Annotated in this window: 49 protein-coding genes (2 of these 49 cut by a window edge); 32 read left to right on the top strand and 17 right to left on the bottom strand. The window is 51.7% G+C overall.

Going from position 1 to position 57,671, the window contains the following annotated elements; all coding sequences use genetic code 11:
• Positions 1-966, bottom strand: the beginning of a protein-coding gene (locus JTN23_RS20955; protein WP_247237022.1) for a serine hydrolase domain-containing protein. The gene continues 2,097 nt to the left of window position 1, outside the view; only the first 966 of its 3,063 coding nucleotides appear in the window; it begins with the start codon at positions 964-966; its stop codon lies off the left edge, out of view.
• Positions 967-1,097: 131 nt separating this feature from the next.
• On the opposite strand from JTN23_RS20955, the gene JTN23_RS20960 reads away from it, so the two are divergent.
• Entirely contained in the window at positions 1,098-1,568 is a 471-nt protein-coding gene (locus JTN23_RS20960; protein WP_247237023.1) for a rhodanese-like domain-containing protein, read from the top strand.
• Between the two features lie 81 nt (positions 1,569-1,649).
• On the opposite strand, the gene tpiA is transcribed toward JTN23_RS20960, so the two are convergent.
• A complete protein-coding gene (tpiA, locus tag JTN23_RS20965; protein WP_247237024.1) occupies positions 1,650-2,414 on the bottom strand; it encodes a triose-phosphate isomerase in 765 nt (254 codons plus the stop codon).
• 188 nt (positions 2,415-2,602) lie between these two features.
• Here tpiA and JTN23_RS20970 point away from each other — a divergent pair, with 188 nt between their 5' ends.
• Both JTN23_RS20970 and mnmC2 read left to right on the top strand, forming a co-directional pair.
• Positions 2,603-3,871 carry an aspartyl protease family protein gene (locus tag JTN23_RS20970; RefSeq protein WP_247237025.1) on the top strand — a complete coding sequence of 423 codons (1,269 nt, stop codon included), beginning with the start codon at positions 2,603-2,605 and terminating at the stop codon, positions 3,869-3,871.
• A gap of 21 nt (positions 3,872-3,892) precedes the next feature.
• Positions 3,893-4,576 carry a tRNA (5-methylaminomethyl-2-thiouridine)(34)-methyltransferase MnmC2 gene (gene mnmC2, locus JTN23_RS20975; protein ID WP_247237026.1) on the top strand — a complete coding sequence of 228 codons (684 nt, stop codon included), beginning with the start codon at positions 3,893-3,895 and terminating at the stop codon, positions 4,574-4,576.
• A 14-nt stretch (positions 4,577-4,590) separates the two neighbouring features.
• On the opposite strand, the gene JTN23_RS20980 is transcribed toward mnmC2, so the two are convergent.
• Positions 4,591-5,694, bottom strand: a complete 1,104-nt coding sequence (locus JTN23_RS20980) for an FG-GAP repeat domain-containing protein (protein WP_247237027.1) — start codon at positions 5,692-5,694, stop codon at positions 4,591-4,593.
• A gap of 315 nt (positions 5,695-6,009) precedes the next feature.
• Positions 6,010-6,393: a TraR/DksA family transcriptional regulator gene (locus JTN23_RS20985; protein WP_247237028.1), complete on the bottom strand. Its 384-nt coding sequence runs from the start codon at positions 6,391-6,393 to the stop codon at positions 6,010-6,012.
• Positions 6,394-6,753: 360 nt separating this feature from the next.
• On the opposite strand from JTN23_RS20985, the gene JTN23_RS20990 reads away from it, so the two are divergent.
• Entirely contained in the window at positions 6,754-8,028 is a 1,275-nt protein-coding gene (locus JTN23_RS20990; protein ID WP_247237102.1) for a Glu/Leu/Phe/Val family dehydrogenase, read from the top strand.
• 105 nt (positions 8,029-8,133) lie between these two features.
• Here the strand turns inward: JTN23_RS20990 and JTN23_RS20995 are convergent, their stop codons facing one another.
• Positions 8,134-9,510 carry an SGNH/GDSL hydrolase family protein gene (locus JTN23_RS20995; protein WP_247237029.1) on the bottom strand — a complete coding sequence of 459 codons (1,377 nt, stop codon included), beginning with the start codon at positions 9,508-9,510 and terminating at the stop codon, positions 8,134-8,136.
• Between the two features lie 236 nt (positions 9,511-9,746).
• Here JTN23_RS20995 and JTN23_RS21000 point away from each other — a divergent pair, with 236 nt between their 5' ends.
• From JTN23_RS21000 to JTN23_RS21010, 3 genes are read left to right on the top strand one after another with little or no spacing between them, the layout of a single operon-like run.
• Positions 9,747-10,799 carry a sensor histidine kinase gene (locus tag JTN23_RS21000; RefSeq protein WP_247237030.1) on the top strand — a complete coding sequence of 351 codons (1,053 nt, stop codon included), beginning with the start codon at positions 9,747-9,749 and terminating at the stop codon, positions 10,797-10,799.
• Positions 10,796-11,497 (top strand): SGNH/GDSL hydrolase family protein, encoded by a 702-nt coding sequence (locus tag JTN23_RS21005; RefSeq protein WP_247237031.1) that lies wholly within the window; start codon positions 10,796-10,798, stop codon positions 11,495-11,497. Before JTN23_RS21000 ends, JTN23_RS21005 begins: the two co-directional genes overlap by 4 nt.
• A 51-nt stretch (positions 11,498-11,548) precedes the next feature.
• Positions 11,549-11,851 (top strand): Dabb family protein, encoded by a 303-nt coding sequence (locus tag JTN23_RS21010; protein WP_247237032.1) that lies wholly within the window; start codon positions 11,549-11,551, stop codon positions 11,849-11,851.
• Between the two features lie 113 nt (positions 11,852-11,964).
• Here JTN23_RS21010 and JTN23_RS21015 read toward each other — a convergent pair whose 3' ends face one another.
• Together JTN23_RS21015 and murQ are read right to left on the bottom strand one after the other, a co-directional pair.
• Entirely contained in the window at positions 11,965-12,981 is a 1,017-nt protein-coding gene (locus JTN23_RS21015) for a zinc-binding dehydrogenase (protein WP_247237033.1), read from the bottom strand.
• A gap of 113 nt (positions 12,982-13,094) precedes the next feature.
• Positions 13,095-13,901, bottom strand: a complete 807-nt coding sequence (murQ, locus tag JTN23_RS21020) for an N-acetylmuramic acid 6-phosphate etherase (RefSeq protein WP_247237034.1) — start codon at positions 13,899-13,901, stop codon at positions 13,095-13,097.
• Between the two features lie 344 nt (positions 13,902-14,245).
• Between murQ and ilvD the strand changes: the two genes are divergently transcribed.
• From ilvD to JTN23_RS21100, 16 genes are all read left to right on the top strand, one after another.
• Positions 14,246-15,931 carry a dihydroxy-acid dehydratase gene (gene ilvD / locus JTN23_RS21025; RefSeq protein WP_247237035.1) on the top strand — a complete coding sequence of 562 codons (1,686 nt, stop codon included), beginning with the start codon at positions 14,246-14,248 and terminating at the stop codon, positions 15,929-15,931.
• Between the two features lie 39 nt (positions 15,932-15,970).
• Entirely contained in the window at positions 15,971-17,731 is a 1,761-nt protein-coding gene (gene ilvB / locus JTN23_RS21030) for a biosynthetic-type acetolactate synthase large subunit (protein ID WP_409049465.1), read from the top strand.
• 112 nt (positions 17,732-17,843) lie between these two features.
• Positions 17,844-18,377, top strand: a complete 534-nt coding sequence (gene ilvN / locus JTN23_RS21035) for an acetolactate synthase small subunit (protein WP_247237036.1) — start codon at positions 17,844-17,846, stop codon at positions 18,375-18,377.
• A gap of 51 nt (positions 18,378-18,428) precedes the next feature.
• Positions 18,429-20,192 carry a hypothetical protein gene (locus JTN23_RS21040; RefSeq protein ID WP_247237037.1) on the top strand — a complete coding sequence of 588 codons (1,764 nt, stop codon included), beginning with the start codon at positions 18,429-18,431 and terminating at the stop codon, positions 20,190-20,192.
• A 57-nt stretch (positions 20,193-20,249) separates the two neighbouring features.
• Positions 20,250-20,978: a class I SAM-dependent methyltransferase gene (locus JTN23_RS21045; protein ID WP_247237038.1), complete on the top strand. Its 729-nt coding sequence runs from the start codon at positions 20,250-20,252 to the stop codon at positions 20,976-20,978.
• A 4-nt stretch (positions 20,979-20,982) separates the two neighbouring features.
• Entirely contained in the window at positions 20,983-22,608 is a 1,626-nt protein-coding gene (locus JTN23_RS21050; RefSeq protein ID WP_247237039.1) for a hypothetical protein, read from the top strand.
• A 61-nt stretch (positions 22,609-22,669) separates the two neighbouring features.
• Positions 22,670-23,716: a ketol-acid reductoisomerase gene (ilvC, locus tag JTN23_RS21055; protein ID WP_207507634.1), complete on the top strand. Its 1,047-nt coding sequence runs from the start codon at positions 22,670-22,672 to the stop codon at positions 23,714-23,716.
• 99 nt (positions 23,717-23,815) lie between these two features.
• Positions 23,816-25,084 (top strand): threonine ammonia-lyase IlvA, encoded by a 1,269-nt coding sequence (gene ilvA, locus JTN23_RS21060; RefSeq protein ID WP_247237040.1) that lies wholly within the window; start codon positions 23,816-23,818, stop codon positions 25,082-25,084.
• 13 nt (positions 25,085-25,097) lie between these two features.
• The gene (locus JTN23_RS21065) at positions 25,098-25,946 is read left to right on the top strand and encodes an AraC family transcriptional regulator (RefSeq protein WP_247237041.1); all 849 of its coding nucleotides are present in this window, start codon (positions 25,098-25,100) and stop codon (positions 25,944-25,946) included.
• Positions 25,947-26,101: 155 nt separating this feature from the next.
• A complete protein-coding gene (gene leuC / locus JTN23_RS21070) occupies positions 26,102-27,505 on the top strand; it encodes a 3-isopropylmalate dehydratase large subunit (protein WP_247237042.1) in 1,404 nt (467 codons plus the stop codon).
• An 86-nt stretch (positions 27,506-27,591) separates the two neighbouring features.
• Complete coding sequence (locus tag JTN23_RS21075; protein ID WP_247237043.1) at positions 27,592-27,951, top strand: four helix bundle protein; 360 nt, start codon at positions 27,592-27,594, stop codon at positions 27,949-27,951.
• 40 nt (positions 27,952-27,991) lie between these two features.
• Positions 27,992-28,588, top strand: coding sequence for a 3-isopropylmalate dehydratase small subunit (gene leuD / locus JTN23_RS21080; protein WP_247237044.1), 597 nt, complete (start codon positions 27,992-27,994; stop codon positions 28,586-28,588).
• A gap of 80 nt (positions 28,589-28,668) precedes the next feature.
• The gene (locus JTN23_RS21085; protein ID WP_247237045.1) at positions 28,669-30,252 is read left to right on the top strand and encodes a hydroxymethylglutaryl-CoA lyase-like TIM-barrel protein; all 1,584 of its coding nucleotides are present in this window, start codon (positions 28,669-28,671) and stop codon (positions 30,250-30,252) included.
• 41 nt (positions 30,253-30,293) lie between these two features.
• Positions 30,294-31,364, top strand: coding sequence for a 3-isopropylmalate dehydrogenase (gene leuB, locus JTN23_RS21090; protein WP_247237046.1), 1,071 nt, complete (start codon positions 30,294-30,296; stop codon positions 31,362-31,364).
• Between the two features lie 274 nt (positions 31,365-31,638).
• The gene (locus tag JTN23_RS21095) at positions 31,639-32,793 is read left to right on the top strand and encodes a 2-isopropylmalate synthase (protein ID WP_247237047.1); all 1,155 of its coding nucleotides are present in this window, start codon (positions 31,639-31,641) and stop codon (positions 32,791-32,793) included.
• A gap of 130 nt (positions 32,794-32,923) precedes the next feature.
• On the top strand, positions 32,924-33,406 hold the full coding sequence (locus tag JTN23_RS21100; RefSeq protein WP_247237048.1) for a hypothetical protein: 483 nt from the start codon (positions 32,924-32,926) through the stop codon (positions 33,404-33,406).
• 148 nt (positions 33,407-33,554) lie between these two features.
• Here JTN23_RS21100 and JTN23_RS21105 read toward each other — a convergent pair whose 3' ends face one another.
• The 4 genes from JTN23_RS21105 to JTN23_RS21120 form a co-directional block, all read right to left on the bottom strand.
• Entirely contained in the window at positions 33,555-34,931 is a 1,377-nt protein-coding gene (locus JTN23_RS21105; protein WP_247237049.1) for a M16 family metallopeptidase, read from the bottom strand.
• A gap of 147 nt (positions 34,932-35,078) precedes the next feature.
• Positions 35,079-36,398, bottom strand: coding sequence for a M16 family metallopeptidase (locus tag JTN23_RS21110; RefSeq protein WP_247237104.1), 1,320 nt, complete (start codon positions 36,396-36,398; stop codon positions 35,079-35,081).
• A gap of 146 nt (positions 36,399-36,544) precedes the next feature.
• Positions 36,545-37,318, bottom strand: a complete 774-nt coding sequence (locus JTN23_RS21115) for an HpcH/HpaI aldolase family protein (RefSeq protein WP_247237050.1) — start codon at positions 37,316-37,318, stop codon at positions 36,545-36,547.
• 120 nt (positions 37,319-37,438) lie between these two features.
• Positions 37,439-39,877 (bottom strand): glycoside hydrolase family 95 protein, encoded by a 2,439-nt coding sequence (locus JTN23_RS21120; protein WP_247237051.1) that lies wholly within the window; start codon positions 39,875-39,877, stop codon positions 37,439-37,441.
• A gap of 137 nt (positions 39,878-40,014) precedes the next feature.
• Here JTN23_RS21120 and JTN23_RS21125 point away from each other — a divergent pair, with 137 nt between their 5' ends.
• Positions 40,015-40,782, top strand: a complete 768-nt coding sequence (locus JTN23_RS21125; protein ID WP_247237052.1) for a DUF6503 family protein — start codon at positions 40,015-40,017, stop codon at positions 40,780-40,782.
• A gap of 119 nt (positions 40,783-40,901) precedes the next feature.
• On the opposite strand, the gene JTN23_RS21130 is transcribed toward JTN23_RS21125, so the two are convergent.
• Complete coding sequence (locus JTN23_RS21130; protein WP_247237053.1) at positions 40,902-41,258, bottom strand: VOC family protein; 357 nt, start codon at positions 41,256-41,258, stop codon at positions 40,902-40,904.
• 78 nt (positions 41,259-41,336) lie between these two features.
• Here JTN23_RS21130 and JTN23_RS21135 point away from each other — a divergent pair, with 78 nt between their 5' ends.
• Both JTN23_RS21135 and JTN23_RS21140 read left to right on the top strand, forming a co-directional pair.
• A complete protein-coding gene (locus JTN23_RS21135) occupies positions 41,337-41,816 on the top strand; it encodes a hypothetical protein (protein ID WP_247237054.1) in 480 nt (159 codons plus the stop codon).
• 122 nt (positions 41,817-41,938) lie between these two features.
• The gene (locus JTN23_RS21140) at positions 41,939-43,165 is read left to right on the top strand and encodes an NADP-dependent isocitrate dehydrogenase (RefSeq protein WP_247237055.1); all 1,227 of its coding nucleotides are present in this window, start codon (positions 41,939-41,941) and stop codon (positions 43,163-43,165) included.
• A 62-nt stretch (positions 43,166-43,227) separates the two neighbouring features.
• Here JTN23_RS21140 and JTN23_RS21145 read toward each other — a convergent pair whose 3' ends face one another.
• Complete coding sequence (locus JTN23_RS21145) at positions 43,228-43,992, bottom strand: SDR family NAD(P)-dependent oxidoreductase (RefSeq protein ID WP_409049466.1); 765 nt, start codon at positions 43,990-43,992, stop codon at positions 43,228-43,230.
• Between the two features lie 19 nt (positions 43,993-44,011).
• Positions 44,012-47,284, bottom strand: coding sequence for a mannonate dehydratase (gene uxuA / locus JTN23_RS25865; protein WP_262918602.1), 3,273 nt, complete (start codon positions 47,282-47,284; stop codon positions 44,012-44,014).
• Between the two features lie 320 nt (positions 47,285-47,604).
• Here uxuA and JTN23_RS21160 point away from each other — a divergent pair, with 320 nt between their 5' ends.
• The 3 genes from JTN23_RS21160 (at position 47,605) to JTN23_RS21170 (ending at position 51,452) form a co-directional block, all read left to right on the top strand.
• The gene (locus JTN23_RS21160) at positions 47,605-48,756 is read left to right on the top strand and encodes a LacI family DNA-binding transcriptional regulator (protein WP_247237056.1); all 1,152 of its coding nucleotides are present in this window, start codon (positions 47,605-47,607) and stop codon (positions 48,754-48,756) included.
• A 123-nt stretch (positions 48,757-48,879) separates the two neighbouring features.
• The gene (locus JTN23_RS21165) at positions 48,880-50,097 is read left to right on the top strand and encodes a pyridoxal phosphate-dependent aminotransferase (RefSeq protein WP_247237057.1); all 1,218 of its coding nucleotides are present in this window, start codon (positions 48,880-48,882) and stop codon (positions 50,095-50,097) included.
• 284 nt (positions 50,098-50,381) lie between these two features.
• Positions 50,382-51,452, top strand: coding sequence for a ferredoxin--NADP reductase (locus tag JTN23_RS21170; RefSeq protein ID WP_247237058.1), 1,071 nt, complete (start codon positions 50,382-50,384; stop codon positions 51,450-51,452).
• A gap of 63 nt (positions 51,453-51,515) precedes the next feature.
• Here JTN23_RS21170 and JTN23_RS21175 read toward each other — a convergent pair whose 3' ends face one another.
• The 3 genes from JTN23_RS21175 to recF form a co-directional block, all read right to left on the bottom strand.
• Positions 51,516-53,435 carry a M56 family metallopeptidase gene (locus JTN23_RS21175; RefSeq protein ID WP_247237059.1) on the bottom strand — a complete coding sequence of 640 codons (1,920 nt, stop codon included), beginning with the start codon at positions 53,433-53,435 and terminating at the stop codon, positions 51,516-51,518.
• A 2-nt stretch (positions 53,436-53,437) separates the two neighbouring features.
• Positions 53,438-53,812 (bottom strand): BlaI/MecI/CopY family transcriptional regulator, encoded by a 375-nt coding sequence (locus tag JTN23_RS21180; protein ID WP_247237060.1) that lies wholly within the window; start codon positions 53,810-53,812, stop codon positions 53,438-53,440.
• Between the two features lie 387 nt (positions 53,813-54,199).
• The gene (gene recF / locus JTN23_RS21185) at positions 54,200-55,285 is read right to left on the bottom strand and encodes a DNA replication/repair protein RecF (protein ID WP_247237061.1); all 1,086 of its coding nucleotides are present in this window, start codon (positions 55,283-55,285) and stop codon (positions 54,200-54,202) included.
• Between the two features lie 140 nt (positions 55,286-55,425).
• On the opposite strand from recF, the gene pdhA reads away from it, so the two are divergent.
• The 3 genes from pdhA to ribH form a co-directional block, all read left to right on the top strand.
• A complete protein-coding gene (gene pdhA, locus JTN23_RS21190; protein WP_247237062.1) occupies positions 55,426-56,454 on the top strand; it encodes a pyruvate dehydrogenase (acetyl-transferring) E1 component subunit alpha in 1,029 nt (342 codons plus the stop codon).
• A gap of 204 nt (positions 56,455-56,658) precedes the next feature.
• Positions 56,659-57,360: a tetratricopeptide repeat protein gene (locus JTN23_RS21195; RefSeq protein ID WP_247237063.1), complete on the top strand. Its 702-nt coding sequence runs from the start codon at positions 56,659-56,661 to the stop codon at positions 57,358-57,360.
• Positions 57,361-57,474: 114 nt separating this feature from the next.
• Positions 57,475-57,671, top strand: the beginning of a protein-coding gene (gene ribH, locus JTN23_RS21200) for a 6,7-dimethyl-8-ribityllumazine synthase (RefSeq protein WP_247237064.1). 298 nt of this gene lie beyond the right edge of the window; the window shows 197 of its 495 coding nt (coding positions 1-197); its start codon is at positions 57,475-57,477; its stop codon lies beyond the right edge, outside the window.

A 57,671-nucleotide genomic window follows, 5' to 3' on the forward strand; every position in this document is an offset into this window, starting at 1 on the left:
CAGGTCAGTTACTACTTTTTGAGATAGTGAGGAAGCCAGTTGAGGGGTGTTGTCCAGAACAGGCACGTACAGGTGTCCGCTCAGGACGCCCATCAGACTATCGGCAATCAGTTTCTTATAGGGATACAGATCAATCTCCTGGAGTCGCTCGGCAGAATGATTCAGTACAGGCAGAGTCAGGTGAGAGTCAGCATCGGTATCACCGTGGCCGGGAAAATGCTTGGCCGTAGCGATCACGCGGTTGTGCTGAAGACCCTTCATATACGCCGTGGCTTTACGGGTTACATTTTCACGATCTTCACCGAACGAACGAATGCCAATAATAGGGTTTTTGGGATTGCTATTAATATCCGATACCGGAGCAAAGTTGATATGGATGCCCAGTCGGCGACAGTGCCTGGCGATCTCCTCTCCCATACGGTAGACGAGCTCATCATCCTTAATTGCACCCAGTACCATCTGACGGGGAAACTCTATAGTACTGTCCAGACGCATACCCAGCCCCCACTCTCCATCTATACCAATAAATAAGGGTACTTTAGACTGGGCCTGGAAACGGTTGGTCAGGACCGCCTGCCGATGAGGACCTCCCTGAAAGAAGATAAGGCCTCCGAGGTGGTAGTCCCGAAGTAGTTTCTCGACATAGCGGTTTTCGTACTCATTTCTGTTGGAGAAAGCGGCCACCATAAAGAACTGGCCGATCTTCTGATCCAGTGTTAGCGTTGCCAGTGTACTGTCAACCCATTTGGCCTCGGGCAGTACGTGTACAGGTCCTGCCTTTCTCCGGGCTTTTTTAGCGGGTTTAACAGCCTCTGGTTCTTTGATAGACAAAGCCTCCAGCACAGTAGCTGATTTGTGCAATTTCCAGGCTGTTGCTACCACTGAACTTACAATCAATGAGACACACATTCCTATTACCACCCGCAGTATTCCTGGACGGGTAATACGACCAAACCAATTTCTCATGCTTGCTGTTAAAGTGTATTAGGTGTAATGATGATAATAATCGAACGCTACTATCAAAAAGTTCTATCTTCTCCAATATAACAAGAATCGTGCAAAAAAGATCAAAAATTCTTCTTTTTGTTATAATTTCTATGCTTTTTGGATGTAACTCTTCTGATGGCCAAATAACTAGTAAGCCTTACAAGGCGCTGCTACATACGCTGTATAAGAAGGACGTTCCGCTAATTAGCTGTGACAAAGCGCAAAAGCTTCCGGAGGCGGTGTTCCTGGATACGCGCTCACCGGCTGAGTACAAAGTGAGTCATATACAGAAGGCCCGCTGGGTAGGCTACGAAGAATTTTCGCTGGACCGCGTCAGGGACATTCCCAAAGACACTCCTCTGGTAGTGTATTGCTCGGTAGGGGTACGAAGCGAGCAGGTAGGTAAGAAGATGATAGACGCTGGCTATACGCGGGTGTACAACCTGTACGGAAGTATATTTGAGTGGGTCAATCAGGATAAGCCCATAGTAGACAGTAAAGACCAGCCTACCCGGAAGGTACACGCCTATTCGCCCGCGTGGGGGATATGGCTGCGCAAGGGAGAAAAGGTATACGAATAAGAGCCGGTACTCTGCTGTATCTATCGGATACACTATACGCAGACTACCGGCTTTTTTTTATTACTAACTGATCAGCTACAATTACTGACGGGCTTTGATGATATTGGTGAAATCACGCGATTTCAAAGAAGCTCCACCTACCAGGCCTCCGTCTACATCGGGGCTGGCAAATAGCTCCTCGGCATTGGCAGCACCCACACTACCTCCGTACAGAATAGATGTATTGTCCGCTACTTCGTTACCGTACTTCCCGGCAATGTGTCCACGCAGTGCAGCGTGCATTTCCTGTGCCTGCTCTGAGCTGGCGGTAAGACCGGTACCAATGGCCCAGATGGGCTCATACGCGATCACTACTTTTCCGAACTGCTCTTCCGACAGGTGGAACAGGCTCTCGGTGATCTGGTTCTTCACAAATCCGATGAAGTCCTCATTCTGGCGCTGATTCAGAGATTCACCGCAGCAGAAGATAGGTGTCAGACCGTTCTCAAGTGCGATATTTACCTTATCAGCCAGCTGAGCGTTGGTTTCGCCGAAGTACTCACGACGCTCGCTGTGACCCAGTACTACATACTCAATACCGATAGACTTTAGCATGGAAGCTGAGATCTCTCCGGTATACGCACCCGATGCTTTATCGGAGCAGTTCTGAGCGGCCAGAGCTATTTTGGGTGAGTTTTCGATGTACTTCTTAAGAGTGGTCAGGTATATGGCAGGGGGGCAAAGGATTACCTGCACATCGCCGGTTACTTCGTCATTGACCATATTAACTACCTCGGAGGTAAGCGCCAGGGCTTCGTCGAGGGTCTTGTTCATTTTCCAGTTTCCGGCTACTATTTTCTTGCGCATAGGTAGGTAAGCTGTATAAGGTAACACCATCTGATTTACGCTACGAAATTACCACTTTTTCCCTATGTAGACCATTTTCAAACTCTTTTACACAATTTTGCTAACAATTTGACCCCATTGAAGTTTTTTTTGTGTTTAAACAAGACTAATCAGTAACTTTACAGTATGTAGAAAAAGTATACAAAGCCATGAAGCGAGCGACCGAGCTGACAGCTATTTTACTCCTGATCTGGATGGGGGCTTTGACCTGCGCTACGGCACAGAAGCTCACGGTATCCAAGGAGAAGTATGGCTTTTTTCTGGAAGGTAACCGTCGGTTTATACGGATTCCTTTTGAGCTTCACTCCAATCTTATTCTTGTCCCCGTACAGATCAACGGCTCCGATACACTTCGTTTTATACTGGATACGGGCGTAAGTACTACCATAGTTACAGATCCCAAGGCACTGGATAGCAGCAAACTGCGACTTACTCGCAAGGTAAGCCTGGCCGGAGCGGGTGAAGGCATTGACTTGTCGGCGCATGTGGCCATAGACAATGCCCTGTCTATGCACCAGATGAAGGCCAACCACCACAACATGATCGTGCTGGACAAGGATGTACTACACCTGGCCGAATACGTAGGGGTACCGGTCCATGGCATATTCGGACACGAGATATTTAATAATTTCATAGTTACGATTGATTTCACGGCCAAAGAGCTCATACTGATGAAGCCCGGCACCTACCGGTACCGCACCAGCAAAGGTGATCGCTACCCCATTACCATCGAAGATACCAAGCCCTTTACGAGTGCGGTAGCTCTTCTGGCCGATGGGCGCGAGCATCCCATCCGGGTAGTTATAGATACGGGCGCCGGCCATGCCCTGCTCCTGGACAGATCGTCGGATGAACGTATACAACTTCCCGAAAAGCTGGTACGCACCCAGGTAGGCCGCGGCCTCAACGGAGTCATCAACGGTAGCCTGGGCCGTATAGATCGAGTTAGGTTCGGAAGGTTTGAGCTGGATAATGTACTGGCTTCCTTTCCGGATAGCAGTGCCTTTGGGGCCAAGTTACCTGACCGGGGCAGCCGGCATGGCAATATTGGGTGCGAACTGCTTCGTCGCTTCAAGGTAACCATGAACTATCAGGAGGGCTATATGGTACTTAAGCCCATTAAGAAACGCTTTAAGGAAAGCTTTGAACATGATATGAGCGGCCTGGAACTGCGTGCCCAGGGAACTGATCTCCGCTCCTACATGGTTCAGCACATAGCTGAGGGGTCTCCGGCAGCCTATGCAGGACTGCAGCAGGGAGACCAGCTACTATTTGTGAATGATCGTCCGGTACAGGATATGAATATCAGTGAAATCTACAAGCTTATGCAGAAGGGCGATGGAGAGGAGATAGAGCTGCTTGTTAAACGGGATGGGAAGATGTTCTTTACGAAACTTGTACTCCGGCGACTGATTTGACCTAAACAGATTTACGTTTTTATGCCTCATTCTGCAGCTGCACGCTCTGGCCGTCTGGTTTTTACCGCCGACGGCTCCAATTCCCTTTATAATATAGAATTAGACCAGCACTACCACTCCATGCAGGGCGCCCTGCAGGAGTCCCGGCATGTGTTTATTAATCTGGGCCTCAAGCCCGCGCTGGAGCAGGCTGACACACTAGTCCGTATTTTTGAGATGGGCTTCGGTACGGGGCTAAATGCCCTGCTGGCCTGGCAACAGGCCGATATATTTCAGAAGCCTGTCCAGTACGTGGGGGTGGAAGCCTACCCCATAGCCGACGAAGAAGTAGCCGGCCTGAACTTCGATGAGATTACGGGGAAGGCGGGGCTGGCCCAACTCCATAAGGCTCCCTGGTCAGAAGACATCAAAGTTTCGGACTATTTCTCCTTCCGTAAGGAGCATACGACTCTGGAGGGATTTACTCCTGCGGATGCTCTTTTTGATGTTATATTTTACGATGCGTTTTCTCCCAGTGCCCAGCCCGAGTTGTGGACAGAGGAGGTATTCACCAAGATAGCCGCCATGACCCGTACCGGTGGTGTACTTGTGACCTACTCAGCCAAAGGGAGCGTGCGCCGGGCGCTGGACGCCGTCGGCTTTCAAGTCGAAAAGCACCCGGGGCCGGGACGAAAGCGGGAAGTAGTGAGGGCCATTCGTAGGTAGGCTCCCCCTGTCACTTATTTAGCTCCCTCGTTGAAGAAGACAGCCAGTCCGTCTTTTCCGGCTACTACTATATCGTTGCGGCCGGTCTTTCGGAGATCGGCCACGGCGAAGTAAATACCCGTGCCTTTGCCCTCACCTGCCGGTCCGTGGGAAATAATGTGCTTGGTAAACTTTCCTTTATCAAGTGTAAAGTAGTACAGCCCTACGGGGTCTTCGGCACCGGGGTCTTTCCCATTGTGGGCGCGGTAGCGCTTGCCGGTCACCAGCTCAGGCTTGCCATCGCCGGTCACATCTACCCACTCCATAGCATGGTACTGCGAGTTTTTGTCGTCGATGATGTGCTTGGTCCAGGCGCGTTGCCCATTGGCGCCGGGCTTCTGTTCGTACCAGTTCAGGCCATACCCGTGCCCCTGTCCCACGATGAGGTCGTTCCGGCCGTCGCCATTGACATCCACTACCAAGATGGGGACACTGGTAGTACCCAGCGAAAACTCCTTGTGCAGGGTCCAGTTCGGCGCCTGCAGCCAGCCATCACTTACTATAAAGTCCCCCTTGCCGTCCCCGTTGATATCTCCGAATCCCAGCCCATGTCCCTGGGTAGGTGCTACATCTATCTGCTTAAACATTCCCCCCGGCTGGTGCTTGAAGTATTTGAGCGGATGTCCGGGAGTGTTAGGACATATCTCAAGGGTACCGTCGCCATCTACATCCCACGCACGGCTACATTCCACATTGCCTACCTTTGCCAGCTCATGCCGGACCCAGGGCTTGTCGCCCTTATTTTCCATCCAGCGCAGGGTACCATCAAACCAGCCACCGGTGATGAAGTCGGTGCGGCCATCGCCATTCACATCGAAGGGAATGGTCGAGAAATCATCATAGTACTGGTTTTTACGGGGCTGGTTGTCGATCAGATAGCGATTACGGAACCGCGGGCCCTTGTACCAGAAATCACCCGATACAATATCCAGCGTATCGTCATTGTCGACATCGAACACTCCCACCGACTCATAGCTTTCGGCAGCTACAAAATAACGGGAGAAAGAAACAGGAGCTTTTTGGGGCTCCGTTGAGGCGGTAGCAGCCAGCAGAATAGCCAGAAGTGTAACGTAGCGCATAAACAGATGGTAGATATAGTAGTAGTTACGCCTAATAAAGTCGCGCGCCTTCCCGAAAATACTGCCCTGCTACCAATTGTTATTGCGCCCTTCTTAAAGATAACTACATCAGTTGGCATAGTTCTTTGGCCCTTTAGAGAAGAGCAATACAGGCCCCGGCTACGTGCTAACAGGCACTACCGGCGTCTTAATCTTATGAGAACTTACAGGTACGTAGATGCTATATATCCCACCCTGAAAAAGACAAGGACGCCTTGCGGGCGTCCTTCCAGAGATTATACCTATGTAATTCGGAATACTGATTGCAACCGCTTATTAGCTTACGCGCTTAAGCTTTGCTTCGATAGTCTGCTGCGTATGAGGCACTACCCGCAACCGTTCTTTAGGAATAAGCTTTCCGGTATCAATACAGACACCGTACGTACCATTCTTAATACGAATCAGAGCGTTTTCCAGCTGTGTTGCATACTTCTGCAGGCGAGCCGCCAGCTGGCTCAGGTTTTCACGTTCGCTGGCATCAGCGCCGTCTTCCAGAAGTTTAGCCGTACCTGCTGTATTGTCCGTACCGCTATCGTTCTTTTTGCTAAGGGTCTCCTTAATGTAATTAAGTTCGCTTCTTGCTTCATCAAGCTTCCCTCGGATCAGTTCTTCAAATTCCTTCAGTTCTTCGTCCGAGTACCGGGTCCTTTCTTCTTGCATAGCGGTAGGGTTTTGAGAGTTCTCTACTTCGATTATTTAATGCTGTGGCCTTCTGGACACAAAATTAACATGAATTATTCAGACTTCATTCATTATACGTTGCCAAACCTAAAAAATAAAAAATCTACTATTTTACAATATGGTAATATAACAAACAAATATTTGGGCTTTAAAGCCATTATAATGGCTTTATTCGCATGTACAGCCAATTTATAAAAGAATATACTAATGTAAATAAATTATAAAATTTCAAGAAAAAATATCCCTTTGCTTTTATTATTACAAAACACGTATGTTTGTGTTAGGTAATTTCAGCACTTCATACAACATACTAGTAACCAACCGCTTATTAAAGAAATGATGACCTATATAGAACCAGCGCCTATCACTGATAAGGAGAATCCTCTGGCATCGATGATGCAGCGTTTCGATAAGGCCGTACAGCTTCTGGGTATCTCCGAAGAGATGTATCACATCCTGAAAGTTCCTCGTAAACAAGTCATTGTTGGTCTGCCGGTCACGATGGACAACGGCGAGATCCGTACCTTCGAAGGCTACCGCGTTATCCATTCGACCATCCTGGGCCCCAGTAAGGGGGGCATCCGGTTTGATCCGGCGGTCAATCTGGACGAAGTACGGGCCCTGGCCGCCTGGATGACCTGGAAATGCGCCGTGGTGGATATCCCCTACGGAGGAGCCAAGGGTGGTATTGCCTGTAACCCACGTCAGATGTCGGCGGGTGAGATAGAGCGCCTCATGCGCGCTTATACCACGGCTATGCTGGATGTATTCGGCCCCGATCAGGACATACCGGCTCCGGATATGGGTACCGGTCCGCGTGAGATGGCCTGGCTCATGGACGAGTACTCCAAGGCGAAAGGTATGACGGTGCAAGCTGTCGTAACGGGTAAGCCGCTGGTGCTGGGTGGCTCACTGGGCCGTACCGAGGCTACCGGACGCGGCGTGATGGTGACGGCGCTGGCCGGAATGGAAAAACTGCGCCTGAATCCTTACAAAGCTACCGCCGCCGTACAGGGCTTTGGTAATGTAGGATCGCACGCGGCCTCCCTGCTTCGGGAGCGGGGCGTATGTATACAGGCTATCAGTGATATTTCGGGAGCCTACTACAACCAGGGAGGTATTGATATTGAGGCCGCCATTGCCTACCGTGACCGTAACAACGGGATGCTGGAAGGCTTCCAGGGGGCTGAGATGATTGCTCCCGAGGAACTGTTTAGCTTACCGGTGGATGTACTGGTACCCGCCGCCAAGGAAGATGTTATTACTCACCACAATGTAGCCAACATTCAGGCCAAGATGATTGTGGAGGGCGCCAACGGACCTACTTCCTTCAGAGCGGATGATATTATTAATGAAAAGGGCATCATGGTAGTACCTGATATCCTGGCCAACGCCGGAGGGGTAACAGTATCGTACTTTGAGTGGGTACAAAACCGCATCGGCTACAAATGGACCCTCGAGCGGATCAACCGCCGTACCGATCGTATCATGAAAGATTCGTTTAACAAGGTATACCAGACGGCCCAGCAGTATCAGGTACCGCTCCGTATAGCCGCTTACATTGTAGCGATCGACAAAGTTGCCAGTACGTATAAGTACCGCGGCGGATACTGATACAGTACAACAGGTACTTTACCAATAGCATATAATACACAAGCCCGGTCTGGAGAAGTGATTCCTGACCGGGCTTATTCATTATAAAGTCCAGGTATGTATCAGCTATTTTAGCAGGCTTTGGTACAGCGGATGGTTGTACAGGATCTGGCTTACAAATTCCTCCCCCCGCTCCGACCAGTGTCCATCGCACGGGACGTACAGGTCCTGCCAGTCGCCTTCATACTCATAAAAGTACGGTAGCATATCAATGAAGCCTACCTGGTACTTGTTACACAAGGCTTCGATTTTGCTTCGTATTCGGTTTTCTTTGGTTTCGGCGTAGGCCTCTACTTCGCTCAGGATTGGGTACATCATCACCAGGATCTGCTTATCGGCGGCTTCTTCAAACAGCCGCTCCAGCGAATGGGCAAATATGTCCCATTCCTCATCCGTGTAGGTATTATAGCGCGAATAATTCTTGTTGACCGTTACGACACGCTGCTTCCGTAGCCCCTTAATGAGCTGATAGGTGTACGAATTATCCATGAATATTGCGTGGATCTTTTTGCTGGCGGGCAGGGAGCGGTAAACCTCATCGATGGTGCGATGAATCCGGGCAGGCTCCTCATAGTGATTAAGGGAGAAGGCGGAGGCCCCCAAGGAGTCCAGTGAGTACTTCAGCTGGTAAGGCTTTGCCTGCTGGTCCCAGTAAGGACGGTAGATGGGAGTCCGTATTAGGCCTACTCTGCTTTTATGGGTATAGTCTTCAAAGTCATTGGCGGGTAGTATGCCTACTACTACCGCATCGTGTTCAAACTGCTTCCCCACGTGCTTGTAGGTCAGGTAGTAGTTGATAGGGCTGGTACCTACTATACCCAGGTTCAGGTGTTCGACGTTGGTTTTATCTTCCAGCCGGTCAGATACCCGCTGCTGCGTATTAACCATGTAGCCTTCCATGAAGGAGTCACCCAGAAGTACCACCCGCTTACCGGTAGTACTATGGGGCGTTCGCTCCTTGTCACGGGCGCCGTACGAGTTGGTCTTGTAATAGATTGTTTCACCGTTACAGGCCTCGACGGTGAGGGTATCCTGCGGCAGTCGCCAGAATGCCAGGTGGGGATCAAAGTACCCCCAGAACGGGCGCCTCGATACACTTAGGCCACGGGCATCGTTGAGGAGGTGATGCTTGGGCCGTTCGGCGGGTAGCCATCCCTTTTTCAGGACTACCCAGCTTGTGGCTTCCAGCATGAGTAGAAGAAACAGCAGTGTAGCGGCAGAGAGCGCGATGTTTTGCCGGAAGGTACTCTTCGAGGTAAAACCCCTCAGGAGCAGCAACACTACCAATCCGGAAAGTGCAGTCATACCCATGAGGCGGTGGTAGCGCCAGCCCGCGACAAGGCCGTCAAAAGGAACTCTCAGGTAATCATAAATAAGAAACACACCATAGATAGCCAGATATATGGTGATAAATAAAAGCACGCGTTTTTTCGTTGGTCTCATAGCTAATATTGGTTAGGGTTGAGACATACTACCAAATTCAGCAGTATAGCGGGGCAGATAGCACCTGTCGCCCCGGCTGCAATACATTTTTACTGACAGGCGCTAAGCCAGCTTCTGTCAGTCCTGTGTTAACATTTGCTTACTTCTCCCAAAAAACTGTATGCCTTCGGCATTTCTTCCTACCTTTGTCTTACTGGATATTTTCAAGTAACCAGTAGCATAACCTCTTCCTGATCATGTCGTTAAGTCCTCGCTTCATAGCGTTTTTATTAGCTTTCCTAATCTCCGCCTTCACAACTTCTTTTCTTGCCTTTGTTGAAGGTGTAACGCCCAGTATGCTGTTTGTCGTATGCGTGTCCAGCTTTATGACCTCTTTCTTCCTGGTGTTGTACACGATCGAGATCATCGTATACCGCGAGGTAAACAAGATGTATCGCACCATTCACAAGCTCAAACTGAAAGACTTTAATATCTCACGAAAATCCCTGATCCGGGAGAACAACCCCCTCAAGCGACTCAACGATGAGATATTTGTGTACGTAGCCAAAAAACAGAAGGAAATCGAGGAACTACGCAAGCTGGAGCTATTTCGGCGGGAGTTTCTGGCGGATGTATCCCATGAGCTCAAGACGCCCATCTTCGCCGCGCAGGGCTTTATTCATACTCTGCTGGACGGTGCCATCGACGATGTAAATGTACGTGACCGGTTTCTGAAAAAAGCCGCCAAGAGCCTGGACGGACTGGATGCACTCGTCAAAGACCTGGTCACGCTTTCGCAGATGGAAACGGGGGCTATCAAGATGAACATCGAACTGGTAGATATGCGGCACCTGACAGAGGACATCTTTGACCGGCTGGAGAAGATCGCCCACGACCGCCGGGTAGTGCTGAAAGTGAAGCCGGACAGTCTGCCCGAAGTGCGCGTGAGAGCCGATCCGCAGCGTATAGAGCAGGTCATGATCAACCTCATCGAGAACGCCATCAAGTACAACAACGAGGGAGGGAAAGTAATTGTACACTTTGAAGAAGAGAAGAAACACTTTGGGATATCAGTACGTGACAACGGCCCTGGTATTCCGCCGGAGCACCTGACCCGCATTTTTGAGCGCTTCTACCGGGTAGACAAGAGCCGCTCCAAAGAGCGCGGCGGTACGGGTCTGGGACTGGCTATTGTCAAACATATCCTCAACGGGCATGGTTCTAAGATTGCCGTAATGAGTAAAATAGACAAGGGTACTACGTTTTCCTTTAAGCTTGAAAAAGCTGATAAACCCGAACTGACAGAATGAAACTACTCCATATAGTGCTGGCCGGGCTGCTGCTGAGCTGCCAGGCCTGCGCTGCCGACTCTGATCCCATGACTACTCCCGACACCAACCAGGGCCTGCGCTTTCTGTCACTGGGTGACTCCTATACCATTGGAGAGAGTGTACCCGCCAGCGACCGCTGGTCGGTCATACTGGCCGATCTGCTACGGGCGGAAGGAGTTGTGATCCAGTCGCCGGATATCATAGCCCGCACCGGCTGGACCACCGCCGAGCTTTCGGAGGCCATACGGCAGGCCAACAACCGCAACACCTACGATCTGGTGTCGCTGCTGATTGGGGTCAATAACCAGTACCGTGGCCAGAGCCAGGAGCGCTACCGCACCGAATTTCGTGAACTTCTGCAGACCAGTATTAACTTTGCCGGCGGCCGAGCCGACCGCGTAGTTGTGCTGTCGATACCCGACTGGGGCGTCACGCCCTTTGCCGCCACCCGTAACCGCGAGCAGATAGCCCGCAAAATAGATGCCTTCAACGCCGTAGCCAAAGAGGAAGCCGGTAAGGCCGGAGTACGCTATGTGGACATCACACCTATATCCCGTACGGCCCTGGATGATCCAACTATGGTAGCCTCCGACGGGCTGCACTACTCGGGAAAGATGCACCGGCTGTGGGCCCAAGAAACACTACCCGTAGTAAAGAGTCTTATAAGTAAAAAATAGCCCCGATCCGCTCTTTCATTTTTCATTACTCATACACTTACCCATCTACCTATGTTTGTACATACCGTATACTTCTGGTTAAAAGAAAAAGGCAACGAACAGGCACACCAGGACCTGCTGGCGGGCATCCAGACCCTCGAAAGCATTGACGCTATCCACGCCTCCTACATCGGGGTACCCGCCGAGACGCGTCGCCCCGTTATTGACCATACCTACGACTTCTCCATCACCTTTGTCTTCACGGATAAGGCTGCTCATGACATCTACCAGGAGCATCCAACCCACCTGAAGTTTGTGGACAACTGCAAGCACCTGTGGGAGCGGGTTCAGGTATATGATGCCGTAAATCCCTGACCTACCTGCTACTAGCTAGTAGTTAACAACAAAAAAAAGAGTTATCCACACAGTAGGTGTGGATAACTCCCCCAATCAGTGAATAAGTCTTCAGCCAGCTTACCCGATTAGGCTTATTCTTCTACCGATAGCACGATTTTGCCGAACTGCTGACCAGCATCCATGTAGCGCAGAGCCTCTTCGGCCTGACTCAGCGGAAACACTACATCTACCACCGGTACTACTTCTTTCTCTTCCACGAACAGCGTCATGTCTGCAAACTCCTGCTCGGTACCCATGGTACTGCCGTAGATGTTGAGCTGCTTAAAGAACACCTTGGCCGGTACCACATCCATAATATTACCGGTAGTACCTCCGTAGAAACAGATACGTCCACCAGGAGCCGCTACATCAATCAGACGGGCAAAGCCCGGTCCACCCGCACTATCTATGATCACATCGAAGTAGCCCGTCTTGGGCGCCTGTGCCTTTACCAGCAGGTCGCGGTACCAGGTGGGCGTCCGGTAGTTGACACCTCCCCTGGCTCCCATCGCTACTGATTTCTGTATCTTCTCATCCGAACCCGACGTCACCCACACCTCTGCTCCCATAGCCACCGCCAGTTGGGCTGCAATCAGGGCCACTCCACCGCCCGCTCCGGTTATAAGTACCCGCTCTCCTTCTTTCAGCCCCACGCGCGACATCAGCGCCCGCCAGGCCGTCAGTCCGGCCAGGGGTAGTGCTGCGGCCTGCTCAAACGTCAGGTGACTGGGCTTTATGGCAAGGTACCTGGCTTCTACTTTTACATACTCCGCAAAAGTACCATCATCCGGTAAGCCCAGCATTTTGTAGTCTTTGCCGTAGTAGGCCGGGTTGTCGCCCCAGTTCTGCGAGGGATTGATGATTACTTCCTTTTCCAGCCAATAGTCGCTTACTCCCTCTCCTACTTCCTCTACAACCCCCGCTCCGTCAGAGCCCAGGATCTGCGGTACTTTGATACCCGGGTACAGCCCCTTCTGAATCCATACGTCGCGGTGATTCAGGGCGGCGGCTTTGAGCTTCACAAGGACTTCCCCCTTGCCGGCTGTCGGCTTGGGAACATCTTTATAGACAAGAGGCTGATGCAGTGTTTCGAGTACGGCTGCTTTCATTAGGTAGGTTGTTAGGTGATAAGCTGTTAGTTCTATTACATACGTCTCAATGACAGGTACCATATCTATTGTATCGGGTACTTATAATGGCCTGATACAGACAGACGCTATTGCTACGATTTACGGCCTGCCTCAATAGCGGCCCGTACACTTCCGTGCGCATCCAGCAGCGCCTTCGCTTCTTCATCCGACACCCCCAGCTCCTCGGTCACCATTCGTATAGCCCGCTGCACCAGTTTGTAGTTGGTCATCTGCATATCCACCATCTTATTGCCTTTTACGCGGCCGAGCTGGATCATTACCGAGGTAGAGAGCATGTTCAGCACCAGCTTCTGAGCCGTACCTGCCTTCATACGTGTACTACCCGTTACGAACTCCGGCCCTACTACTACCTCCACCGGGTACTCAGCCGCAGCGGCTACGGGCGATCCGGCATTGCAGACAATACATCCGGTAAGTATTCCGGCCTTACGGGCTTCGTTCAGGCCACCTATTACATAAGGGGTACGTCCCGACGCGGCTATCCCGATCAGTGAGTCCAGCTCATTGATATGGTATTCCTGCAGATCCTTCCACGCCTGCTCCGGATCGTCCTCGGCGTTTTCGACCGCACGTCGGATGGCACGATCCCCACCGGCCATGATTCCTATCACCAGATCAAAAGGTACTCCGTAGGTAGGTGGGCACTCCGAAGCATCCACCACACCCAGTCGTCCGCTGGTGCCCGCTCCTATATAGAAGAGTCGCCCTCCCTGCTTCATCCGCTCCACGACCTGCTCTACCAGAGCTTCCAGTTGGGGTATGGCTTTCTCGACGGCCAGTGGTACCGTCTTGTCTTCGTTATTAATATTTATTAGTAGCTCCCGCACATTCATTTTCTCCAAACTTTCGTAGCGTGAGGCGGATTCGGTGGTTAACATGGGAATCAAGAATAAAGGTTAGACATATTCAAAAATAGTACTTTTCATCTTACAGCACTGTCTTCAACTAAGACGTGATGATTTTTGACTATAAAAGTGAGAAATACTGACTTTAAAATTTGGAAAAAAGAAAGATAGCCTTCTTATTTGTGATGTAATTACGCATTTAGCGAAATTTCACTGCTAGAAAAAAATATTCAAAAGCTTATGCAATTGGCTGTACTCATTGTGGTCCTACTCGTCAGCACCTGTTAAGGTGTGAGTGGAACGCAATGGTTAGCCAAAGCGCCTCACTCACACCTCGCTGAGTGAGGCGCTTTTATTTATACTATCATAAACGTACTATGGCCCAGGAACTAAACAGATTCTCCCGCACGCTTACTCAGGAAGTAACCAATCCGGCCGCACAGGCTATGCTTTATGGAATTGGTCTGAAAGAAGAAGACATGTCCAAACCTCAGATCGGTATAGCGAGTACCGGCTACGAGGGTAACCCCTGTAACATGCACCTGAACGGACTGTCGGTGTACGTGAAGCAGGGTGTACAGGCCAATGACATGGTAGGACTGGTATTTAATACTATAGGAGTATCTGACGGTATGACCAACGGAAACGATGGGATGCGTTATTCACTGCCCAGCCGTGATATCATTGCTGACTCCATCGAGACCGTAGTAGCCGCTCAGTGGTATGATGGCGTGATCGCCGTAGTAGGATGTGACAAGAACATGCCCGGTGCCATCATGGCCATGGCTCGCCTGGATCGTCCGGCCATTATGGTGTACGGAGGTACGATCCGTTCGGGGCATTACAAGGGCCAGAAGCTGGATATCGTTTCGGCTTTTGAGGCACTGGGTAAGAAGTTTGCCGGTAATATTTCAGATGAAGATTATAAAGGAGTAATCCAGAACTCCATCCCGGGACAGGGAGCCTGCGGGGGTATGTATACTGCCAATACCATGGCTTCGTCCATCGAGGCGATGGGGCTAAGCCTTCCGTTCAGCAGCAGCTACCCGGCTACGCACGAAGGAAAGCAGGAGGAGTGTAAGAAGATCGGAGCGGCTATGAAGAAGCTCCTCGAGATGAACCTGACACCTGCCGAAATCATTACCCGTAAATCGCTGGAAAATGCACTCACTGTAGTAATGGCGCTGGGTGGATCTACCAACGCGGCACTGCACTACCTGGCCATTGCTCATTCAGCAGGCATACCTCTTACTCTGGACGACATACAGGCCATCAGCGACCGCACGCCATTTATAGCCGACCTGAAGCCCAGTGGTAAGTACTACATGGAGGATATTCTTGAAATCGGTGGGGTACCTGCCGTGATGAAGTACCTGCATGGCGAAGGACTGATCCACGGTGACTGTATGACCGTAACCGGTAAGACGGTAGCCGAAAACCTGGCCGAGGCTCCGGATCTGGACTTCGAAGCTCAAAAGATCATCTTCCCGCTCTCTCAGCCAATCAAAGCGTCGGGCCACATACAGGTACTGTACGGCAACCTGGCTCCCAAGGGTGCGGTAGCCAAGATCACAGGTAAAGAAGGTCTTCGCTTTGAAGGTGAGGCTAAGGTATGCGAGCACGAATCCGAAATCATAGATGCACTGGCTAAGGGCGAGATCAAAGCGGGCCATATAGTCGTAATCCGTAACGCTGGCCCTAAAGGTGGACCGGGTATGTCGGAGATGCTGAAACCTACCTCGGCCGTTATGGGTGCCGGACTGGGTGACAAGATTGCACTTATTACCGACGGACGTTTTTCGGGAGGTACCCACGGATTTGTGGTAGGACATATAACTCCCGAGGCATTTGAGGGTGGCCCAATAGCTCTGGTAAAAGATGGCGATCGTATTACTATCGATGCCAATACCCGCGAGCTCACTCTACATATATCAGACGAAGAAATGGCAGCCCGTAAAGCGGCCTGGGTACAACCCGCCCCCAAGTTTACGAAGGGAATGCTAGGCAAATATATCCGCAACGTGAAGTCGGCCAGCGAAGGCTGCGTAACCGACGAAGCGTAATTAATCAAAACAAAAAGCAAACTAAAACCAGCAAAGGTCATGGAATACAAGGAGAATCAAGCCGTAACCGCTGAGGTGGAGGAGCAACAGCCCAAAGTAGAAGCAGCAGAGCTAATGAACGGCTCGCATGCGCTCATCAGATCACTGATCGCAGAAGGAGTGGATACCATATTTGGTTATCCGGGAGGAGCTATTATGCCCGTGTATGATGCTATTTATGACTACCAGGACCAGGTCAACCATATTCTGGTACGCCACGAACAGGGGGCTGGTCATGCTGCCGAAGGGTATGCCCGCGTATCAGGCCGGGTAGGCGTATGTCTGGTTACTTCCGGTCCGGGCGCTACCAACTTGGTTACGGCCATAGCCGATGCTATCATTGATTCTACCCCCATGGTTTGTGTAATTGGACAGGTAGCCATGCACCTGCTGGGTACCGATGCCTTCCAGGAAACCGACGTGATCGGGGTGACCATGCCTATTACCAAGTGGAACTATCAGATTACCTCGGCCGATGAAATACCCGAAGTAATGGCTAAGGCCTTCTATATAGCCAAGTCGGGACGTCCGGGGCCGGTACTGATTGATATTACCAAGAATGCTCAGCAGGAAATGATGACGAAGGCATTCAACTATTCCTGTTGCCAAAAACTGATCAGCTACCACCCCCGCCTGACCCCTAAGCGGGAGCAGGTTGAAAAGGCGGCTAAGCTGATCAACGAGGCCAAGCGTCCGCTCCTGCTATTCGGTCATGGTGTCAAAATATCCGGCGCCGAGAAAGAGCTACTGGAACTGGTAGAAAAAGCGGGTATTCCCTGCGCCTCTACCCTGCTGGGGCTATCGTCCGTACCCGTAGACCACCCGCTGTACGCCGGCTGGCTGGGTATGCACGGCAACTACGGTACTAACGTACTGACCAACCAGTGTGATGTCATGATAGGTGTTGGTCTGCGCTTTGACGACCGCGTAACGGGCGATGTGAGCCGCTACGCCAAGCAGGCCAAGATTATACATATCGAAATAGATCCGGCCGAGATTGATAAGGTCGTAAAAGCCGAGGCTCCTGTGGTAGGCGATGCTAAGCAGGCGCTTCAGATGCTGTTGCCGATGATCAATCCGAATGACCACAGCATGTGGCGAAATGAGTTCCGGAAGTACGAGGCACTGGAAGACGAGAAGATCACCCAGCGCGAGTTGGCTCCTACTACCGAAAAGATCAAGATGGCCGAGGTAATCCGGATGCTGTCTGACAAGACCAAAGGGGAAGCCGTAGTAGTAGCGGATGTAGGACAGCACCAGATGATGACTGCCCGCTACTACCAGTTCAAAAAGAATAATTCATTCATTACCTCGGGTGGCCTGGGTACCATGGGGTATGCCCTTCCGGCTGCCTTTGGCGCCAAGGTAGGAGCTCCCGAGCGTGAAGTAGTAGCCATTATCGGCGACGGCTGCTTCCAGATGACCATTCAGGAGCTGGGGACCATTGCGCAGAGCGGTCTGCCTGTCAAGGCGATCATCCTTAACAACAACTACCTGGGCATGGTACGTCAGTGGCAGCAGTTGTTCTTCCAGAAGCGCTACTCTTTCGTAGAGCTACAGAACCCTGATTTTATCACCATTGCGAAGGGCTTCGGCGTAGATGGCCACACCTGTGAGCAGCGTGCCGACCTGAACGACTCCCTCGACAGGCTTCTGCAGTCGGACAAGCCCTACCTGCTGGAAGTAATTGTAGAAAAAGAAGAGAACGTATTCCCGATGGTACCTACCGGCGCCTGCGTAGCCGATATCCGGCTGGAGTAACATGTACCTGCCCCATTGTGAAAACCGGTGGGGCAGGTGACCAATCTTTTTCAGAAAAATTCAGCATTGATTTAGTTATCACCAAATAAATTTCCCACCGGGATTAAGGGCCATGACTACTTACACCATTTGTGTCTTTACCGAGAATACAATCGGAATACTCAATAAAATCACTATTCTTTTTACCCGTCGGCGCATCAACATCGAGAGCCTTACTGTCTCTGAGACAGAGCGTAAGGGGGTATCCCGCTTTACTATCGTGATTCGTCACGAGTCGCGTGAAGCCGTTGAAAAGCTGGTACGCCAGATCCGCAAAGTAGTAGAAGTACTGGCGGTTTTCGGGTATCTTAATGATGATATCGCCTACAACGAAATTGCACTTTTTAAGGTAGCCACTCCGTCAGGTGCCAAACCTTTAGACATCGAAACAGTTAATAAGGTGTATAAAGCCTGGGTTGTATACTGGCACCTTGACTACGTAGTAATTGAAAAGACCGGAACTGAAGAAGAGATCTTTGATTTCTTCAACTACATCAAGCCCCATGGCATTCTGGAATTTGTGCGGTCAGGTCGGGTTGCGGTCAGTAAGTCTCCTCAAAGTCTGGTGGAGTATCTCCCTGAGGCTGAATGGGAGTATTATTTGTAAAGCCCAATAAATGACTCTAATTTTAGCCGGTCAATCAACCCTTATGCCTGAATGATGCTAGTGCAAGCTATCATTGATATGGATAGTTCATGGGCCACGCAGACAGCTGATTGGTTATATCAGATAGGTTATATGCGTGGTGGAAAAAAGTGGATAGCTTTAGCGATTTTGTTCAATGCGCTATGGCTGGCTTTATTTTATTTCCGTCAACGTACCTCTACGACTTCCTGGCTCCGCAAGGATGCTCTTTTTATAGGCCTCATTCTGGTGGGAGTCTGGGTACTTCGTATACCAACGCTGGTTTATTCGCACCTGGATGTGGATGAATCCGACTGGATTGCCGGTGCCGCCACCTTCTACACCGACCCTTACTTCTGGCTATCAGTAGATGGTACCACCAGTGGTCCGCTCAGTATTATTCCGCTCAGCCTGATTCCGCTGTTCGGCGGTTCGCTCAGTTACGCGGCCGTGCGGCTGTTTGCTCTGACGCTGTACGTGTTGCCTTCCCTCTTATGCCTGTACCTGGGCTTACGTAACCTATATAATGTACGTATAGCGGATGTAGTAATCATACCGCTGGCTACGATCGTGGCTATGGCTCATAGCCTCAGTGCCTACAACGGTGAGTTTGCCATTATGTTCCTGACGTCACTGAGCCTGTACTTTTATAGTAAGTCCATCAGCGGCCGCTATTCCACCCTATACTACTGGGGTGCCGGGTTTGTGATAGGCATGCTGGCCTATTCCAAACCGCAGGCTATACCGCTGGGGATGATCATCGCTCTGGGGTACCTGTGGAAGATCAACGCTGATAAGCGTCAGATCAAGACTACGGGTGCTTTTGTGCTGGGAGGCCTGTCTCCTACGCTGCTGGTGGCCCTTTACCTGACGCTGACCAACCTGTGGGAAGACTTTATCAACTCCTATATCCTTAATAACCTATTCTACGGAGGTGTCGAAGGAGCCTTTGGTAATACGTATTCTACCTGGAAGATCATCAGCAAGACGCTGGATTACGTAACAGCCCTACCCGAGTACTCCTTCTGGATGCTCAGTGGCCTGTTCAGCTTTCTGCTGGGTATTACCATGCTCTATTCGCAGAGACGTATGCTGGGCCGTGAGCTCACGCGCGAGCTCGCCTTTGCCGTAGTCATGCTGGTTGTTGCCTTTTTCTGCGCTGTAAAGCCCCTGACGTTCTTCTACCACTACCAGAACATGCTCATTATACCCGTAGCCTGGATGTGCGGAACGGCAGGAGCCTGCCTGTATCATCTGATTCAGCTCCCCTCAGTAGCTGCCACACCGGTTCGTCCTTTTATGGTGCGGGTAGGTGTACCTATATTTTTTATCGTAACCATGGGCTTTTCGGTCATACAGACGATCCACCACTGGGAGGCCCCTTCCCTGCTGATCGGGACTGAGCACTATGCCCCTACCAAAGAGTCCGAGATTATTTCACGGTTTGCCCAACCCAACGAACGGATGGCGACCTGGGGATGGAACACGGCCCTCTTTGTCGACACCGGCTTGCTACAGGGTACGCGCGATGGTCATACCCACTACCACATGAGTCCCATCAAGCTACAGACCTACTATCTGGAGCGTTACGTCAGGGATTTGAAGCGAAATAAGCCCAAGGTTGTAGTAGAAACATTCCAGGGGTATTCGGCGTTAACGTTTGGTGCCGACGGCCGCCGTGAGTTTGGATTAGAAAATTACCCGCTGGTTTATAACTATGTCAAGCAACACTATGAGCTAAAAGCAGACATAGACGGAAAAACGCGGGTGTTTGTACGAAAGGAGACAAGTTCTTAGTAGTTAATTACTTAGCTTTACGGCAACAACCCATAAGACGACCACACAATTACCTATATGCAAGCCAAATACTCCGAAGAACCCGAGAAGTTACCTGATTTTGATGATTATGCAGATAACTACGAAACCTTAGTTAAAGACAATATTAAAGCCTCCGGCTTTCACCCCAGCTACTTTGATGAGCACAAGATCAAGACACTGGCCGCTGACTTTGGTAAAACACCAGTGAACGGCCGCGAGATCCGGTTTCTGAACTTCGGGTGTGGCATAGGTAAAAGTGAAAAATTCATCCAGAAGTATCTGCCTACGGCACATACCACATCGGTAGATGTATCCAAGGAATCCATCGAGCGGGCTATCCAGCGCAATATTGCGGTTCCGAACGTTACCTACCAGCATTTTACGGATGTAACGGAGCTGAAGTACGACAAGCCTTTTGATATTATTTTTGCGGCGAACGTGTTCCACCATATTCCAACGGACCTGCGTCTGGGTATACTGGAGCATCTGCGTACGCTGCTTAGCCCCAATGGGTACCTGTACATCTTTGAACATAATCCGATCAACCCCCTCACCAAGGCTGCCTTTGACACCTGTGAGTTTGACCAGGGATGTAAGATGATTCCCGCCAAGGATATGATCAAAAATATCCGCAAGGCAGGCTATCAGCGCTTGTCAAAACACTACATCGTGTTTTTCCCGAAGCCCTTAGCCGCTTTTATTCCATACGAAAAGTACCTAGACTGGCTACCCGTAGGCGCCCAGTACTATATTAAAGCCCGATAGTAGTATGCTTGAAAGATTGAAACGTATACCCAAACAAGACCTCTTAGGTTTAGGAATAGTACTAGTAGGATTAATTGTTCTGAATTACAACCTTAGCGATCGTCTGGATGTATTCTCCGACGATGATGACCTCTACTGGGGGTTTGCTATGGATTATCTCAAAGGCAAGTACCGTGGGCCCGATGACGCGGTAATCTACTGCCTGTGGCAGCTGGGTATCCAGATGCTGACAAAGGATCCTATCCTGACCTACTATATTAACTATGTAGCGATGGTGTCGCTGCCGTGTATAGCCCTGTACGCTCTCCTGCGTAGCTTACGCGTCAATGTATGGGTAAGCGTATGGCTGGTGCTGCTGTTTATGTTCTCGGGACTCAACTTCCCGCTCCTGCCCAAGCTGACACACTTTACGGTACTCTTCCTGGGGGCGGGTCTGGCTATATCCAACTTTGCTTCCGGTAATCTTATCAAGCAGTTGATGATTGCCGGCATTACGGTGTGGCTGGCTTCCTACATCCGTCCCGAAATGTACGTAGCCTGTGGGCTCATTATCCTGTGGCTTCTGTACATATCCTATAGGAGAAAGACCTACCGGCAGTTTGCTACCTTGTTTTCGATAGTGCTGGTGTCGGCGGTACTCCTGGGTACGCCCATCCGCAAGAACGACCGCAGCTTCTGGACCTTTAAGGTATACATGGCTATCAACTACCTGGAGTGGTATCCGGGCCAGATCAACCTGTCGCCCTGGATGCACTTCAATGAGATCAACGAGCAGATATTTGGCCACCGGCTGGTATCCATACGCGATGCCATCGAAACCCGTCCGGACCTGGTAGTACGGCACGTGCAGACCAATATTGTAAGGCTGGTGAGAGACTCATTCCAGTACGCCACCGAGTACGTGCAGATGATGCTGGACCTGTTCCCATTCCCGCATAAGCGGTACATCTTCCCGCTGCTGGGGCTACTGTTCCTGGCCATGATCGACTACCGGAGGTATGCCTCCAACCTGTGGGAAACGGCCAAGCGGTACAAGGAGTTTGGCGTGATCCTGTTCCTGACGCTGGTGCCGTCGATCATCACCACCACCACCATGTACCCCCGTCCGCACTACTTCCTGTACCACTTTTACCTGCTGTACATTCCGCTGGTAGGGGTGCTGCTATCCAACCTGGCGTTCCGCCGGGTATCCGTGGGCTCACTGAGCTTCCTGCGTAGCCGTTACACGCTGGCGGCGGTTAATCTGCTGTTCATGGTGGTATTCCTGACTCCCCGCCTGATGGCCAACGCCCAGGACGAACCTACGCCCAAGCGTGACTTTATGTACCAGCTGCAGGGCCTGAACCTGGAGGGAGAGGTCAATCTGCTGGGCGGCGACCCGATCACGTACAGCCGGTACATCCGTGAGGACTGGACCTTCTACTTCTACGACAACGAGCGTCCGGAAAGCTTCCAGGGCTTCCTGCGGGAGAATGATATCAATGCTGTGATCATCAATAAGCCGATGCACGAGTATTTCAAAGGGGATCCTTCGTATCAGGCTTTTCTGGCTAATCCGGATCAGGCGGGCTTCGCTCTGATCAAAGAAGTAGATCAGCGTCGCATCTATGCCCACCGTCAGAAAATCTAATTACTCTGTATTAAGAACTTTCCTTATATCTATTTTAACCAATTAAATTACCCAATCAAAAATGGCAAAATTAAATTTCGGCGGAGTTGAAGAAGAAGTAGTGACCCGCGAAGAGTTCCCTCTTGAGAAAGCCCGCGAAGTACTAGGCAACGAAACCATTGCTGTAATCGGATATGGTGTACAGGGACCTGGCCAGAGCCTGAACATGCGTGATAATGGATTTAATGTGATCGTTGGCCAGCGTAAAGGTGGTAAGTCATGGGACAAAGCCGTAGCTGACGGCTGGGTACCTGGCGAGACACTATTTGAAATCGAAGAAGCTCTTCAGAAAGGTACTATCATCTGCTATCTTCTGTCGGATGCAGCTCAGATCGAACTATGGCCTACTGTAAAGCAGTACCTGACTCCTGGTAAGTCACTGTACTTCTCACACGGCTTTGGTGTAACGTACAAAGATCAGACTGGTATCGTTCCTCCTGCCGATGTTGACGTTTATCTGGTAGCTCCTAAGGGTTCAGGTACTTCACTGCGTCGTCTGTTCGTAGAAGGCAAAGGTCTTAACTCGTCATTTGCTGTCTTCCAGGATGCTACCGGCAAAGCCCGTGAGAAGTGTATCGCTATGGGTATCGGTGTAGGATCAGGCTACCTGTTTGAGACAGACTTCTACCGTGAGGTAACGTCTGACCTGACTGGTGAGCGTGGTACACTGATGGGTGCTATCCAGGGTATCTTTGCAGCTCAGTACGAAGTACTGCGCTCTAACGGACACTCACCTTCTGAGGCTTTCAACGAAACGGTAGAAGAGCTGACTCAGTCACTGATGCCACTCGTAGCCGAGAACGGTATGGACTGGATGTACGCTAACTGTTCTACTACGGCTCAGCGTGGTGCTCTGGACTGGTGGAAGCCTTTCCGTGATGCTACTAAGCCGGTATTTGAGCAACTATATAACTCTGTAAAATCAGGCGAGCAGGCTCGTATCTCTATCACCCGTAACTCACAGTCTGACTACCGCGAGAAACTGGAAGAAGAACTACGCGAACTGCGTGAGTCAGAAATGTGGCAGGCAGGTACTACCGTACGTAGCCTACGCCCTGAGCGCAGCTAATATACCTGTAATGGGTCAGGGTTCGGAAAACCTGATCCCTTTGCGTAAATTTGTTAGACCTTACGGAATTCCGTAAGGTCTTTTTTTAAATTACACTTCATGAAGCCACTGACCGAACCTAGCACCACGTCCCCTACGCTGGATAACATATTCCTGGCGGCTGAGCGCCTTCGCAATATAGCTACCCATACTCCGCTGATGCATAATCTGCACCTGTCGGAGATGTTTGGCGCTAATATCTATCTGAAGCGTGAAGACCTGCAGATCGTACGCTCGTACAAGATTAGGGGCGCCTACAACAAGATGGCGAGTCTGTCGGAGGAGGCTCTGGCTAATGGAGTGGTGTGCGCCAGTGCGGGTAACCACGCGCAGGGACTAGCCTACGCCTGCCGCAAGCTGGGGGTTAAAGGGGCTGTATTCATGCCTACCACAACGCCCGCTCAGAAGGTCAAGCAGGTACGCTTTTTCGGTAAGGAGTGGGTGGATATCCACCTGGTAGGTGATACCTACGATGATGCCTACCATGCAGCTATGGAGTACCAGTCAACCCACGATGCTACCTTTGTCCACCCTTTTGATGATGTACAGGTCATGGAAGGGCAGGGTACCGTAGGCCTGGAAATATTCAAAGATGCGGACTTCAAGATCGACTACCTGCTGATGGCCATCGGCGGCGGCGGACTGGCCGCGGGTGTATCTACTGTATTTAAGCAACTCTCTCCCAGGACCAAGCTCATCGGCGTGGAGCCAATGGGCTCACCTACCATGCTGCGGGCTATCGAAGAAGGCCATGTACTTACGCTGGAAAACATTGATAAGTTTGTGGACGGTGCCGCCGTGCGCCGGGCCGGTAACATGACCTTCGAGATCTGTAGACAGAATCTGGAGCGCATCCTGCTCGTACCCGAAGGCAAGGTATGTTCTACTATCTTGCAGCTCTACAACGAGGAAGCCATCGTAGCCGAACCCGCCGGAGCCCTGACCGTAGCGGTACTGGATCAGCTCCGGGAGGAAATCAAAGGCAAAAACGTAGTGGCTCTGATCGGGGGTGGTAACAATGACATTACCCGTACGGAAGAGATCAAGGAGCGCTCCCTTCTCTACGAGGGACTGAAGCACTACTTCATCATCCGCTTCCCGCAGCGCGCCGGGGCCTTCCGTGACTTCCTGAATGTACTGGGGCCGCAGGATGACATTACCCGCTTCGAGTACGTCAAAAAAACCAACCGCGAGCAGGGACCGGCCCTGGTAGGAATAGAGCTAAAAAACCGGGAGGATTTTGAGCCCCTCATCCAGCGGATGAACGAGAGCCGCATTGTGTACGAGTACCTCAATGACCAGCCTAACATGTTCCAGTTTTTGGTGTAATCCATTCCTCCCCTTGCTACGCGTACCTTCTGACATAAGTGCCCAGGAATTTGAATCGCTGAAGATTCAGGACATGACCTTCGTGGCCTACCGTAATGAAGTATATCCCTCCCGTTATGAGGTATTCTTCGAGGAGCACGCGGTCATAGTAGTACTGGAAGGGGAGAAAAAATTTATAAATCCTACGCAGGAAGTACACGTCGAAAAGGGTGACATCCTGTTTATACAGCGGGGCTTCTACCTGATGTCGGAGTCCATCAATGAGTCGTACAAGAGTCTGGTATTTTTCTTTGACGAGAAGCTGCTGAAAGAATTTGTGGGGCTACACTCAGAGCTCTTTGATTCTGAGGAAGGTACTTCCCCCCTGCAGTCCCCCATCCTGCTTCTCCGGTCCAACGATACCTTCTCCCAGTTTGTCAACTCGGTGTTCCCCTACTTCCGCAACCAGACTTCGCTGAAGAACCATTTTCTCCGGCTCAAATTCCAGGAACTGCTCCTGCATTTATTAGAGATTGATCAGTCGGGTAAGCTGCAGGCTATCCTGTACAGCCTCTACAAAGGACAGAAGGCCGACCTGACTTTTCTGATGAATAGCTACTACCTCAAGCCGCTTACTCTCAACGAACTAGCTCGCCTATCCGGCCGTAGCCTGTCGGCTTTTAAGCGGGATTTTCAGGATGAGTTTGAGGTATCTCCTGCGCACTGGATCAAGAACAGACGCCTCGAGCACGCCGACTTTCTACTCCGCAATACGGCTAAGAACGTATCCGAAATCAGTACCGAGATAGGCTACGAAAGTGTCTCTCACTTTATCAAATCCTACAAGGAGAAATACGGATTTACGCCCAAGAAGAGCCACTGAACCAAAACCGCTATTTTTTGAGCGTTTTGCGTTATCGTTATTTGTACTATTCTGCGGTAATTTGTTTTCCCGATTCAGGTACATAACCACCTGCACGAGAGAGTCAGCTCTTTTGCTGATCCCAACCCAGCATATTACAAAACCATAGCTATACCATGAGTAAGCCTGCAAGTACCCTTTTCGACAAAGTGTGGGATGCCCACGTAGTCCGTTCGATTCAAGATGGTCCGGATATTCTCTTCATCGACCGCCACTTTATCCACGAAGTAACCAGCCCCGTAGCATTCCTCGGCCTGGAGACCCGTGGTATTGGTGTGATGTACCCTGAGCGTACCTTCGCTACCGCCGACCACAACACCCCTACGATCAATCAGCACCTTCCCGTAGCTGACCCTCTTTCGGCCAACCAGCTGAAGGCCCTGGAGACCAACACTGCCAAGTATGGTATCTCGCACTGGGGACTCGGCCACGCCAAGAATGGTATTGTACATGTAATAGGACCCGAAAACGGTATTACTCTTCCAGGCATGACTATCGTATGTGGTGACTCGCATACATCTACACACGGTGCTTTTGGCGCTATCGCTTTTGGTATAGGTACTTCGGAAGTAGAGATGGTACTCTCGTCGCAGTGTATCATGCAGCCTAAGCCCAAGAAAATGCGCATTACCGTTAACGGTGCATTGGGCAAAGGCGTAACTCCTAAGGACGTTACCCTATATATCATCGCCAAGCTTACTTCTGCCGGTGCCACAGGGTACTTTGTAGAGTACGCGGGGGATGTATTCGAGAATATGACCATGGAAGGCCGTATGACCGTATGTAACATGAGTATCGAGATGGGTGCTCGCGGTGGTATGGTCGCTCCTGACCAGACTACCTTCAACTATCTGAATGGACGCGAGCAGTCACCTAAAGGCGAGGCGTGGGACAAAGCGGTTGCTTACTGGCAGACTCTCAAGACAGACGAAGGCGCTACTTTCGATAAAGAATACGTTTTTGATGCGGCGGATATCGAGCCTATGATTACGTACGGAACCAACCCGGGTATGGGCATGGGTATATCCAAGAGTATTCCGACGGCCGAAGAGGTAGAAGGTGGCAAAGCTACCTACGACAAAGCCCTTAACTACATGGGATTTGATGAAAGCGAATCCATGATAGGCAAGCAGGTAGACTACGTATTTATCGGTAGCTGCACCAATGGCCGCATCGAGGACTTCCGTGCTTTTGCTTCTATTGTAAAAGGCCGTAAGAAGGCCGATAACATTACCGCCTGGATCGTACCGGGTTCACATATTGTAGAGCAGCAAATCAAAGAAGAAGGTATTCTGGATATTCTTACCGACGCCGGATTCCAGCTACGTCAGCCGGGTTGTTCAGCCTGTCTGGCTATGAATGACGATAAAATCCCGGCGGGTAAGTACGCAGTAAGTACCTCCAACCGCAACTTCGAAGGTCGTCAGGGTCCTGGTGCGCGTACCCTTCTCGCCAGCCCGCTGGTAGCTGCCGCTGCCGCCGTAACCGGACGTGTAACGGATCCACGGGAATTGCTATAAAAGCTGCTGTAGGCTGTAAGCTGTAGGCAATAAGCTTTTTTAACTTTTAGCCTATAGCTTACAGCGTAAAGCCTAAAGCTCCAGAAATGCGCGATTTTAGGAAGTATGAGGTTTGGCAATCGGCACATGCGCTTACGTTAGATATTTATTCAATAAGTAATGGATTTCCTGCCAACGAGCAGTATGGAATAACCAGCCAGCTACGAAGAGCTGCGGTATCCATTCCAACTAACATAAGTGAAGGCTGCGGAAGAAGTAGCGATGCTGACTTTGCAAGATTTATTCATATTGCCCTAGGCTCCGCGCATGAAGTTGAATACCTGATCCAGCTCTGCTACGACTTACGATATATAGAAGAAAGTACTTATAAAGATATAGACAGCAAAGTCAACCTGGTTAAGCGTAAACTCTATCATTTAGAAAAGAAAATAAACAGCAAAAGCTGAGGCATATAGCCTACAGCTTAAAGCATAAAGCTCTACAAAAATGGCCTACGATAAATTTACCATACTAAAAAGCTCCGCCGTTCCGATGCCCATCGAGAACGTGGATACCGACCAGATCATCCCTGCCCGCTTTCTGAAGGCAACCGAGCGTAAAGGCTTCGGCGACAACCTGTTCCGCGACTGGCGCTACAATGCCGATGGTACTCCCAAAGCAGATTTCGTACTCAATAACCCGATCTACTCCGGCAGCATCCTGGTAGGTGGCAAAAACTTCGGAAGTGGATCGAGCCGTGAGCACGCGGCCTGGGCCATTTACGACTATGGCTTCCGTTGCGTAGTATCCAGCTTCTTTGCCGATATCTTCAAGAACAACTCCCTGAACGTAGGTATACTGCCGGTACAGGTAAGCCCTGAGTTCCTGGATAAGATCTTCCAGGCGATTGAGGCTGATCCTAAGGCTGAGCTGGAGGTAAATCTGCCCGAGCAGACTATTACGATCGTGGCTACCGGCGAGCAGGAGTCATTCGAGATCAATGGCTACAAGAAGCACAATCTGATGAATGGCTACGATGATATTGACTATCTGCAGGCCATGAAGGAGGATATCCGGGCCTTTGAAGCAGCAAGACCTTATTAAGCTACTAGTCTTAAGCAGTAAGCTCAAACGATCGTTAAGTCATCACATATAAAGGCACATAGCTTACAGCTCCTTCAGATATGCCCAAGCGTTATATAGAAATAATGGATACGACACTCCGCGACGGTGAACAAACCAGCGGAGTGTCGTTTTCTGCCTCAGAGAAACTGACCATTGCTCAGTTGCTCCTGCAGGAAGTGAAGGTAGACCGAATTGAAATAGCCTCGGCACGGGTATCAGATGGTGAGTTTCAGGCTGTCAAAAAAATTACCGAGTGGGCCAGTCAGAACGGCTACATTGACCGGATTGAAGTACTTACTTTCGTAGATGGTGAGGCGTCGATCAACTGGATGCTCAAAGCCGGTGCCAAGGTCATGAACCTGCTTACCAAGGGGTCCATGAACCACCTTAAGTACCAGCTCAAAAAGACCCCCGCGGAGCACTTTGAAGATATCGCTCAGGTTATTGAGCTGGCTCGCTCCAATGGTATCGAAAGCAACGTATACCTCGAAGACTGGAGCAACGGTATGCGCAACTCCCGCGAGTACGTGTTCGAGTTTCTGGACTTCCTGGCTACCCAGCCGGTCAAGCGTATCCTGCTCCCTGATACATTGGGTGTATTGACTCCGGCCGAATCCTACGAATACGTAAAATCCATTGTAGATCGCTACCCCAGCCAGCACTTCGAATTCCACGCTCACAACGATTATGACTTAGGTACAGCCAATGTACTGGAGGCTATACGGGCGGGGGTTCAGGGGCTGCATCTAACCGTCAATGGTATGGGCGAGCGGGCCGGTAACGCGCCGCTGGCTAGTGCCATAGCCGTACTCAAAGACTTCGTGCCCGAGGTGGAGACGTCGGTGGCCGAGCAGTCGTTGTACTCGATCAGCAAGCTGGTGGAGACCTTCTCAGGTGTACGTATTCCGGCCAATAAGCCCATTGTAGGTGAGAATGTCTTTACGCAGACGGCCGGTATCCACGCCGATGGCGACAAGAAAAACAACCTGTACTTCAGCAACCTGATGCCCGAGCGTTTCGGACGCAGGCGTCTGTACGCACTGGGTAAAACATCCGGCAAAGCCAATATTGAGAAGAATCTGCAGGAGCTGGGTATTAAGCTATCCGACGAGGATCTCAAGAAGGTAACTCAGCGGATCATTGAACTGGGCGACCGGAAGGAGATGGTTACCCGCGACGACCTCCCCTACATCATATCCGATGTACTGGACAGCAACACCATTGAGGAGAAGGTAATCATACTCAACTACGTACTTACTCACTCCAAGAACCTCAAACCCTCAGCTACGCTGCAGGTACAGATCGGAGATCATATCTTTGAGGAAAGTGCGCAGGGCGACGGTCAGTACGACGCCTTCATGAACGCCCTGAAGAAGATCTACGGTATGCTGAATATGTGCCTGCCTATGCTGACTGACTATACCGTACGCATACCTCCCGGTGGTAAAACGGACGCCCTTTGCGAAACTATCATTACCTGGGCTATTGATAACAAAGAGGTCAAAACGAGGGGGCTGGATTCAGATCAGACGGTGTCGGCTATCAAAGCAACGCAGAAGATGCTGAACCTTATCGATCAGACCTGTGAGCTAGCCATACCCGCCCTGGTAGCCACCGAACCAGAATTATCTACTAAACAATAACTTTTATTAGCACTACCCTTTTAGTGCCTTTCACTTACAAAATGAAGAAACATATATTAGTTGTTCCCGGTGACGGAATCGGTCAGGAAGTAACCGCCGTTGGTAAACAAGTACTTGAAAAAATCGCTGAGAAGTACGGTCATGAATTCACCTACGACGAGGCGCTGATCGGCCACGTAGCCATCGAAGCTACCGGTAATCCCCTACCCGACGAAACACTTACCAAGATGCGGGCCTCCGATGCCGTTCTTTTCGGAGCCGTAGGTCACCCCAAATACGACAACGACCCTACTGCCAAGGTACGTCCAGAGCAGGGACTCCTCAAGATGCGTAAGGAACTGGGCCTATTTGCCAACCTGCGCCCCATCAAGCTGTTCGATGAGCTGCTCGAAGCATCATCGATCAAGCCTGAGATCCTGAAAGGTGCTGATATTCTTTTCTTCCGTGAGTTGACCGGTGATATTTATTTTGGAGAAAAAGGTCGTAAAGATGACGGCGACTCAGCCTATGACATTGCCGCTTACAGCAAGTACGAGGTAGAGCGCATCGCCCGCAAAGCATTCGAAGCCGCCCGTACCCGCCGCAAGAAGCTCTGCTCGGTAGATAAAGCTAACGTACTCGAGACCAGCCGCCTGTGGCGCGAAGTAGTACAGGCCATTGCCCCTGAGTACCCTGATGTAGAAGTAGAGCACCAGTTTGTAGACGCCGCGGCCATGATGCTCATCAAGGACCCACGTCGTTTTGATGTAGTGGTTACAGCCAACCTGTTTGGTGATATCCTGACAGACGAAGCCAGCCAGATCGCAGGTTCTATGGGTATGCTGGCCTCAGCTTCTGTTGGTGAAAGTACCGGCGTATACGAGCCAATCCATGGTTCAGCACATGACATTACGGGCAAAGGCGTAGCCAACCCTATGGCTTCTGTACTTTCGGCTGCCCTACTACTTGATATTTCGTTTGGCCTGAAAGAAGAGTCTGACGCTATTATCAATGCTGTAGATCAGGTCCTAAAAGCTGGCTACCGTACCCGCGACATTGCTGACTCAACTACTCCTGCTGAGCAAATCCTGAACACAGAGGCGATCGGCCAGAAAATACTCGAATTAATCTAAAGTTTTTATTCTGTTGCAATTCATATCTATTTCATTTGGTGAATTCAATAGATCTTCTACCTTTGCAGAAGAAAATCGCAAAAGGCGAAATTTCGCAACAGAATATGAAACCGATAGCTCAAAACCTAATCCTTCTCCTTCTTATTACATCGTAAAGGTGTGAGAAAGATGTGGTTTTGCATAAAAATTAAAACCCTTTCTCACACCGGGAAGGGTTTTTTTATTGCCTGATTAAATAGTAATTTCGTAGTTTAACCATAAATCAATACCCCTAATGAGCCAGCGAGTTTACATCTTCGATACCACCCTGCGTGACGGCGAGCAAGTACCCGGCTGCCAATTGACGACTGAGGAAAAGATCGTTGTGGCCCAGCATCTTGAAAAATTAGGCGTGGACGTGATCGAAGCTGGATTTCCCGTATCAAGCCCGGGCGACTTCCGCTCGGTAGTTGAGATTTCGAAAGCAGTACAGGAGCCTACTGTATGCGCCCTTTCCAGAGCCGTACAGGCCGATATTGACGCCGCCGCCGAAGCTCTTCAGTACGCCAAGCGTGGCCGTATCCATACGGGTATTGGCTCGTCAGACATCCATATCCAGCATAAGTTCAATACGACGCGTGAGAAGATCATTGAGCGCGCCATAGATGCTACCAAGTACGCCCGCACCAAGGTAGAAGATGTAGAGTTTTACTGCGAAGACGCCGGTCGTGCTGATCTGGTATTCCTGGCTCAGCTGGTAGAGGCTGTGATTGGGGCCGGAGCTACCGTAGTGAATATACCTGATACGACTGGTTATTGCCTACCCGAGGAGTACGGCGCCAAGATCCGGTTTATCTACGAAAACGTGAAGAACATCCATAAGGCTACCATTTCTATCCACTGCCACAACGACCTGGGACTGGCTACCGCCAACTCGCTGGCCGGTATCCGCGAAGGAGCCCGTCAGGTAGAGGTAACCATGAACGGTATCGGTGAGCGCGCCGGTAACACCTCACTGGAAGAGGTAGTAATGGCATTGAAAGTACATAAAGAGCTAGGTTTTGAAACCGGCATCCATACGCCCCTCATCTACCCTACCAGCCAGATGGTATCCAAAATGATGCGTATGCCAATCCAGGCTAATAAAGCTATCGTAGGTCGTAACGCCTTTGCACACTCGTCGGGTATCCACCAGGATGGCTTCCTGAAGCACACCCTCAACTACGAGATCATGAACCCGCACGATGTAGGCGTAGACAAGTCCGACATCGTGCTGACTGCACGCAGTGGCCGTCATGCTCTGAAGCACCGTCTGGAGCTACTAGGCTTTACTTTTGAGAAGCCTGTGCTGGACGACCTGTACAAGCGCTTCCTGGATATCGCTGATGTAAAGAAAGAAGTAAACGACAAAGATCTGGTAGAGCTGGCGCGCACCGCCGTTGCCGCTTAATCAGGGCTTTATAACGTATATAGAAAGGCAGCTTGCTCTCCGGCAGGCTGCCTTTTTTCATGAAACATTATGCTCTGACCAGACGTTGATTAGGTACTATTCTTTACAGGGAAAAACCAGATATGAAGCCATGGCAAGACCTAATCCTGAACTAATAGCTGCCCTGAGGCGTACTGCCAAGAAGTTGGCCGATGGTGCTCCCTACCAGTGGGGCCACATGGGTAGCTGCAACTGCGGTAACCTGGCCCAGGAGCTAACCAAACTGAGCAAAGGCGAGATTCATGAATACGCACTGGCCGTCGGACGCGGCGACTGGAACGAGCAAATGAACGACTACTGCCCTACGAGCGGTCTGCCAATAGACCTGCTTATAGCTGACATGCTCAGCATAGGCCTATCGGCTGAGGACCTTAAGCACCTCGAACGTCTGTCGGACCGGCAGGTACTGGAAAGGCTGCCCGAGGAGAAACGCTTCCTGCGTCACAACGTCAGGGATGATGTAGTGCTGTACCTGGGTACCTGGGCTGCTATGCTGGAAGAACAATTGCTAGCAACAATACGTCTGCCCCGGGTAGAAGAACCTGCTGCTACTGAAGAAGTACTAATGCTCTGAGTCTTAATTTGATATTTAGGCTAAAAAACGCTATCATTACAAAGAATTTAATTTCCATCAGAATAACGAAAGCCCCCGGCCAGTGTGGACGAGGGCTTTTTCTTGGACTATTCTCCGGTAACTTATGTAGCAGCCTGCTGTGGCCCGGTCAAAAGCCCGGCTCTTTTATGTCTCTCTCCGTTACAGCGCCATATTTCTTCACCTGATCCCTTATCTCATCCGCCTTACCTATTAGTACGAATTGAAGATGCTCCCTGGGGAAGTACCTTTTGATAATATCATTGGCCTGGGCTACCGTGAGGCCATCCACCTTACTCTGGAAGGTATTGATGTAGCTTTCGTCAAAGCCATAGATGAACATGTCGGTAAGCAAACGCGCCAAAGCTCCGGCCGATTCGTACTCCGGTGGAAAATCTCCCTTCACATACGCCTTCGCCGACGCCAGTATTTCCTCATTCAGTCCTGTGCGGTGCAGGCTGTCCAGCACGCCCAGTGCCATATCAATGGCCGGTACGGTAGTGGAGTTCTTGGTGAAGGTACTGATGTAGAACGTCCCTCCGTGCTTTAGGCGGCTAAAACGGCTACCGGCCCCGTAGGTCAGCCCCGAGTTGACACGCAGCGCATCGTTGAGCCACGAGGTAAACCTGCCACCCAGTATGGTATTCACCACCAGGATAGGTACATAGTCAGGATTATTGTAGTCTACGCCTCTTCCACCAATCAGGAAGGTAGTCTCACGCGCGTCCCCTTTGTTAACCAACAGTACCCGGCTCTTGTCAAAAGACAGATCGGGAGCGGAGCGTTTAATCATTCGGCCCGGAGCTGTTTTCCACCCGCCAAACATAGAGGTGATCTTCTTCTTCATAGCGGCAGTATTGAAGTCGCCTACTACCGCGATGGCCGCCCGGTCGGTGGTGTAGTTAGTACGATAAAATTCTTTTACGTCAGCAGTACCTATTTTTTCTACTGTAGGACGGGTACCTCCGCTGGGAGTGGCGTAAGGATGTTTATCAAAAACCAGTTGGTTGAAATAATTGCCAATTACCGCCCGTGGGCTCTCCTTTTGCTGGGTCAGTTCCAGCAGGGTACGCTGCTTGTGCTTGGCATACTCAGTCTCATTAAAGACGGGGTACATCAGTACCTGCTGCAGTATATCCAGCATCTTATCCTGATCCTTCACCGCGAATGACATACCTATATTGGCGCTTTCCTTACCGGCACCTGTATTCAGGTTGGCCCCTACGTAGTCGGTAATTTCTTCGATCTGCTCTTTGGTGTACTTCTGCGTACCAAAGGTCAGCGCATCGGCGGTCAGGCTCGCCAGTCCGTACTTTTCCCCATCGTGAATAGATCCCGCATCAAACACGGCCGATACATTGATTAGAGGCACCTCGTGCTGTTCCATCAGGTACACGGTCAGGCCGTTTTTGAGCTTGAACTTCTCGTACTTAGGTACCTTAAAGTTATTCTGCGCCTGGACCGACAGCGTAAGCAGACCCAACAACGCTAAAAATATATGTTTCATAGTTTATAGTAGCTTTAAGCTATATGCCGTAAGCGGTAAAACGGAGGAGTACCTCCCGATACGGTGATTTGATTTTGTTTTTCTTTCCTTCCTGCTTTTCTCCTTTTCTCCCTTCATCCTTTCCTACCTTCCGCAGCGGCGGCCGCCTTACTTCCCCTTCTCCGGTAGCAGATACCCGACGGTACGGTTGCGTTCGGTGAAGTACTTAGCCGCTACGCGCTGAATATCGGCGGGTGTTACTTTTTCGTAGAGCTTAGGGGCTTCATAGAGCTTGCGGTAATCACCAAAGAATACCTCGTAGGTACCCAGGCTATTGGCCTTACCGTTGATGGTCTCCATAGTACGGTAAAACTCCATCAGCTTCTGGTTCTTCACTTTCTGTAGCTCAGTATCGGTTACGCCTTCCTTGATTACCTTATCCAACTGCGCCAGTATGGCTTTTTCCAGCTCAGGCGCCGATACGCCATCACCGGCTATGGCGTAGATGTAGAACAGGTTAGGATCAAAGCCTTCGGGGAAGTTGGTAAATATCCGGGCGGCTATGGTGGTATCCATCACCAGCGACTTCACCAGCCGCGACGAGTTACCCGAGGTCAGGAGGCTGCTCAGCAGATCCAGGGCGTAGTAGTCGGCGTGGCCGGTTTCGGGCGTATGATAGGCCAGCATCAGGTTAGGTGTCGTAATGTCCTTATAGGTAGTGACACGACGCTCCCCGTTCTGCTCCGGCTCTACGGTCCGTACTTTGGGCGGCAGGCCGCGCGCCGGGATGGGCGCCATGTACTGATTAGCCAGTCGACGTACCTGATCTACGGTCACATCACCCACTACTACTACGGTAGCATTGTTGGGCGAGTAGTAGGTCTTAAAGTAGTTCTCGAGGTCCTGCTGCGTCCAGCTCTTGATATCCGACTCGAAGCCAATGACCGGAAACATATACGGATGTTCCTGAAAAGCCACCGACTTCACCACTTCACTGATGACCCGGTAGTTGCTGTTTTCGAGGCCGGTGCTGCGCTCCGACAGTACTACCCCTCGCTCACTTTCTACCATAGCCGAATCAATAGACAGGTTGGCAATCCGATCTGATTCGAGCTTGAAGATCGTTTCGAGCGCATCCTTCTGGAACCAGTCGGTATAGACCGTTACGTTTTCGGTAGTGTAGGCGTTGTTGGAGCCGCCGTTGGCTTCCATTACCCGGTCAAACTGCTTGGGGCCGTAGTTCCTGGAGCCGTTGAACATCATGTGTTCAAAAAAGTGCGACAGCCCCGTAATACCATGTACCTCATTGCGGGCACCTACTTTCCAGAACAGGTACATGTTGGCGGTAGGGATTGAGTGATCCTCCAGCACCAGAAACTTCATGCCGTTGGGCAGAGTAAATGTTTTTACGTCATTGGGGTTGCTCTGGGCGTAGGTACTATGTATACCGACCGCCAAAAGTACCCCAAGTACTAGTCTTCGTAGCATCATGTAGATTTATAGATTCATTATGGTGTAATAATAACGAAAAACAGAGGAAGACGATATCCTTAAAGGATAAGCGGCTTCTCCTTATCATGGAGAAGCCGCTTATAAAACTACAGGAATCGAATAGCCATCAGGCTTGTTCCTGTTTATTTTCCTATCAGATACCCGTACCGCTTTACGACATCAGCGGCGGCTTTTTTAAGCAGGGGTGTATCTACCGTGGAAGTTACAAAGTGGAAACCTTTCTCCTTCATCCTGGCGGCGACCTCCGGAGTACCACAGTGAATCCCGGCCATCAGACCATATTTGGTCGCTACACTGAGTACCTTATCAATGGCATTGAGCAGCTGTGTATCCTCAAAGTCCGCGATCCTCTGGATGCCCAGCGCCAGGCTCAGGTCCCAGGGGCCGATGTAAAATCCGTCCAGTGAGGGAGTCTGGGCTATGTCTTCTATGTTCTTAAATCCACTGGCCGACTCGATCATGGCCAGCGTCAGTATCTCTTCGTTGGAACGCTGGAAGTAGTCGCTACCCAGGTGCAGCTCCGCGCGTAAGGGGCCATAGCTGCGGTACCCCACGGGCGGATACCGGCACGCTCCCACAAACTGCTCCGCCTCTTCACGCGTGTTGATCATGGGACAGATAATGCCCTGCGCTCCGGCATCCAGCATACGCATGTGCGTAGCCGGATCATTCCAGGGCACGCGCACCAGGGGCACCGTATCGGTAGTACCAATGGCCTGCAGCATCGGAAGAATGGCCGACAGATCAGAGGCCAGACCGTGCTGGGCATCAATGGTCAGGGCATCAAAACCCGCATGAGCCAGTATTTCGGCGGTCCAGGAGGAAGGGATGGTGACCCAGGCATTGGTGGCTGTGCCATTCTGACGCCAGAGTTCTTTCAGTCGGTTGGTACGCATACTATATAATCGTATTGACTAGTCTAAAATGTGAAGCAGGTTGTCTTTATCAACTCACCTTTATCTTGAAACTGCTGAATCCTGATCTTGTTAAATGATTCCGTAAATAGGAGGTATCCCCTACTCCCGCACCAGCCGATATGTCTTTCCCTTTACCGTATTAAAAACAAGTACATCCCCCTCCCGACGTGATTGTACTCCCTCTACCCGTAGCGGTACCGCTGACCGGATGCGGCATTCGCCTCCGGCCTCGGAGCGTACGGTGGCGGATGTGAGTTTGCCCCCGGTCCAGTCCATCCCAACTTCGTAGTCACCACGGGCGCGTAAGCCTTTAACCGAGCCCTTCTGCCAGGTGGAGGGAAGCGCCGGGAGTAGCTGGATAGCGTCCAGGTGGCTTTGGATCAGCATCTCGGCCATACCGGCTATACCACCAAAGTTGCCGTCGACCTGGAAGGGCGGATGGGCGCAGAACAGGTTGGCGTAAGTACCTCCACCCTTGTACTCAGGATTGTCGTGACCTACATAGTGCAGGAGTTCGCGCAGGAGCTTATAAGCGTGGTCGCCGTCGAGGAGGCGTGCCCAGAAGTTGATCTTCCAGGCCTTACTCCAGCCCGTACCGCCGTCGCCCCGGATCTCGAGCGTTTTCTGAGCTGCCTGAGCAAATTCGGGTGTAGTTAGTGGAGAAATCTGTCGTCCGGGGTGCAGTCCGTAGAGGTGCGAGACGTGACGATGCTGCGGGTCCTGGTCTTCGTGGTCCTTGTACCACTCCTGCAGGTTACCCTTCTTGCCAATCTGCAGCGGGAACAGCTTACTTCGCTTGTCGAGCAGCATCTTCCGGTAGTCGGCATCAGTACCCAGCACTTCGGAAGCCTCGATAATATTGGTAAACAGGTCCCAGATCAGCGACATATCCATGGTGGCAGCGATGGTTACATCGTATGGCTTACCGTCTGGTCCTATGAAGAGGTTCTCGGGTGAGGTAGAGGGAGCCGTCACCAGGTACCCATCAGGACCTTCCACCAACCAGTCCAGGCAGAACTCAGCCGCCTCTTTCATAAGCGGGTAGGCCGTAGTCTGCAGGTACTTTTTATCTTGTGTAAAGCGGTAGTGCTCGTACAGGTGCTGACTCAGCCACGCGCTGCCCAGCATCCAGTTGGCCCACTGCGGAGTACCCTTGCCCAGGTCGCCTACCGGATTGGCTGCTCCCCAGATATCGGCATTGTGGTGGACTACCCAGCCGTCGGTACCGTAGAAGTTTTTGGAAGTTTCCTTACCCGTCACCGACAGTGTTTTGATCAGATTGATCAGCGGCTGGTGTAGCTCCGACAGGTTGGTTACCTCGGCCGGCCAGTAGTTCATCTGAGCGTTGATGTTGGTGGTGTAGTTGCTGCTCCAGGGCGGCTGTACGTGCGGGTTCCATATGCCCTGCAGGGTAGCCGCCGGACTTCCGGTCCGCGAGCTGGATATAAGCAGGTACCGCCCGTACTGGAAGTACATGGACTCCAGCGCCGGATCATTGGCACCAGCCGTATAGCGCTTCAGGCGTTCGTTGGTAGGCAGGTTAGGTACCTGGTTGTCATTCAACGTCAGTGCTACGCGATTGAAGTACCGCTTGTAGTCCTGCACGTGCGCCTTCTTTATTACATCGTACGGCTTGACTACTGCTTTCTTAAGGTACCCCTCTGCCAGGGCTTTTTCATCCTTCCCATCTTTATCCGGGCACTTGTCAAAGCCGTTGAAGCTCGTTGCCGCCGACACAAACAGGACCACCTCCGTCGCGCCCGCCACCCGCAGCCCGTTAGCATCAGAAGTTACCTTTCCTCCTTTATTGACGGCCCGCACCCGCATATCATACCGCATACCCCGACAGCCGGTAGGATCATCGTAGACGACGGGTTCAGGATTGTAGTTTACGTAATTAGGATCGGTATGAGCGGGCGCTTTGCCCCGCATCGCTATCTCGGTAGGGCTGATCGCTGCATTCGTAAATCGGATGGGACTCCTGGTACTTACCGTAAAGTTTAAGGCACCGGCTTTGCTGGCGGTTAGTCGAATTACGATCATCTGATCCGGCGCTGACGACAGAATTTCGCGCTGGTACTCTACTCCATTCACCACAAAGCGCGTAGTAGCCACCGCATTAGCTATATCCAGCTCCCGGCGGTAGCTGGTAGGCTGGCCCGCCGCATCCATCCTGATCAGCAGGTCGCCCAGTGGCTCGTACGACTCGGTGTACAATCCCTGCATCTTTTTAGTCAGCTCATGGGCGGTAGCGTAGTCTCCGGCAAAAAGGGCCTTCCTGATCTCGGGCAGGTACTTTGACGCGTCCGGATTGGCATTGGTGCTGGTGGGGCCACCCGACCAGAGGGTAGCTTCGTTGAGCTGGATTAGTTCTTCACCTACCTTTCCCCATACCATCGCTCCGAGTCTACCATTACCTACCGGAAGGGCTTCTTCCCACCGCTCGGCGGGCCGGTCGTACCATAGCGTCAGTGCCTGAGCCATAAGTTGTACCGATACCTGGATTATAAGAAGCAGGGAGAGGACTGTTTTTTTCATTTTTAGGTTATATAGGTGATTAGGCGCTAGCTTTTAGCTAGTAGCTTTAACAATTTCATGGTCGAAGGCTATTTATGTAGTACCTAACCTTATCACAAAAGTTATTTTTCAACAAAACTAACCACAACCAGCTTCTCATGCGCTACGCTCTCCCGCTGATTTTACTAGGTCTGCTTTTTATCGTATCCTGCCAGTCCTCTTCCGATCCGGCCCAATCCGCCGTAGACGGTGCCATCGATTTCCACGGCGGTAAGGCGTACGAAGGGTTCCGGATGGAGTTTGATTTCCGGGATAAACACTACGTAGTAGAGCGTGAAGGGGGACGCTTCCTGTATGAGCGCCATCAGAAAGATTCGACGGGCGCCGACGTACGCGACATACTCACCAACGAAGAAGCCTACCGCACCATCAACGGCAAGCGACAGAACGTACCCGATACTACCATGAGCAAGTACCAGAACTCCGTGAATTCGGTAGCGTACTTCGTGCTGCTCCCCCAGCCCCTCAACGACCCGGCGGTTAAGAAGGAATATATAGGCGAGGCCACTATTAAGGGCAAGACGTACCACAAAGTACATGTATCCTTTGCTCAGGAAGGTGGTGGTAAAGACTTCAGCGACCAATTTGTCTACTGGTTCGACAAGAACGACTTCTCCCTGGACTACCTGGCGTACCTCTACTATACCGACGAAACCGGCCTGCGCTTCCGCGAAGCCTATAACCCCAAGAAGGTGGGGGGTATACTGGTGCAGGATTACATCAACTACGCCCCTACCGACTCAGCCATGGCTGTCACGAGGGAGAACCTCCTGAAAATGGATCAGTACTTTGAGTCGGGGCAGTTGAAGGAGCTTTCGCGGATTGAGAATAAGAATGTAAAGGTGCAGAGCCCGGTGAATAAGTAGTAGGCAGAAGTGTTTTACCACAGAGTAAATAAGAGGTAAGCACAGAGGGCACAGAGTTCTTTTTCACTCTCTCGAACTCCGCGCTATAACTCAGAGAACTCTGTGGTGAAAAAAGCACCTTACCCAAGCGAACGTATTGCTAAGCGGTTGCCTTCGGTGTCTTCAAAGAGGGCCATGTAGCCAAAGCTGGGGCTAACCTGCGTTTTTTCGCGGATGATGCGGCCTCCGGCTATCTCCACCCGGCTGAGTAGCTCCGTCATGTCATCGCCGCCGTCGAGGTACAGCAGCGGGCCTTCGTGTGAGGGATGGTAGGCGGTAGGGTGTTGTACCAGTGCGCCGCCCTCAGGCAGCAGTACCATTTTGAGCGCTCCCAGGTCCAGTACGGACAGGTCAGTAGCCAGCAGGGCTCCGTAAAACTGAGCGGCACGGTTGATATCGGTAGCAGGTATTTCGAACCAGGCAATGAGTGATGACATAAGGCAGATGCAGGTTTGATTGGTATAAAAAAGCAGTGTGGGGCTTTTACACCTAAAAATAGCAGGTCTACTTTTACCATGAAAGCTTTCTTCCTTGCCATTTCGTTCTGCATCCTTACCAGCGCCTGTAACTCTCAACCCGCCTCCACCAGGAAGGAGACGCAGGGGCCCGCAGTTACGCCCATTATCGTTATCAAGGAAATAGCCAACCAGACGCAGGAGGATCTTGAACACATCCTGGGCCTGACGAGCAGCTTTCAGCCCCTGAACCAGGAGGAACTGACGGTTTGCAAAAACTGCCAGAAGTACATCTACAAGAATGGCCTCGTCCGCATTGTCTATATCAACGACATGGCCGACTGGATCACCGTCAATCCGCCAGATTCTACTCCCGTACGGGATGCACTCCCCCTGCTGGGCCTACCCGCCACACCACCCGATAGTAAGACAGACTCCCTGAGCCGCTGGAAAGGGGTACATGGACTTAAAGAAATCAATGTATATACCACCCCCAGGGGCACTATTGATTATATACTGGTAAAGTCCTTTACGCTCTGAATAGTACTATCAAGTACCACAAAAGCACCAATCTGTATCTAACCTTCGGCTTTTAGCTTAGATTTTGTACTTTTGGGCCGATGTTGAAACAAATAATATTTGGCTACTAATTTTATTACCACATGAACAAAATTAAAGTTGCTAATCCGGTCGTTGAGCTCGACGGGGATGAGATGACCCGCATCATCTGGAAATTCATCAAAGAAAAACTCATTCTGCCGTATCTGGACGTAGATATCAAGTACTATGACCTCGGCATCGAATACCGCGACGAAACCAATGACCAGGTAACCATTGATGCCGCCAACGCGATCAAGCAGTACGGTGTAGGTATCAAGTGTGCTACCATCACGCCTGACGAAGCCCGCGTAGAAGAGTTCGGCCTGAAGCAGATGTGGAAGTCGCCCAATGGTACTATCCGTAACATCCTGGATGGTACTGTATTCCGTGAGCCTATCGTGATGAGCAACGTACCCCGCCTCGTTACTACCTGGACTTCACCTATCATCGTAGGTCGTCACGCGTTTGGTGACCAGTATCGCGCTACTGACTTCGTAGTACCCGGCAAAGGTAAACTGACGATGAAGTTTGAAGGTGAGGACGGAACTGTACAGGAGTTTGAAGTATTCAACTTCCCTGGTGGTGGTGTAGCCATGGGTATGTACAACCTCGACGAGTCTATCCGTGGATTCGCTCGCTCATGTATGAACATTGGTCTGCAGAAGGGCTGGCCGGTATACCTCTCTACCAAGAATACCATCCTTAAGAAATACGACGGTCGCTTCAAGGACCTGTTCCAGGAAATCTACGACACCGAGTTCAAGGCTAAGTTTGAAGAAGCGGGTATCGTATACGAGCACCGCCTCATCGACGACATGGTAGCTTCGGCTCTGAAATGGAGCGGCAGCTTCGTATGGGCTTGTAAGAACTACGACGGTGACGTACAATCTGACTCGGTAGCGCAGGGCTTTGGCTCACTGGGTCTGATGACGTCGGTACTGGTTACTCCCGATGGAAGTACTATGGAGGCTGAAGCTGCCCACGGTACCGTTACCCGTCACTACCGCGAGCACCAGAAGGGTCGTCCTACGTCTACCAACCCGATCGCTTCCATCTTCGCATGGACCCGCGGTCTGGCGTTCCGTGGTAAACTGGACAACAACCAGGAGCTGATCAACTTCTCTGAGACTCTCGAGCGCGTATGTATCGAGACCGTCGAAAGTGGTAAAATGACGAAGGACCTGGCAATCATCGTACACGGTAACGACGTGAAGCACGGTGAGCACTTCCTGTACACGGAGGAGTTCCTCGAAGCCATCAACGAAAACCTGCAGTCGGCTCTGGCCTAAGGTGTAGTACTGGTTATACATAAATGAGCCGCCGATTCCCCAGGGAGTTGGCGGCTCATTTTTTAGAATCCAATTGAATTACCCCCATCCACCGGCAGCGACACCCCCGTAATAAACGAAGCGGCTTCGGAGGAGAGGAACACCGCCGCCAGCCCAATGTCTTTGGGAGCGCCCAGCCGCGCCATCGGCGTACGGCTCATGGCACGCCGCAGACGGTCCGGGTCGTCGTTCATGGCTTTGAGGAACATAGGCGTTTCGATGAAGCCGGGAGCAATGGCATTGATGCGGACGTTGTGCGGCGAAAACTCCGACGCCAGGATCTTGATCATACCTTCCAGCGCCGTCTTGGAGGCTCCGTAGGCGGCTACCCGATCTATGCCGTAGTAGGCAGCCATGGAGGAGATCATCAGGATAGAGCCGCTCCGGCGGGCAATCATGTGGCGGGCACACTCACGGGTCAGGGAGAATACCGCGTTGAGGTTGGTCATCAGAATACGGTCAAACTCCTCGTCTGTTACATCCAGCGCCGGCTTTTTCATGTTAATCCCGGCATTGTTAATGAGTATGTCAATGGGGCCGCAGGTCTTTTCAATATGCTGCACCAGGGCCGGGAGCTTCGCCCGATCTGTCACGTCGTTGACTACGTAGTAGGCCCTTTCGCCCAGGGTATCTACGGCTTCTTTCAGCATTTCTTCGCGGCGGCCCGTTATGACCACCCGGGCTCCGGCCTCGACGAGGCATTGGGTAGTAGCCAGTCCGATGCCGGTACCTCCGCCGGTCACCAAGGCTAATTTGCCTTCCAATGAAAAAGATTGTGTCGTATTCACAGCTTGTATTTTCTGGTAATTAACGTAATTGATAAATGCGCACCAGCTTCTTGATTTCGTCCAGCGTGCGGGTAGGCTTGGGCAGGTCAGCGGGGATAGGGCGCTTGGAGTACGTCTGGAAGTACAGCACGCAGGCGTCGCGCCACCACTCGGCTTCCCGCTTCTGGATCTGCAGGCGGCCCGCCACATCAGCGTATAGTTCGGGATCTACGGAGTCCTTCACGCTGTCCCACTGCCGGATCATCTGCTCCACCGACTTTACGCCACCGTAGTAGCGGTAGCAAAGTTCTTCCCACAAGCTACGCCCATTAGCCATCTTGTGCGACCAGGGTACATGGTGAAACCAGAGCAGGTACTTGTCCGGCGTGGTTTCCAATACTCCCCACTGCTGCTGCAACTCCGGCGTGTACTGCGAAAGGGCGTTGGAGCCGGTTTTGGTACGGTCGAAGCCAATACCCTGCGCATCGGCGCGGTGGTAGTAGAGGGAAGTCCAGTCGGGACGTTGGCTCTTCTCCAGCCAGGGCTGCGGCCCGTAGTGGATACTTTCGCCCATGATGTGGTGCAGCCCCAGGGGCGTCATGTAGTTAACCGCCGCCTCCCGCGATTCCATCAAGATATTTTTAATGGTAGCCACCACCTGCGGCTGGCGGGTGAGCGTCATCTTGATCCACTCCTCGGCGATCTGCTCTGACGACAAAGTATGGTCCCACGCCAGCCGCCCGTAGGCGTACCAGTTGGCCTGCCCCACGGGGTGACCGGTCCAGTTGCGGTCGGAGCCGACATTGGATACACCAGCCATGCCGGTATGGTTGTAGCCATGAAGGCTTCCATCCACTACCTCGGCTACCGTAGAGCCAAGACCTTTGATGTAGGTGTCGCTGTCGAGGGTTTCTTTAAAGAGTGGCGCCTCGTACACCAGGTGCGTAGCAAAGCCCAGGTACTCCTGCGTAAGCTGAAACTCCATCATCAGGGGCGTTTGGGGCATCTGGCCGAACAGCGGGTGAAAGGGCTCGCGGGGCTGGAAGTCAATGGGACCATTCTTGACCTGTACCAGTACCTTCGGGTCAAACTGTCCGTCGAAGGGCTTGAACTCCTCGTAACCTGCCTTGTAGCGGTCGCCGTTGGGGTCGGCTTTGTAGACAAAGGCCCGCCACATCACAATGCCATCGTAGGGCGCCAGCGCCTTAGCCAGCATATTGGCCCCGTCGACGTGGGTTCGGTTGTAGTCCTGCGGACCGGGCTCGCCTTCTGAATTGGCTTTCACCACAAACCCACCAAAGTCCGGAATGATGGAATAAATCTCCTTCACCTTCTCGTTCCACCACTGCTGTACGGCCGGGTCCAGCGGGTCGGCGGTGGGCAGACCACCCACGTTGCGCGGCGCCGTAAAGCGCACCGACAGGTACACCCGAATGCCGTAGGGACGAAATACATCCGCCAGAGCCTTCACCTTGTGCAGGTACTCGGCCGTCATGAAGCGGGCGCTGGCGTTGACGTTATTGACTACCGTGGCGTTAATGCCGATGGAAGCGTTGGCGCGGGCGTACTCCTTGTAGCGCGGGTCAATGACCTGCGGCAGGTCGTACCACTTCCAGATGGACGAGCCTGCGTAGCCCCGCTCCACAGTACCGTTAGGGTTGTCCCAGTGATTGAGCACGCGGTACTGTACCTTGGGACTGGTAGTAATATTCAGCTCCGACAGCGGGCGCAGGGTCTGCAGGTGACGCAACAGCCCGAAGCTCCCGTACAGCAGGCCTTTTTCGGACTTAGCTGCTATGATAGTTTGGTTGCCTTTGCGGTAAATGTGGTACCCTTCCGGCCCTACTTGTTCCTGCTCATCCAATTGAAATACAATATCACCTTTACCCGAAGTCTGCTTTTGCACACTGACTTTGGTACCTACTAACCCCTGCAAACCCGTCTGCAGCTCCTCCACGGCTACCTGCCGCATGGGGGAGTTTTCGGTATTGACGATGGAGGTAAAGGCAGTGGCGTAGGCCCGCTGCAGGGCCGCATCCTGTATCCGGTCGTATTTGAGCCAGAGGCGGTAGCCGTCGTCGGCTTGGGTACTTGGGGCTACCAGCATACCTACCAAAAGGAATACCAGCGCCAGCGAGCGCCGGATGGCCAGCTCCATACCGCGTAATTCGGCCAGCCCCTTGAGGCGGCCAATGGCCGAGTAGCCGGGGTAGGTGGTTTTGTGGAGGTCGTCCAGCATCTGGTGACCGTGGTCGGGGCGCATGGGTAGTGCGCTGTCGGGGCGGCCGGCCTGCTGCCGTCGCTGCTGTTCGAGAGTCAATTCTTTCATAACGCTATACATATCTACATCGCCGGTCAGGTGGTCGGCTTCGTGAAAATTACGGGGCTCATCAGCATCGCGCTTTGTGGAGCGCAGATGCACGAAGTGGATCCGGTTGCCCAGGCGCTGTACCATACCCGGGAGGTCGTTGTCGGCCCGGACACCCAGCGAGCCGGTGCAGAAGGTAATGCCATTGGCCCGGACGGGGCAGGCATTCATCAGCGCCTGCAGATCGGCTTCGGTACTTACCACGCGGGGCAGCCCCAGCAGCGGACGCGGCGGATCGTCGGGGTGGATGCACAGCCGTACGCCCAGCTCCTCCGCCACGGGTGCTACCTGCTGCACAAAGTAGTGCAGGTTGGCGCGGAGGGCGTCGGCGTCTATATCTTTATAAGTATCCAGCAGGGACTGAAAGGTAGCCAGCTCGAAGGCCTCTTCCGAACCCGGCAACCCCAGCAGTACCGTCGCGGTCAGCGTCCGGAGTTCTTCCTCCCCCATCGACTCAAACCGCCGCCTGGCCCGCCCGATGGTATCAGCATCGTAGTCCTGCTCCGCACCGGGGCGCTTCAGGATGTGGAGGTCAAAGGCCACAAACTTCTCCCATTCAAAGCGAAGCGTACGGGCACCGTTGGGTAGCTGGTATACTACATCCGTCCGTGACCAGTCCAGTACCGGCATGAAGTTGTAGCACACGACCTGTATGCCGCAGGCCGCCAGGTTCCGCAGCGACTGCTTATAGTTTTCAATGTACTGCTCGCGCGAAGGCAGGCCCTTCTTGATATCCTCGTGGACGGGAAGGCTTTCCACCACCAGCCACCGCAGCGGCGTTACTGCCTCCGGAGCCTGTTCGATCAGTTGCTGCCGCTCCCGTATAGCCTCCACTGACCATACCTCTCCGACGGGTAGTTGGTGCAGGGCCGATACTACTCCTTCACAGCCTGCCTGCCTAATATCGTGAAGCGAAACGGGGTCCTTCGGCCCGAACCAGCGCATAGTTTGTATGAAAGGCATCTTTACTAATTACAATTTAGGACCTTCTTAACTACCAATTGACCAAGCCAAAGCTCCGGTACCTCTATTCGAAGCTATATGGATTCTCCTATTTACAACTATAAGAATAAAACATTTTAAACCCAAAATAGCACAATAGCTATCGGTATCGTTTTCGAAAACGATACCGATAGCTACCTAACTTTAACTATATTTGAGACAGTCGGTGGCGGTAAGCCAGAAGGAAAAAGCCGTGGGGTAAATATCTCCATAAGTACTGACGTAGAGTACTACCTGAAAAATACAATTCAACGATCTGGTACATGATAGAATGTGTTAAGTGCGGCCAGGTAGATGCCATCAAGCGGGCGGGCTTTGTGCGGGGAAAGCAGCGGTTCCACTGCCGGCACTGCAGCTACCATTTTGTGGTGGCCGATCCGGCTCCCGCCAAACCCGCCAGACGACAGGCTACCATTATGGACATTGCCCAGCATCTGGGTATATCTCCTTCCACGGTATCACGGGCCCTGCTCAACCGCTACGGCATCAACGAGCGAACCAGAGCGGAGATCTTACGGGTGGCGCAGGAACTGGACTACCAGCCCAACCTGCTGGCCCAGAGCCTCAGCAACAGCGAAACCCATACCATCGGAGTGATTATTCCCGACATCGAAAGGCCCTTCTTTGCATCGGTGGTCAGCGGCATTCAGCAGGTGGCGTCGGCGTCGGGTTACCGGGTGATGGTGTGCCAGTCCAACGAATCGCACCAGATGGAGGTAGCCAATGTACAGGCGCTGGTAGCCAGCCGGGTCGACGGACTGCTGATCTGCCACTCCACCGAAACTACCTCCTTTGACCACATCCGGTTGCCGCACCGCAAGGGGCTGCCCATTGTGCACTTTGATCGGATCTGCGAAGACATTGATACTTCCAAGGTAGTGCAGGACGACTACGGCGGGGGCGCGGCCATCGCCGAGCACCTGCTTCGGCAGGGCTGCCGACAGCTGGCCATCTTTGCTGGCCCCCCGGAGCTGCTGATCAGCAGGAGGCGGGTGGAGGGCTTCCTGAGTACCCTGGCCGATCAGGGCATAGCAGCGGATGGGGTACGGGTGGTCCATAGTCATTTCAAACCGGACGAAGCACTCCATACTCTGCGGGAATGGTTGCAAAGCCCTGCCCCACCCGATGGCATTTTCTGCGTCCACTACGGCAATGCGATAGATATGATGCTGGACCTGAAACAGCGGGGCATACGCATACCGGAGGAGATAGCCATAGCCGGCTTTGGGGAAGATAGGCTGGCGGCTGTGATAGAGCCCGGCCTTACCACCATCCATCAGCATCCGTTCCAGATCGGGCGCCAGGCGGCACTGCTGTTTCTCAACCAGATCATGGCTCCGGAAAGCTTCGTACCTACTACGCATCAGGTAAAAGGCGAACTAATTGTGCGTCAATCAACCCTTCGGCGAGGCTGAATAGGCACTTTGCCATTTTACAGAAAAAACTTCTTTTTGTTATAGACAGTACTCCAATAAAAAACTCCTAACTTTGCGGGCAATTTGTTGAAACCGTTTCAATTACTTTAATTTTTTAATGCAATGTCCGCAGTAGCAGAGCAAGCGCGGTTGCTGGCCGACCGCATCAACGCCCTCGAAGAATCTTCGACGCTGGCGATGACCAAAAAGGCCCGTGAGTTGGCTGCCGAAGGCCACAAAGTAATTAGTCTGAGTGTGGGAGAGCCTGACTTCAAGACTCCCGCCCACATTTGCGAAGCCGCCAAGAAAGCCATTGACGATGGATTCCACGGCTATTCGCCCGTAGCAGGGTACCCTGATCTCCGCAAGGCGATTGCTGATAAATTGAAACGCGACAACAACATTGACTGGAAACCTGAGAATATCGTGGTATCAACGGGTGCCAAGCACTCCCTGGCCAACGCGATTCAGGTACTTGTAAACCCGGGTGACGAGGTGATCATCTTCGCTCCGTACTGGGTAAGCTACTCCGAAATGGTTAAACTGGCCGAAGGAAAGTCAGTGGTATTGGAAGGAGCGTTCGAAAATGATTTTAAAGTAACGGCTGAGCAGCTCGAAGCGGCCATTACGCCTCGTACCAAGGTGGTGATGTATGCGTCACCTAACAACCCTACGGGGTCGGTGTACTCGGAGGCTGAGCTTCGCTCTATCGCGGCGGTACTTGAGAAGCACGACAATATCTTCGTGGTAGCCGATGAGATCTACGAATACATCAACTTCACCGAAGAAGGCCACTTCAGCATGGGTTCTATCCCTGCTCTGAAAGACCGTGTGATCACTGTAAACGGGGTAGCCAAAGGCTTCGCCATGACCGGCTGGCGTATCGGATTTATCGGTGCTGCCAAGTGGATCGCCGACGGTATCGAGAAACTGCAGGGACAGGTAACATCAGGTACCAACTCCATCGCTCAGAAAGCCGCCGTGGCTGCTTTCAACGGACCACTGGATGCTACCCGCGAAATGACTAAGGCGTACGCCCGTCGTCGTGACCTGGTGGTTGGTCTGCTGAAAGAGATACCTGGCTTTAAGGTGAATGTACCTCAGGGCGCTTTCTACGCGTTCCCTGATGTAAGCTACTACTTTGGCAAGTCAGATGGTAAGACCGAAATCAAAGATTCGGACGACTTCTCCCTGTGGCTGCTCAATTCAGTATATGTATCAACAGTAGCCGGTTCGGGCTTCGGAGCACCTAACTGTATCCGTATCTCAACTGCTGCTGCGGATGAAGCACTGACCGAAGCCGTACAACGCATCAAAGATGCCGTTGCTACGCTGAAGTAATCTTATATACTCACTAACAAAAGCCCCGTCGGTAGCCACCGCGGGGCTTTTGCGTTATAGCCGAGCCAGTACTTATACTATATGTCAGCAGATCGACGGCCCTATTTTCCAAAATATGAGCTGAACCTGATGCTGCTACAATGAGTTGTACAGTGTAGCACAGGGAAAAATAGGATAAATCGAAAAACCATGAGTTATTTTGTACTCGCTGTGGAGTACTCATGCAGTAATACGAGTGGTGGCTCCCTCCTGAGCCCTGCACATGAACAAAAGTCAACTATATAATGAGCAAATATTACTATCTGAAAGTAAAAGAAGTGGAGCGCGAAACACCCGATGCCGTTACCATCCACTTCTGGCATCCACTCAACGAAGTGGTGAAGTATAAGCCCGGCCAGTTCCTGACCCTGCTCCTGCCGCACGAAGGTACCAAGGTACGTCGCTCCTACTCCATGTCCAGCTCTCCCTATACCGATGTGTCGCTGGCGATTACGGTAAAGCGGGTACCTAACGGCTTCGCCTCCAACTACCTGATCGACTCGGTAAAGGAAGGTGATGTAATAGAGGTCATGGAGCCCATGGGTAACTTCACGCCTGAACTGGACGCTGACCAGGCACGCACGGTGGTACTGATCGGAGCCGGTAGTGGTGTTACGCCCCTTATATCCATCGCCAAGTCGGTACTGATCGTGGAGCCGGAGAGTACAGTACGTCTGCTATACGGCAACCGCACCGAGAACAGCATTATTTTTAAAGAGAAAATAGACGCCCTCGTTACTAAATACGGAGAGCGGTTTCAGGTGGTACATACGCTTACGCAGCCACACGAAACCTGGACCGGCGAAACGGGCCGCCTGAATAAATCGCATATTCTTAAACTCATGGAGAAGTGGCCCGCTACGGATCCCACTAGTACCGACTACTACCTCTGCGGCCCCGAGGATATGATGGAGGAAGCCAAGCGGGCGCTGGATGTGCTGGGCGTTCCTAAGGAAAAGGTACACAAAGAAAGCTTCCTGACGGCCACTACCGCCAAGGCGCACGGCGAGGTAACGCTGGAAGAAAACGACGGAAGTATGAAAACACGCGAAATAACAGTACTGTATGAAGGTAGTGAGTACAAGTTTAAGGTAGAGCCCCACCAGACGGTACTGGAGGCGGCCCTGGATCTGGACATTGACCTGCCCTACTCCTGCCAGGCAGGTATGTGTACTGCCTGTATGGGCCGCTGTGTATCGGGCAAGGTACACCTGGACGAAGAAGATGCCCTGTCAGAAGCTGAGCTGAAGGCGGGCTTCATCCTCACCTGCGTCACCCACCCTATGAGTGATGATGTAGTGATTGAGGTAGAATAAGCGAGCTATACATGTTAACTAAAAAGCCCTGACTGGATGATCCAGTCAGGGCTTTTTAGTTGATTACTTCTTTTTGGCCGGAGGCGTGGGCGGAACCGGAGGTGCCGCAGGTCGGGCCGGAGTAGCTGGCACCGGCGGAGCCACGGAGCCTTTCGGTGTAGTACCAGCCTTGACAGCTGCCTTAGCCGGACGAGGAGCGTGGGGCGCATCGGGGGCTGGCGGCGGCGGTGGGGGCGTAGGCAAGTATTTCTCCATTCCCCGCGCTTCCAGTTCCATTTTGCGGCCTAGCGTTTCCAGCTGACGGCTAATCTCTTCTATCTCCTGCTGGGTCTTCCGGAAAGGTTCGCCAGTGGTTTCGGCCTGTCTTCTTCCCTCAGCAATCTGGGCGTTAAGCTGGGTCACTTCCTGCTCCTGGGCTTTTATCTGCTGCTCTATTTCGGCCAGTTGCTTCTCTACCTCGGCTTCGCTCAGTTTAACTGCTCCTGCTTTCTGATTTGGGTGTAGTAAGACCGAGCGCTTCTGGATTAATTTCTCGCGGGCCTCCATCAGCTTATCTTTCTTCCACTCTATCTTTTCCCACTCCCGGTCGTAACGTTCCTGCTCAAAGCGGTGCTTCTCCATGGTCAGGTGCAGATCTTCCATGCGGCGGTGCAGGGGCTCCATCTGCTGCTGCATTACTTCCATTTTTTTGTGGAATGCCTCCAGCTTCTCCCGCAGCGTATCGTTCATTTTAAATTGCCAGTCGTGGTTGAAATCAAATTTGAAGTCATAGGCCATTTCAGGCATGTTGATATTCTCGGTGTCTATATCAATGTCTAACTCTATATCTTCCATTTCCTCCATATCAACCTCTGCTTCCTCCTCTACCTCTATGGTGGTATCCGCGTAGGCTACCGATAAGTACGGAATATCTTTGACTTTGGCGGTAGTGGCTTTAACTGCTTTTTTATCCTGCTTCCGCTCTACGGCGTATACCGACACACCTATCAGTACTCCGGCTACTACCAATAGTACCGGCAAGCCCGCCCACATCCGTACTGGCTTAGGCGCCAGGCCCAGTACCCGGCGTACACGCTGCAGAAGTACCGGCTTTTGGGAAGCAAATGGTACAGCCAGCGCCGGACTCGACTGCCACTCCGCCACCCGCACCAGCGCATGGGCCAGCGACATCCTATCACCGGAAATGGTAATGGCTATATCGTCGCAGCAGTGCTCACGCTCGGTACGTACCTTGTTTGACAGCCACCACAGCGCCGGGTGAAAGAAGAATACCACCTCTACAAACGACTGCAGCAGATTGACGAGGTAGTCGTGCCGACGGATATGCGCCAGCTCGTGCGCCAAGATAGCCTCTACCTGTGCCGGTGAAAATCCGGTCAGCAGCCCTATTGGTACCAGCACCACCGGACTCAGCGCTCCTACCACCATAGGAGTAGTGATACGGGTGCTCTCGCATAGCTCTATCGACTGCGTAATATTAAGCCGGGCCGTCAGGATGCTAAAGCGGTTGCGCCACTCCCGATCAGCCACCGGCACGGCTCCGCTCCGCAGGTACTCGACGTACAGCCAGCTACCCATGAAGCGCAGCATCAATAGTCCGGCGCCAATCAGCCAGCACACCACCAGCTCGGTAAGATGCGTATTGACCCACAGGCGAACCTGACTGGCCAGCGATAGCTCCACCGGCCGCCACAACAGCGCCGAAGCGGCCCCAGTGGTAGCGATGGCAGTAGCGCCGGCCGCTGTGGCGGTAGCCTTCGCATCCTGGAGGTAATAGGCCAGCGTAGCGAGCGAGCCTACTACCTGAGCAATCAGCAGGCCAATACCTAGTCCGTAGCGTGCCTGCGCCGGTCGGTTACGAAGCAGGTAGAAGCCCAGAACGGCTACCAGTGCCAGCAGAGCTCCCTGCCAGAGCGCGTGCAGGAGCATCCAACCCACTGCACTCACAAGAGATTCCGGAAGTATACTTAGTAAGTCTTTCATGGCTAACGATTGTTTTCGATATCATTGAGTAGTTTCCTGATTTCATCCAGCTCCTCCTGCGATGCCTTGTGGTTGCCCAGGGCCTGCATGACCAGCCGGGCCGCCGAGCCGCGGAAAGTAGTTTCAACAAAGCGATCCAGGAGTGTCTGCTGGGTTTCTTCCTCGCTGACACCTGCCGTATAGATATGGGAGCGTCCTTCCTCCGAGCGGTGGAGGAGGCCCTTCTCGTGCATGATCTGCATGAGCTTCAGGGTGGTTGTATAGCCGGCCTCTTTGGTAGCGGCCAGGTATTCGTGTACCTGCCGTACTGTACTTGGTCCCTCTTTCCACAGGTAATGCAGAATCTCGAGTTCCGAATCAGTTGGTTTTAGACTCATGGCTTTATCAGTTTTTTACCTACGAAGATCTTCGTAACAAACATATACGAAAATATTCGTACTTGCAAGAGGTGTCTACGAATATTTTCGTAGAACGTTCTTAAAAAATGTTAATCGAGAGGTATCAGGCCTGAAACTGTACGAAAGATGGAGGAATGGGCTCTAAGGTTGCATCAGGAGTATGTAGAAAAAAGGTTTATGCTTTTGGGGAGCCGGGAGTGTCGCTCCTACGGAGCTTGAAGAACAGGGGGAATAACTAGCCCTACTAAAGTACCGCCCCTCCGGAGCTGCATCTCGTATTAAAGCTAAACCTTCGGCGCAGCTCTCTTAGCATTTCGACAGGTACTGCGGCGAATCATCTGCAATTGTAATCAGAAGATTTCTTCTCTACTTCCCGATCTCAAAGAAGCGGACATCCGCCTGAACGTGATCCAGAATACGGTGGGAGCGCTCAGGGCGAGCGTCGGTAATGAATACCTGTCCCAGAAAACCATCATCAATGAGCTCGATCAGTTTGTGGATGCGGCGGTCGTCGAGCTTATCAAATATATCATCGAGCAGGAGCATGGGTTTGGTCTCCTTTTCATCGGCCAGGAGTGCGTACTGCGCCAGCTTCAGCGCTATCACAAATGACTTTTGCTGCCCCTGCGAGCCGAACTTCTTCAGAGCCACTCCGTCAATCTCGAATACATAGTCATCCTTATGTACGCCTTTAAGCGTACGCTGCGCGTGCAGGTCGCGCGAGCGGTGCCGACGAAACTCTGCACCAAAGTCCTCTACGGCTACTTCGCTTTCGTAGATAATCTCCACGCGCTCCCGCTCGCTGCTCAGGTAGGCGTAGTACTTCCGGAACAGGGGCAGGTACTTATCCATAAAAGTACGGCGATGTTCGTAGATACGCTGCGCCAGCCCAATGAGTGGCTCGTTGTATGTCTCGAGCATATCCTCGTCGAGGTAGTTGCGCTCGGCAAAAAGCTTGAGCAGACTGTTGCGCTGGGTGAGCAGCTTGTTGTACTGCAGGTAGTCGTCGAGGTACGACGGGTGAAGCTGCGCCAGGACTCCGTCGAAGAAACGCCGCCGCTCTTCACTAATGCCACGCACCAGGTCGGTATCGTCGGGCGCGATGAGTACCACGGGGTACTGCCCAATATGATCGCTTAGTCGGTCATAGGATTTTTTGTCGGCCATCAGCACCTTACGCTGGCCGCGCTGCAGGCTGCAGGTGATCTGGGTACCTCTGTTCGCCTTCCTGAAGATGCCATCCAGTACAAAGAAATCGGCGGTATGGTGGATATTCAGAGCATCCTGGCTTTGAAAGGCACTTTTGGTGAGAGCTAAAAAATATATGGCGTCCAGAAGATTGGTTTTTCCGCTTCCATTCTCCCCCACGAGGCAGTTTACGCGCTCTCCAAATGTAAAACTCCCCTCTTCATAACTTTTAAAATAGGTAAGGTGGAGTTTTTCGAGCCACATGAACTTCTTTGTTAGGGACTTTATGCTTAATTTCGCAGGTCTTTGACATTTGCCCGGTAAAATACTTCCGGAAAAACAGGACTTTATTCAAACCAACAACGGACAGACAAAGTTCTGTCTTTATAAACGAGAACCAATACATGGCTACCGTTAAGGAGAAAAAGAAAGAATCAGCTAACAAGTTGCAGCACCCTACCGAACGTTACATGTTCTGGTATGAGAATATGCTCCTGCAGCGTCGTTTTGAAGAAAAAGCCGGCCAGCTATATGGCCAGCAGAAGATCCGCGGTTTCTGTCACCTGTACATCGGGCAGGAAGCCTGCTCATCAGGCACAGCTTCGGCGCTTACCCCTGATGATAAGTATATAACTGCTTACCGCGACCACGGTATGCCCCTGGCACTGGGTACTGATCCCAAGGCTATCATGGCTGAGATGTATGGAAAAGAAACCGGTACCACCAAAGGAAAAGGTGGCTCGATGCACATTTTTGACAAAGAGCGCAACTTCATGGGTGGACACGGTATCGTAGGAGCTCAGATCCCACTGGGAGCTGGTATCGCCTTTGCCGAGAAGTACAACAAAACCGGTAATGTATGTATCTGTTTCTTCGGAGACGGTGCTGTACGTCAGGGTGCCTTCCACGAAGCCTTCAACATGGCTATGACCTGGAAACTTCCGGTGATCTTTGTCGTAGAAAACAACGGATACGCGATGGGTACCTCGGTGAGCCGTACCTCTAACGTAACTGAGCTCTATACCCTGGGCGAGGCGTACGATATGCCTTCGGAGCCCGTTGATGGTATGAACGTAGAGGCCATTCACGATGCTGTATCACGTGCTGCTGATCGTGCCCGTAAGGGTGAAGGACCTACCTACCTTGAGTTCCGTACGTATCGCTACCGTGGTCACTCGATGTCGGATCCACAGAAGTACCGTACCAAAGAAGAGGTAGAAGAGTACAAGCAGCGCGACCCTATCGAGCAGGTAAAAGCTACCATTCTGGAAAACGGCATTGCTACTCAGGAAGATCTGGATGCTATCGAGGCCCGTATCAAAGCGATCGTAGCAGAGTCGGTACAATTTGCCGAGGAGTCTAAGTACCCCGATCCTAAGGAAGCCTACACAGATGTTTATGTTGACCAGGACTATCCGTTCATCATGGACTAAGGTACCTGTATCCTATAAAAAAAGCCCGTCGTTGCCTTCCGGCTCCGGCGGGCTTTTTCAATTTATCTGATACTCTTTTCAATATAAAGGAACGCTAACAAGATATTTAGGGTTTTGTTTCGTTAAAGAGGAAAGAATTATAGTGCAACTTGTTTGAGTTAAAGAAGTTTTCATAACTTTGCACTCCAAATTTCAACCATTTGTATGAGCAAGAAAAATACTGCGGGTCCCGGGTTGGAGATAATCGAAAACCCCGAAGCTCTGGCCGGTCAAATTAACAAGGCCGAAGGCTTCTTCCGCACAAACCAAAAAGTGTTGTTGGGTATTGGTGGCGCTATTCTGGTAGCGCTTGTGGCGTTTGCCGGGTACCGGTTCTATATGGACGGTCAGGAAGAGGAAGCTCAACGCGCTCTTTCCAGCGTTATATATAACTTTGAAAGTGATTCATTGCAGCAGGCACTGAACGGTAGCGGCGGAAACGAAGGTTTATTGAGTATTGCGGATAGCTACGGTAGCACCGATGCCGGTAATCTGGCCAGCTTCTATGCCGGTGTTGCTCTGTTGAAACAAGGCAAGTACGATGAGGCTATTGAGCGTCTGAAAGATTTCAATTCATCGGATCTGTTGGTACAGGCTCGTGCCAAAGCATTGATCGGAGATGCTTATATGGAAAAAGGTCAGCCAGCTGAGGCGATTGACTACTACAAAAGAGCATCTGATTACGAAGCGAATCAGTTCTTCACTCCTATTTATTTGATGAAACTAGCGACTGCTCAGGAAAAAGCTAAGCAGCCTAAGGACGCTATTGCTTCCTATAAACGTATCATTGAGGAATTCCCTATCTCGGCAGAAGTGGTAAATGCCAAGAAATACAAGGGACTCCTCGAGGGACAGGTCGGCGAGTAATGGGTCACGTACCGCCTACCCCCATGAAAGGATAAAGCCGACCCGGCTTTATCCTTTTTTGTTATTCACGGTTTATAGTCTTACACAAGTATCTAATCAACATCGACTCTTACTATGTCTACTGCTCATAAGAACCTCAGCGAATTCAGTACCGAAAGCCTCCCTGACATCAGCCAGCGTACGTTTGCCATTGTCGTAGCCGAGTGGAATACGGAAGTGACGGAGAAGCTCTTCGAAGGAGCTTACCAGACGCTGCTCAACCATGGTGCTACTCCCGAGCGTATCCTGCGTGGAAATGTACCGGGTAGTTT

It is taken from the genome of Telluribacter roseus (assembly GCF_017355915.2).
Lineage (GTDB): Bacteria > Bacteroidota > Bacteroidia > Cytophagales > Spirosomataceae > Telluribacter.

Bases quoted from the DNA above. Each gene is read 5' to 3' on its own strand.
- JTN23_RS20960 (WP_247237023.1), top strand. From the start codon at position 1,098: ATGCTTTTTGGATGTAACTCTTCTGATGGCCAAATAACTAGTAAGCCT.
- tpiA (WP_247237024.1), bottom strand. From the start codon at position 2,414: ATGCGCAAGAAAATAGTAGCCGGAAACTGGAAAATGAACAAGACCCTC.
- JTN23_RS20970 (WP_247237025.1), top strand. From the start codon at position 2,603: ATGAAGCGAGCGACCGAGCTGACAGCTATTTTACTCCTGATCTGGATG.
- mnmC2 (WP_247237026.1), top strand. From the start codon at position 3,893: ATGCCTCATTCTGCAGCTGCACGCTCTGGCCGTCTGGTTTTTACCGCC.
- JTN23_RS20980 (WP_247237027.1), bottom strand. From the start codon at position 5,694: ATGCGCTACGTTACACTTCTGGCTATTCTGCTGGCTGCTACCGCCTCA.
- JTN23_RS20985 (WP_247237028.1), bottom strand. From the start codon at position 6,393: ATGCAAGAAGAAAGGACCCGGTACTCGGACGAAGAACTGAAGGAATTT.
- JTN23_RS20990 (WP_247237102.1), top strand. From the start codon at position 6,754: ATGACCTATATAGAACCAGCGCCTATCACTGATAAGGAGAATCCTCTG.
- JTN23_RS20995 (WP_247237029.1), bottom strand. From the start codon at position 9,510: ATGAGACCAACGAAAAAACGCGTGCTTTTATTTATCACCATATATCTG.
- JTN23_RS21000 (WP_247237030.1), top strand. From the start codon at position 9,747: ATGTCGTTAAGTCCTCGCTTCATAGCGTTTTTATTAGCTTTCCTAATC.
- JTN23_RS21005 (WP_247237031.1), top strand. From the start codon at position 10,796: ATGAAACTACTCCATATAGTGCTGGCCGGGCTGCTGCTGAGCTGCCAG.
- JTN23_RS21010 (WP_247237032.1), top strand. From the start codon at position 11,549: ATGTTTGTACATACCGTATACTTCTGGTTAAAAGAAAAAGGCAACGAA.
- JTN23_RS21015 (WP_247237033.1), bottom strand. From the start codon at position 12,981: ATGAAAGCAGCCGTACTCGAAACACTGCATCAGCCTCTTGTCTATAAA.
- murQ (WP_247237034.1), bottom strand. From the start codon at position 13,901: ATGTTAACCACCGAATCCGCCTCACGCTACGAAAGTTTGGAGAAAATG.
- ilvD (WP_247237035.1), top strand. From the start codon at position 14,246: ATGGCCCAGGAACTAAACAGATTCTCCCGCACGCTTACTCAGGAAGTA.
- ilvB (WP_409049465.1), top strand. From the start codon at position 15,971: ATGGAATACAAGGAGAATCAAGCCGTAACCGCTGAGGTGGAGGAGCAA.
- ilvN (WP_247237036.1), top strand. From the start codon at position 17,844: ATGACTACTTACACCATTTGTGTCTTTACCGAGAATACAATCGGAATA.
- JTN23_RS21040 (WP_247237037.1), top strand. From the start codon at position 18,429: ATGATGCTAGTGCAAGCTATCATTGATATGGATAGTTCATGGGCCACG.
- JTN23_RS21045 (WP_247237038.1), top strand. From the start codon at position 20,250: ATGCAAGCCAAATACTCCGAAGAACCCGAGAAGTTACCTGATTTTGAT.
- JTN23_RS21050 (WP_247237039.1), top strand. From the start codon at position 20,983: ATGCTTGAAAGATTGAAACGTATACCCAAACAAGACCTCTTAGGTTTA.
- ilvC (WP_207507634.1), top strand. From the start codon at position 22,670: ATGGCAAAATTAAATTTCGGCGGAGTTGAAGAAGAAGTAGTGACCCGC.
- ilvA (WP_247237040.1), top strand. From the start codon at position 23,816: ATGAAGCCACTGACCGAACCTAGCACCACGTCCCCTACGCTGGATAAC.
- leuC (WP_247237042.1), top strand. From the start codon at position 26,102: ATGAGTAAGCCTGCAAGTACCCTTTTCGACAAAGTGTGGGATGCCCAC.
- JTN23_RS21075 (WP_247237043.1), top strand. From the start codon at position 27,592: ATGCGCGATTTTAGGAAGTATGAGGTTTGGCAATCGGCACATGCGCTT.
- leuD (WP_247237044.1), top strand. From the start codon at position 27,992: ATGGCCTACGATAAATTTACCATACTAAAAAGCTCCGCCGTTCCGATG.
- JTN23_RS21085 (WP_247237045.1), top strand. From the start codon at position 28,669: ATGCCCAAGCGTTATATAGAAATAATGGATACGACACTCCGCGACGGT.
- leuB (WP_247237046.1), top strand. From the start codon at position 30,294: ATGAAGAAACATATATTAGTTGTTCCCGGTGACGGAATCGGTCAGGAA.
- JTN23_RS21095 (WP_247237047.1), top strand. From the start codon at position 31,639: ATGAGCCAGCGAGTTTACATCTTCGATACCACCCTGCGTGACGGCGAG.
- JTN23_RS21100 (WP_247237048.1), top strand. From the start codon at position 32,924: ATGGCAAGACCTAATCCTGAACTAATAGCTGCCCTGAGGCGTACTGCC.
- JTN23_RS21105 (WP_247237049.1), bottom strand. From the start codon at position 34,931: ATGAAACATATATTTTTAGCGTTGTTGGGTCTGCTTACGCTGTCGGTC.
- JTN23_RS21110 (WP_247237104.1), bottom strand. From the start codon at position 36,398: ATGCTACGAAGACTAGTACTTGGGGTACTTTTGGCGGTCGGTATACAT.
- JTN23_RS21115 (WP_247237050.1), bottom strand. From the start codon at position 37,318: ATGCGTACCAACCGACTGAAAGAACTCTGGCGTCAGAATGGCACAGCC.
- JTN23_RS21120 (WP_247237051.1), bottom strand. From the start codon at position 39,877: ATGAAAAAAACAGTCCTCTCCCTGCTTCTTATAATCCAGGTATCGGTA.
- JTN23_RS21125 (WP_247237052.1), top strand. From the start codon at position 40,015: ATGCGCTACGCTCTCCCGCTGATTTTACTAGGTCTGCTTTTTATCGTA.
- JTN23_RS21130 (WP_247237053.1), bottom strand. From the start codon at position 41,258: ATGTCATCACTCATTGCCTGGTTCGAAATACCTGCTACCGATATCAAC.
- JTN23_RS21135 (WP_247237054.1), top strand. From the start codon at position 41,337: ATGAAAGCTTTCTTCCTTGCCATTTCGTTCTGCATCCTTACCAGCGCC.
- JTN23_RS21140 (WP_247237055.1), top strand. From the start codon at position 41,939: ATGAACAAAATTAAAGTTGCTAATCCGGTCGTTGAGCTCGACGGGGAT.
- uxuA (WP_262918602.1), bottom strand. From the start codon at position 47,284: ATGCGCTGGTTCGGGCCGAAGGACCCCGTTTCGCTTCACGATATTAGG.
- JTN23_RS21160 (WP_247237056.1), top strand. From the start codon at position 47,605: ATGATAGAATGTGTTAAGTGCGGCCAGGTAGATGCCATCAAGCGGGCG.
- JTN23_RS21165 (WP_247237057.1), top strand. From the start codon at position 48,880: ATGTCCGCAGTAGCAGAGCAAGCGCGGTTGCTGGCCGACCGCATCAAC.
- JTN23_RS21170 (WP_247237058.1), top strand. From the start codon at position 50,382: ATGAGCAAATATTACTATCTGAAAGTAAAAGAAGTGGAGCGCGAAACA.
- JTN23_RS21175 (WP_247237059.1), bottom strand. From the start codon at position 53,435: ATGAAAGACTTACTAAGTATACTTCCGGAATCTCTTGTGAGTGCAGTG.
- JTN23_RS21180 (WP_247237060.1), bottom strand. From the start codon at position 53,812: ATGAGTCTAAAACCAACTGATTCGGAACTCGAGATTCTGCATTACCTG.
- recF (WP_247237061.1), bottom strand. From the start codon at position 55,285: ATGTGGCTCGAAAAACTCCACCTTACCTATTTTAAAAGTTATGAAGAG.
- pdhA (WP_247237062.1), top strand. From the start codon at position 55,426: ATGGCTACCGTTAAGGAGAAAAAGAAAGAATCAGCTAACAAGTTGCAG.
- JTN23_RS21195 (WP_247237063.1), top strand. From the start codon at position 56,659: ATGAGCAAGAAAAATACTGCGGGTCCCGGGTTGGAGATAATCGAAAAC.